Below are 50,658 nucleotides of genomic sequence, written 5' to 3' on the forward strand. Positions count from 1 at the left end.
GCAAAATTTCGTGATCTTCTATGCAACGGGCATGGTGCCCTTCGTTGCCTTCCAGTCCGTCAGCGGTAAGGTTCAGCAGGCTATCCTTTACTCGCGGCCGCTGCTAGTCTACCCGAGCGTTACCTATATCGATGCCATCCTTGCGCGGTTCCTTCTGAATTTTGCGACCGAGATTCTGGTTGCTTACTTGGTTTTCAGCGGCATTCGGACGATCTGGGAAACTCGAACGGTGGTTGACCTGCCAGCTGTGGCGCTGGGCTATGCCATGGTGGCGGCACTCTGTTTCGGAGTCGGTTTGATGAACTGTTTCCTGACCTCGATGTTCCCTCTCTGGCAGAAGATCTGGGGCATTGCCACACGGCCACTGATGCTGATGTCCTGTATCTTCTATTTGTTCGACACGATCCCGGATACGGCAAGAGATATCCTTTGGTACAACCCGTTGATCCACGTCGTCGGGCAGGTGCGTAGCGGCTTCTATACCAGCTATGACGCACCCTACGTGAGCCCGCTCTACGTCTTCGGCCTGAGTCTGGTATTGGGCACGCTGGCGCTAATCTTCCTCGGGCGGTTTCACCGCGAGATCCTCACCCGCTGACGCAGCCTTAGAACGACACGCAGACATGGCAGAGCCAGACCTTACGATCCTCATGGCCACGCGGAACGGTGCTATGCATCTGTCTGAGCAACTGACCTCTTTCCTGATGCAGGCAGGGGTCGACTGGGCGCTTTGGGTCAGCGATGACGGCTCCAGCGATGGCACATGGGAGATGCTCCAGCGCTTCCGAGACAGCCATCCCACCCGCGAGATCAGGCTCTTTCATGGCCCTCAGAAGGGCGTGGCAGCGAATTTTCTATCGATGCTCTGTCATCCAGAGCTGAACACGGCCCGGCCGGTGGCGCTCAGCGATCAGGACGACGTGTGGTTGCCACACCGGTTGCGGCGGGCGCTTGACGACCTCGAGGGGGCAGGCGACGCGTATCCGGTGCTCTACGGCAGCCGTACTTGGGTCGTGCGTGCAGACCTGACGCGGTGGCGGCTGTCCCGGCGGCGCGCGCCGCGGGTCTCGTTCCGCAATGCCTTGGTGCAGAACGTGGTGGCAGGCAATACCATGGTTCTGAACCCGCTGGCGTTGGACCTCGTGCGCCGGGCCGCGCAGCGCGAGCCGGGGCAGGGGGCCGAGATCCCCTATCAGGACTGGTGGATCTATCTCCTCATGAGCGGCGCCGGAGCCGAGATTAGACTCGACGAGAAGCCAGGGGTGCTCTACCGCCAGCACGGTACCAACACCATGGGCGACGCCCGTGGCGCGCTTGCCGGCTGGCAGCGGGTGCGAGTGGTGCAGCGCGGAGAGTACCGTGGCTGGATCCGGGACAACATGGCAGCTCTCGGTCCGATTAGGCACCTGCTAACCGAGGACAACCGAGCCACGCTTGAAGGTTTTCTCGACACGCTGGACGGCACCCGGTTCGAGCGCATCCTGGGGCTGGCCGGGCTGCGGATCCGGCGCGAGACATGGCTCGGAACTGCGGCGCTCTATCTCGCAGCCTGGACCGGGCGCCTGGCTCGGGTTAGGCCCGGCGGTTTACCCGGGCTCCGGACGGACTGAGAGGGCAGGGGGAACAGCTCATCCAGCGAGGGCGAGCGGGCGCCAGCCGGTGCCGTCGAAGACGCACAGCGTGCCAAGACCGGTATCAAATACCACTGTTCCTGCAGCCGGGTCGGTGAGGCTGTCGCGGGCCCCGGTGCCCATGCTGGCAAAGCTCTGGGTCATCAGCGGCGGGTATGAGAATCCTTCATCGAAGCGCGTGCCACGGCAGTAGATTGCGCCTCCGAAATCGGCATTGCGCAACGGCGCCTCGGAGAACCCGTGAAGCTGCCCGGCAGAGAGACTGATGAAGCCGTTTTCGTCGGTTCGGGCCCCGTTCCGCGCGGTGCCCGAACCGGTCAGCCGCAGCCCGGTGGCATGGATCGCTCCGTCCCGGGCGGCGAGCAGCAGGGCAGGGAGGTCGACGCCCTGGCGCACCGAGAAGCGGCTGCGGTTGGCAAAGACATCGCCGTTGGCAACCTGCGCGACAGGGGCGGCGATGTTGCGCGCACCCTGTGTCAGTAAGCGGCCGCCGAATTCCCAGGGGGTGGCGGCACGGGGTCCGTCGGCCGGCAGGGCGACGTGGTCCTCGTCGATCACCCGGATCGCCCCGGACAGCCCGTTCAGCGCGCTGCCGCGGGGCACACCCGCCAGGGTGACGCGGTCGCCGTCCGAGAGCCCGTGCGCCACGAGCCTCAGCTGCAGCCTGCCCGAGACCTGCTCCAGCCCCTCGAGCGGCAGGTTGCTGCTCTCGTTGTCGATGTTGATCTCGCCGCCGGCGCCGAACACCTTGGCGATGACCCCGGCCGTGTTATTGAAACTGCCGTGTTCGGCGGTGATCAGCCCCTTGCCCTGGGGGCGGTCGCCGGTGATCCCGGCCTGCAGAACCGGAAAATCGGAGGTGCCGCAGCGGTTGAATATCCCGCTCGACGCAATCACGCTTCCATTGTCGAATGCGACGATGGCCTGGCCGGTGCCGGTGAAATCGCCATCTTTCGCCGAGATCTGGCTGCGGGCGCATCGGATGCCGCGGATGCTGCCGCGAAACCGCGCGTTGTCCGCCTGTACCTGCGATCCGCGCGAGACGAACAGCCCTGCATGGCCTATCCCGAATGACAGGTCGCTGCCGCATTCGCCTAGATCGGCCCCGGGAATGGCGGCGGTGCTGTTGAAGGTGACCCAGATTCCCCGGGCCGGCGCCCCGGAGGCCACCAATCCTTCGGTGCGACCGCGCCGAACCTCCGACGCGCAGTAGAGGTTCGAGCCGCCGTAGACGAAGAAGTTGCACCCATAGGGCGCCGAGCCACCATGCGTGCCGGTGTTGCGGTAGCCCTTGCCGGTGGCGACCTCTAGCACGCTGTTGCGCAACGAAACCCCGGCCCGACCCCGCCCTCCGGCATCCACGAGAATGTCCCAGAACGGGCCTCGGGAGGCGGTCATCTCGGCAAAGACCGCAGTCTCTTCGGTGCGCTCCGACAGCATCACCACCACGTCTTCCGAGCGCAGGCGATAATTGCCGAAATCACCGTTCTCGAGCGTGAAGCCGCTGGTAGGCCGGTGCCCGGCTTCTATCACCACCTCGACGGGACGTGTCCGGTTCGCGCCGAAACGGTCGAAGACCTCCTGTAGCGTGTCGAAATCCGATGGCACGCGGATCGGCGAGCGCAGGCCGAAGTGCTCGGGCTGCAGTTCACCTAATGCCTCCATCCCGGGCAGGTCGCGAAAGTCGCGGGCCTTGGCCTGTACTAGGTACTCCTCGTTTCCGGCGCGTAGCCGGGTGCCGGGCTGCCAGGCCTGTCCCCGCTGTACCGCGCCGACCAGCGTAGTACGGCTGGAAAATTGGGGACCGGCTTCGAACAGGGCCAACCCGGCGCGAGTGGTCTCGTCCGGGCTGGTACCGAAGGGCGCCACCTCGCGCAGGGCGCCGTCTGTGCAGCGGATCCGGCAGCCCGGGGCAAGGCCTCGTCCGAAGCGTGCGTCCTCCAGAAGCTGCACCGAAGAACCGTTATAGGTCACCTCGAACAGCTTTGGTCCGTGGGTGTCGTGACTGCTAGTCTTGGCGGCGGTGGCGGTTGCGCCGACGGCCGGCAGCGAGAGCAGGCGCATGAGAAAGCTGCGGCGTGCAGGCATGGAAGACCTCCTGTGGCATGGGCCAGAGCCCTAAGGGAAGCATGTGCCGGGCGGGAGGGAAATCAACGCTGCGTAGCCGAGTGGGCGGCGAACTGGTGCTGGGATGATGAAAACGGATGAGAACTGGCTCTGTTTTTCCGGCATTAACGAGAGCTTCAGGCTATCGCACAAGGTACTGAAACCTTTTTCGTTTCAATACCCTGTAGCTCCGCCGAAGATGGGCTGTTTGGCCACTTCGAAGCGGGAAATAACTGCTTGGTGTTGCCTGAGGTGCAAACGTGTTTGTCCGATCCCGTCGGAAGCGCCTATAGCGTTCAGAATTATCATAATATAAATTATAAGATATATATATTTCTGTTGCGACCCATTCTAAACTGGGTTGCGTCAAATCCTCTATCCTATTGGAAAGGCAATGTGTGAAAGGCGCGCCGCAAGAGACTGCGAAGCTTGACGAAAAAGGCTTCTCCGACAACTTGGAAAGGTCCAGTGCGCGGATGTGCGAAGGGTCTCTGGGCAACCTGATTGTGTGGCGCGAGCACAGTGCTTATACCGATGGATGAGCCCGGACAGGGTACGGAAGAAACACATCCTGCGAGGATATTACGTATGAAAATTGCTGTTGCAGGCTTGGGCTACGTCGGCCTTTCGAACGCCGTATTGCTGGCGCAGAGCCACCCGGTCACGGCACTCGACGTCTCCGAAGAGCGGGTCGAACTGGTAAATGACGGCAAGAGCCCGATCGTCGATGCCGAGATCGAGGACTTCCTCGCCAACCGCGACCTTGATTTGAGTGCCACCACCAGCCCCGAACAGGCCTATGTCGAGGCCGATTACGTCATCGTCGCGACCCCGACCAACTACGATCCCAAGACCAACTACTTCGACACCTCCAGCGTCGAAGCGGTGATCGCGCAGGTCGTTGCGGTGAACCCGCGCGCCACCATCGTCATCAAATCCACCATCCCGGTGGGCTATGTGCGCCACATCCGGCGCGAGATGGAAACCGACCAAGTGATCTTCAGCCCCGAGTTCCTGCGCGAAGGCCGGGCGCTTTACGACAACCTGCACCCCTCGCGCATCATCGTGGGCGAGCGTTCGGAGCGGGCGCGGATCTTTGCCGACCTGCTGTTGGAGGGTGCGGTCTCGAAGGATGTCGAGGTGCTGTTCACCGATCCCGACGAGGCCGAGGCGATCAAGCTCTTCGCCAACACCTATCTCGCCATGCGGGTGGCCTTCTTCAACGAGCTCGACAGCTACGCGCTGGCCGGCGGCATGGACAGCCGCCAGATCATCGAGGGCATCAGCCTCGATCCGCGCATCGGCAGCCATTACAACAATCCCTCCTTCGGCTATGGCGGCTACTGCCTGCCCAAGGACACCAAGCAGCTGCTGGCCAATTACAGCCACGTGCCGCAGAACCTGATCCGCGCCATCGTGGATGCGAACCGCACCCGCAAGGATTTCCTCTCCGACCAGATCCTGATGCGCGGCCCGAAGGTGGTGGGCATCTACCGGCTGGTGATGAAGGCGGGATCGGACAATTTCCGCCAGAGCTCGATCCAGGGCATCATGAAGCGGCTCAAGGCGAAGGGCGTCGAGGTCATCGTGCACGAGCCCGTGCTCGACGAGCTCGATTTCTTCCGAAGCCGCGTGGTCAACGATCTCGAGGCGTTCAAGGCCGAGGCCGACCTCATTGTCGCCAATCGCCTGACCGAGGACTTGGCTGACGTGGCAGATAAGGTCTTCACTCGCGATCTCTTCGGCGCCGACTGAGGGCGCAGCCCGGCTGCCGGATGTCCAAGTGGGCCTGATCTTCCTGTACCCCCCGCGGCCCCCGACAGGCGCAGGGGCTGTACTCAGAGCTCGAAGTCGCCGGCCCCGAAATCGGCACGACATCCGTCGCGAAGCGTATGTCGGCCGTGCCATTCCCGTCCACATCTACCTGCATCGTCGCGCGCCGGAGGTATCTGGCGAATAAAGCGGCGAGGCGGCCCCCCCTACGATTGTGCGGGAGGTCAGAGGGGCTGTTGAAGGTGATCACCTGCGCGCAAGCCTCGGTCGGGCTTACAACGTCAATGCTTTGCTCGAAATCGAGGATGAACCCGAGCGGCTGGGCGTTCGGCAAATCCTAAGAAATCGTGCCTCTCCTGTCCGCTAAAGCGACGAACTGTTCAGACCTCGCAGCGCAGCCTTGGCGCGTCACAGCGGAGTCTCTCATGCCGGATCTCAGTCCCCCCGTCTTGGCCTGCCCTACCTGATGCCCTCGCAGGCCCAGAAACATGTCACCCACAACGAAGCGCTGCGGCTGCTCGACAGTCTCGTGCAGCTCACGCTGGCCGGGATCGGCGCGCTTGCGCCCCCGCTGGTGCCGACCGAGGGCGAGGCCTGGGGGCTGGGGGATGGCCCCACCGGCGTCTGGTCCGGGCATGACGGCGAGATTGCCATCTGGTCGGATGGTGCCTGGGCCTTCCTAGAACCTGTGGCGGGCTGGCGCGCTTGGGATGGCGCGGCGGCGGAGTTGCTGGTCTATGACGGTGCCTCTTGGGTGCTGCCCCTGGCAGCGGATCCGGAGTTGCAGAACTTGCCGCTGCTCGGCATCGGAGCCACCGCAGACTCGGTGAACCGGCTGGCAGTCGCCTCGGAGGCGGTTCTGCTGAGCCATGCCGGCGCCGATTACCGGCTCACCGTGAACAAGGCCGGGGCTGGCGATACCAGTTCAGTGCTGTTCCAGAGCGGCTGGTCGGGGCGGGCCGAGATGGGCCTCGCGGGCAGCGACGATTTCTCGGTCAAGGTGAGCGCCGATGGTGGTACCTGGCGCGAGGGGTTGCGTATCGACGCGGAGAGCGGCGCGCTGCTGCCCGCTGCCGGGCTGCGCTTTCCGGCGGTGCCGGCGCCGGTCGCCGAGGCCAACACGCTCGACTGTTACGCCGAGGGCAGCTGGAACCCCGGGCTCTCGGCCGCCACCACCGCGCCAAGCGGGGGCTCGATCACCGCTTCGGGCAGCTTCGTCAAGATCGGCCGCATGGTCTGGCTGAGCTTCGAGATCACGGTGGCCTTGCCCTCGACTAAGCCGGAAACACGCAAAAGCCCTGCCCGGATCTCTCCGGACAGGGCTGTTTTGGCTGAAACAGGGTCTTAGTAGACGTCGAAATCCGACACCGTCATGGCGTTCGAGAGACCGTCGATCGTGGTGACCAGTTCGCGGCCTGCGAGGTCCGACCAGTCATCGTCGTAGTAGAGCGCGCTATCGGTTCCATCGGTGGCCGCAATATAGGCTTCGACCTGCGCCCCAACCCCGACCGCGAGCTCGGCTGTGCCACCGGTGGAATAGACTACCTGCTGATCGTTGCCGGCATTGAGCCCGGCAAGTCCGGTCACGCTATCGAAATCCGCCGCCGAGAGGTCGCTCGTGCCGCGCATCGCGTTGGTGGTGGAGTTGGCGAAGCTGATCGCACCGTCATCGAGCAGAGAGATCACGTCCTCGCCTTGGGTGAAGTCAGTGATCTGATCGGTGCCGGTGCCGGCATCGAAGTGGAACTCGTCCGCGCCCTCGCCGCCAGTCAGCGTGTCGTTGCCCGCCAGACCGCCGAAGATGTCGTCGCCGGCATTGCCCATCAGCATGTCGTTGCCGTCGCCACCGACGATCAGGTCGTCGCCGCCGCCGCCACCGATATTGTCGTCGCCGGCATCGCCGAACAGCCGGTCATTGCCGCCGGCTCCGCGCAGGATGTCGTTGCCGTCACCGCCATGGGCCTCGTCGCCCATCATCCCGGTGTGGACATTGGCGAAGCCATCGTCGGAATCGCCCCAGGTACCGGTGTGGATCTCGTCGTTGCCGTCACCGCCATAGATGGTGTCGGCCCCGTCGGCCCCGAGATCGAAGCTGCCGCCGGTCCCGGTCGAGGCACGGCTGTCATCGTCGCCGGTGATGATGTCGTCCCCGTCACCGCCCCTGATCATGTCGTCCCCGGCACCACCGGCATAGGTGTTGTCGTAGTCCGCTGCACTGAGCGCGCCGGAAGCTCCCGCGTCGGCGGCGTTGGCGATGTTGATGTCACCGGCGCCAGCCTCGATCGTGTCGTTGCCCGCGTTGCCGGTGATGTAGTCCTGGCCGGCACCGCCATAGGCCATGTCATCGCCGAGACCACCGACAAGCTTGTCGGTGCCGGCACCGCCGTAGAGCCGGTCATTGCCGGTTCCGCCGAGCATGATGTCGTCGCCGTTGTCGCCGTAGAGCGCATCGTTGCCATTGCCGCCCTTGAGTGCGTCATTTCCGGCACCGCCGCGCAAACGGTCGTCGCCGTTGTCGCCCAGAAGGGTGTCCATGCCGGCGCTACCGTTGAGGAAGTCCATCCCCTCGCCACCGCGCAGCAGATCATTGCCGTTGCCGCCCATCAGCTTGTCGTTGCCGCCGTCGCCCATGAGTATGTCGTCGCCAGCCCCGCCCGAAAGCGTGTCCATGCCGGCGCCGCCGGACATGTTGTCGTTGCCGTCATCGCCGTTCATCAGGTCGTTTCCGATGCCACCGATCATCCGGTCATCGCCGTCACCGCCGCCGAGGTTGTCGTCGCCGGCGCCGCCCGTAAGCGTGTCGTCATCGCCGCCGCCGCGCAGTACGTCGTTGCCGTCATCGCCGATCAGCGTGTCCATGCCGGCTTCGCCCAGCAGGGTGTCGGCGCCGTCACCGCCGGCCAGAACGTCGTCGCCCGAGCCACCGCGCTGCAGGTCATTGCCGATGCCGCCATCAATCATGTCGCTGCCGTCGCCGCCGTCGAGCATGTCGTCACCGGCACCGCCGAGCAGCATGTCGTCGTCGCCGCCACCGGTCACGGTATCGTCGCCAGCCCCGGCAAGGATGGTGTCGTCGCCTACACCGGCGTCGTATAGGTCGTCACCCTCGCCAAGCGCCACAGTGACCCGGGCCGCTTCGCGGGCTACCTCGAGCAGGCGCAAGGCTTCTTCCTGGCTGACCTTCTCGATCTCGGCCGCGGCCGCGGGAAGCAGGGACGTGTACCCGCCGCTGCCATCGACCTCGTTTGGGGTGCCCGTGCCGATGCCTTCCGGCACGTTAACACCGTGCAGAACGTATTCGCGCAGGGCCAGCTCGGCCAAGTCATCAAAATCGTACTGGGTGCCGGTCACGGGGCTGAAGAAGTTCGACATGTCGTCGATGGCATAGGATTGTACGAAGGCCAGCCCGCCATAGGGGTCCGACATCGGTGCCGAGCCATCGGAATTGGAGAGCGGCAGCAGGATGTCGCCGTAGCTGCCGAGCCCCTCGAAGACCTCGACCATGCCGTCGCGGTCGGCGTCATTGGCCAGCGTCGGGGTAGTCGAGTCGATCGGGTTTCCGTCCTCGTCGAAGAGGCCGTGCACGTGCTGCATGTGCGCCTGATTGGCGGTGGAGCCGGATGCGGACACGGCGACGTTGAGATAGCCGGTACCGTCGCCGTTGTCCTCGATCGCGAAGATCGCGGTGCCGCTGACGCCGGAGCTGTTCAGCGCCACGAGATCAGCGGCGAAGAAGCTGTCCGCGCCGGACAAGAATGTTTCAAAAGAAGTAAAAGAACTACCTAGATGAGCCACGACGTCCTCCCTGGTTCGGTGGGTCTCGGTCATAGACACGGAGCCGCAGCTCCCGCGGTTTCAGAAAATCTTGAAAATTCTTGAGAGCGGCGCGGGCGGAGGGTTCAGAGGAACAGGATGTCCTTGGCTAGCTCCTCGGTTCCGGACAGCCCTGCAAGGAGAATGCCGTCGCCGCCAAAGGAGAGTAGTACGCCGTCCGCCACCACGCTGGCGTGATCGGCGATCAGCTGCGCCTGCGCGGTGGCGCCGCCGCCGTAATCGGTCCCGAAGTCGAGCGCCAGACTGTCCTTTCCGATCTCGTAATCGGTGATGGTGTCCTGCCCATCGCCCGTGTGGAACACGAACTGGTCCGCACCGCTGCCGCCGGTCAGCAAGTCGTCGCCAGTGCCACCGTTGATCGTGTCGTCGCCATCGCGGCCGAAGACTTGGTCGTTGCCCGAACGGCCCTTTATGCCATTGTCTTGGTGGTCGCCGCGCAGGTTGTCGTCGCGCAGCGTGCCGGCAAGATCCTCGACGTCGATGTAGCTGTCGCCTGCGGCGATTCCGGTGTTCACCGTGGGGTTGGCAAGGTCAATGCGCAACCCGGGGTATGAATCCCGGTAGTCGGCCACGTCGCGACCCGGCCCACCGTCCAGGACGTCGGCGCCGCTGCCGCCGCGCATCACATCGTCGCCCTCGCCGCCGTGCAGCGTGTCGTCACCCCAGCGCCCGAAGAGCCAGTCGTTGCCACCCTCGCCCCAGAGCTCGTTCGCGCCGATCTCGCCACGCAGGTTGTCGTTGCCGACGCCGCCGCGCAGATTCTCGATGGAGAAGAGCATGTCGCCGGCGGCCGCGCCGGTGTTGAGCTCTGGCCAGCGCGGATCGACCCGGACCCCGCGTGACTGCTGCGAGTATTCCGCCGTGTCGGTGCCTGTGCCGCCGGCCATGTCGTCGGCGCCGAGACCGCCGACCAGCTGGTCGTCGCCAACTCCGCCCGAGAGCGTGTCGTTGCCTGCGCCCCCCTGCAGTGTGTCGTTGCCGGTGTTTCCAAGCATCAGGTCGTGGCCGGCCTCTCCGGCGAGCAGGTCGTGGCCCTCGCCGCCATGCAGGCTGTCGTTGCCAGCGCCGCCGGCGATGCTGTTGTTGCCGCGGTTGCCGGTCAGCAGGTTGGCCATTCCGTTGCCCCTCAGCGCGAGATTTGCGATGCCGAGCAGCAGGGCGTCGGTGGCGCCTTCGCCCAGAACCATGTCGGCGGAGCCGTTCAGCACGTTCCCGTCCACCAAGTCGAGCTTGGCGTTCTGTCCGTCCAGCGCCACCTGCAAGTTGACGGGTCCGCCCGCGCCGGTGCGCAGTGTGACAGACAGCAGGCCGCTCTGCAGCCCGCCGATGGCATAGCCGCCGGTTTCGGTGGTCACGGCGCTGCCGCCGCCCTGTACCTCGATCCCGATGCCCTCAACCGGGATGCCGAAGCTACCGTCGGCGCGGGCCTCGTGGGCGACACCGGTCAGGAACAGCCCGCTGCCGGCGGTGACAGCAAAATTTTCAGTCAGCATGGTGACATGGTAGCCGTTACCGTCGCGGGTGAAGGTGCCGTCAAGCATGCCCAGCCCGATCTCGGAGAAGGCGCCCTGCAGGATGTTCTCGCGGTGGCCGGGGCTGCGGAACAACATCTCGTGCAGCAGCGCGGTGATCTCGCGGGGGTTTTGGTTGGTGCTGTGGTAGGCGATGTTCTCGCCACTGGACCAGGGCGGCACGAATGGATAGCCGGCAGCGTCCATTCGGTCATGCGGGCTGCTGCTGCCGATGCCGGTATGACTGAATGTGTCGGTCTTGAGCATCCATGCTGAGTGCCCGACGGCCGCGTCTTCGAGCAGCTCGTTCGGTGCTAGGACCTGCTTGGGCTCTGGGCTGATCGTGCCCGGGGTCAGTCCCTCGTTAAGGTTGATGCCGAACCCCCCTGCCATCCCGGCGGGATCGAGCCGTGCCGCGTTGATCAGCTCTAGAAGATACTGTTCCTGGTAGCTCAGTGCCATGCGGTGCCTCCTGCCCGTCGCGTTCCGCCTGGGCGGGGTTGTCGAGTGCCTTGCCTAGGATATGATTAATGCAAGCAAGACGGGTGCGAGCAAGACAGAAGTGAGATCATTTGAAGGCGATGATCGTCCGGCGATGCCCGACATAGTAATGCTCCTTTTCCCGATCGGGGTATTTGGGCCCGATGATCGGTGCGACCTCGACTAGGTTCCGGAACCCGGCGAAATGGATCAGGTCGACCAGGCCACGGTAGGTGGGGTGCAACTCGATCTGCTGCTCACCCATGCCCGAGCGCTTTATCTGGTCTTCGTTTAGATATGCGGTGATGAAGCCCGAGAACGGCTCCTTGTGGCAGAGCGTGTCGAAGACGGCGACCTTGCGGGTGAGCGCGTGGGTGAGCTGTACCAGGCGCACCGGGTCGGTGACGTGGTAGAGCAGCCCCAGGTTCAGCACCACGTCGAACCCTTCTTGGTAGTGAGCGGGTAGGTCGTAGGCATTGGCCACGTCGAGCTGCACGTCCGTGCCCATGTAGGCATTGAGCATGCCGGCGCGGCGGATGTTGTCTTCCTTGAAGTCGAAGGCGGTGACGCTTCGGAAACCGCGATGCGCCATGTCGATCGCCATGCCGCCCCAGTTGCAGGCGAAGTCGAGCACGCTCATGTCGGATTTCTCGGCGCCGACCACGTCCTCGATCACCTCGTTGATCATCTGCATGCGCAGCGAGGACGAGGCGCGGTTGATCTCCCGTGCCTTCGGGAAGCGATCGAGGGTCGACTTGCCGCCGCCGAGGTAGAAGTAGTAGCCCCACTGCTCGGCGGCGATGGCGTCGGCTGCAGCGGGATCGGTCGCGTGGCGCGCCTCGGCGGCCTGCATCGAGGCGGGCAGCTCGGCGCGATAGGGCACCTCGATCCGTGGCAGGATGAATTCGGTGGGAAGGGTCGCCACGCCCTTGAGGGTCTGCACCCAGCCGCCGTAGCGCCGGCCGGACGTGACGAGGTTCGTGCCCTCGAGCACGGGAAGGCCGCGCCAGACGACGGCGTCCGTCCGCAGCGGGTAGCGTGTTCCGAAGGTCTGGGAGCTGGGCGAAGACGACGGTGAAGGAGACGGGGCGGGTTGTGACGAGACAAGCCGTGGTTTCCTGATACCGAACATGCGCGACAGCTCCGAACTGGTTTCCGTGACGAGGAGGAGCATGGCACGCTCCTCCTCTGGTTGTCATCAGAAATGCAGGAAGTCGCTTGCGGAAACCTCTGCTGCGTTGTCCAGAGCGGCGAACAGCATCTGCCCGCCGGCGGCGCTGCCGTTGGCGTCGTACCACAGCCGGCCGGTGGCCTGGTCGTAGATGACCCGGTCGTTGGCATCCTGCGCCTCGGTGCCCAGGACGAAGGCACCGTCGGACAGCATGCCGGCCTCGGCCCCGCCGAAGATCCCCAGCGAGAGGTGGATGCTGTCCTCGCCCGGAGTGAAGTCGAGGATGGTGTCGACATTCCCGGCGTCCGGGGTGGTATTGAAGACGAACTGGTCGGCCCCTGCCCCGCCTTCGAGCGTGTCGCGGCCCTCGGCGCCGACAAGGCGGTTGTTGCCGCTGTTGCCGGTGATCGTGTTGTTGAGGTGGTTGCCGAAGCCGTCGATGTTGCCGCCGCTCTCGACCAGGGTCAGCATCTCGATGTGGCCCTGCCGCATGTTGAAGTCGACCGAACTGTACACGTGATCGACGCCGCGGTGGTTGTACTGCTCGATGACGCGGTCCCCGACGTTGTCGACGTAGTAGGTGTCGCTGTTCTGGCCACCGTTCATCACGTCAGCGCCGATGCCACCATCCATCGTGTCGTTGCCGCCCCCGCCAACCAGCGTGTCGTTCCCGGTTTGGCCGTAGAGCAGGTCGTCGAAGCCCTGGCCTTCGAGCCGGTCGTTGCCGTCGCCGCCGTACATGGTGTCTTCGCCGGCATTTCCGAACATGAAGTTGTTTTCCTCGTTGCCGACCATGCGGTTGCCCAGACCGTTGCCCCAGCCCCGTTCGGCCGTGCCAGTGAGGGTGAGGTTCTCGAGGTGCGACATGCCGAGACGGAAGTTCACGCTGGAATAAACGTGATCGGTGCCATCCCAGGCGCTTTCGATGATGCGGTCGCCGATGTGGTCGACGTAGTAGGTGTCGCTGTCGGGGCCGGCGCGCATCAGGTCGGCACCGTCGCCGCCGTCGAGCGTGTCGTCACCGAACCAGCCGTCGAGCGTGTCGCGGCCATCGCCGCCGAGCAGGCGGTTGGCGCTGCTATTGCCAGTGATGGTGTTGTTGAGGTGGTTGCCGTAACCGTTGATGTCGTCCGCGCCCTCGATGAGGGTCAGCATCTCGATGTGGCCCTGCCGCATGTTGAAGGTGACCGAGCTGTGGACGTGGTCGACACCGCGGTGGTTGTATTGCTCGATAACGCGGTCCCCGGCGTTGTCGACGTAGTAGGTGTCGCTGTTCTGGCCACCGTTCATCACGTCAGCGCCGATGCCACCATCCATCGTATCGTTGCCGCCCCCGCCAACCAGCGTGTCGTTCCCGGTTTGGCCGTAGAGCAGGTCGTCGAAGCCCTGGCCTTCGAGCCGGTCATTGCCGTCGCCGCCGTACATGGTGTCTTCGCCGGCATTGCCGAACATGAAGTTGTTCCGGTCGTTGCCGACCATGCGGTTGCCCAGACCGTTGCCCCAGCCCCGTTCGGCGGTGCCAGTGAGGGTAAGGTTCTCGAGATGGGCCATGCCGAGACGGAAGTTCACGCTGGAATAGACGTGATCGGTGCCGCCCCAAGCGCTTTCGGCGATGCGGTCACCGATGTGGTCGACGTAGTAGGTGTCGCTGTCTGGACCGCCGCGCAGGAAGTCCGCATCGCTGCCGCCGTCGAGCGTGTCGTCGCCGAACCAGCCGTCGATCGTGTCGCGCCCCGCTCCGCCGGAGAAGCTGTCGTTGCCGTTGCCGCCTTGGATCCGGTCGGCCTCCTCGTCGCCCACGACCATGCCGCCGACGCGGTCGGTGATCTGGATCGCGTGCGCCCGGCCGCCCTGCAGGCGGATCTCGCGCGCGCCGTCGATCAGCAGGGTCTGGCCCTCGGGCAGGTTCTCGGAATCGAGCAGCATCAGCCCGGTGTCACCGACGAACAGCCGCAGGATGTCGTCGTCCGACTGGGTCACCATATCCCGCGAGAGGGTCAGATTGAGGTTGGTGACGCTGGTGAGGTCGATGGCGTCGATTCCGGTGAGGGTCAGGGTCTCGCCGAGATTGCCAGTGAAGAAGCTCACGTTGACGTTCAGCGTGTCGAAGCCCAGCCCGCCGTGCAGAATGGTCGGGTCGGTCAGCTGTGAGCGGAAGATCGCGAAGCTGTCGTCGCGGTCGGTGCCGACCGCGTAGAAGTCGCTGGCGGTCATCCGGATCGCCTGGCCGGGTGTGGTGCTGTCGGGCACGAAGTCGAAGTTGCCCGGCACGAGGTCCGCGGCATTGGTGTCGAGCATCAGAACGTAGCCCGAGGGGCCGAAGTAGACGAGCGTGTCATCGCCATCTTGCTGCAGGGCGAGCTGCGAGAAGTCAGTGTAGCCGTAGCCATGCAGCACCAGGACGTCGCCGTCAGCGCCGGCCTCGAAGTCGGTGATGACGTCGTTGTTGTCGTCGAAGCTGCGCTCGAACCGGTCGCTGCCCGCGCCGCCCGCAAGCGTGTCGCGCCCGGTGCCGCCGATCAGCGTGTCGTTGCCCAGGCCGCCGACAAGCAGGTCGTTTCCGGCGCCGCCGCCCAGGTTGCCGCCGTCGTCATGGGCAATGAACCAGTCGCTGTCCTCGTTGCCGCGTGCGAGGCGGAAGACGTTGGTGTTCGCACCGGGGGTGGAGCGGGGGTGTTCGGGGAAGAAGCCGGTGTGGATGCCGGCCCACTGCGGATCGCTGCCCTCGGGGAAGTCGTAGATCGCCTCGTCGACGATGATCACGTTCCCGGCGTCGGGGCTGCCGTGGTAGTTGATGTCGCGGTTGGTGAAGTCGACCTGGACGTGGTTGTAGTGCTCAGCGTGGGCACTGGCGGTCAGGACCGCGTGGCGCCCGTCGATGCTAACCAGGCCGGTCAGGTGGTTGGCGAAGCTTTCCTGCAGGTAAAAGTGATAGCCCGAGCTACCCAGCTTGTTGTGGGCGCCGATCGCGGTCAGCGAGTCACCTTCCACGCCGTAGCTGCGCTGGAAGGTGAAAGCGTGCGAGGCAGGCTCCTCGATGGTGATGTTCTCGAGCGTGGAGTCGGTGACGCCGTCCAGTTCCAATGCGGCGATCGCCTGCCAGCCGTCCAGCGTGTCGGCGTAGAGATAGGGGTCGGACTGACCCCATGTGCCGCGAATGGTGAAGCCCTCGAGGTGCACCCCGGAGAGGAAGTCGGCCACCGCAACCTCGGCGACGCCGCCGGCGAAGTCGTAGGCCACCGGCTCGGCAAGGGTCACGGTGTTGCCGTCGATCGAGACGATGCGGCTGTACTGCTCGCGTAGGTTCACGTTGGGCCCTTCGGGCGCTTCCCAGCCGGTGTTGTTGGTCTCTTCGAGGAAGGCGGCGTCATTGGCCTGGGTGATGAAAAGGATGTCGCCTGCGGTCAGACCGTGCCCGTCGGGCAGTGTCACGGTGAAGCCGCCGGCGGAGGCGTTGCCGGCCAGCAGGCCGATCGGGTCGGTGATGTCGCCGCCGGGCTGCACCACGATGGTAGGCGAAGCTTCCTCGACGGGGATCTCGGTGAGAAAGATGGTCTTGCCCTCGCCGGCACCGATCAGCGAGATGTCGTCACGCTCGATCTTGAGACGCTCGGTTACGTGGTAAGTGCCCGCGGCGAGGTGGATAGTCGATCCGGCGGGGGCCGCATCGAGCAGGTCCTGCAGCGCGGTCAGCGACATGGAGCTGTCGACGTGGAAGACCGTCTGCACCGGGTCGCCGTTGAAGCGGAAGCTGCTGGCGTCCAGCTCGGAGGCGGTGACGCCTTCGAGGGTGACGTGCAGGTTGCCGCCGGTGACACGGGCGCCGGTGGCGGTGTCGGTTATGGTGAGGTCGGAGATATCGCTCAGACCGGTGAAGGCCCGCAGGTCGATGACCTCGAGCAGGTTCTCGGTGTCGAAGTCGGTGATGGTGGCGCGGCTGCCAGGCACATTGCTCAGCACGAAGCTGTCGGTGCCGTCACCGCCGGTCAGCGTATCGTCACCGCCGCCCGACACCAAGGTGTCGGCGCCGCGGGCTCCGTCGAGTACGTCGGCCCGCGAGCCGCCCACGATGCTGTCGCCGCTGATGCCGCCGAGCACGTTGCCGGGCAGCGCGTCCGAGACGGCCACCTTCTGGCCGGGCTGGTCACGAAGCATGACGAGGCCGGTGCCCTCGACGGTGATGTCGTCCGGGGTCTCGGCATCGGAGGCGTCGAGGTAGGTCGAGGAGGCGCCGATCTTGAACAGCATCTGGCCGCTGCTCGACTGGGAAAGCATGGCGCGGTCGGCGGTGATGGAATGGGTGCCGGTGGCGCCGGACAGGTCGATCACCTCGACCGAGTTCATCCCCGCGAGACGCTGCATCGAGATCGGGCGGTCGGCGCCGTCGACGCGCAGCACGTCGGTGCCGGCACCGCCGTCAAAATTGTCTTCCTCGGAGAGCTTCAGGAAGTTTCCGGAGATCTCGAAGATGTCGTCACCAGAGGTGCCGGTGAAATCGTCTGCCTGATCGGTGAAGGAGAAGTCCGCCAAGGGGCCGAGGGCTTCGGCCAGGGTTTGCACGTCGTCGCCGGGGAAGACGAAGCTCAGCTCCGACAGGGCCGAGGCCTGCACACCGGTGAGGCGCACGGTGGTTCCGCCGGCCATGGTGATCACGGCGTCGGCGCCAGACTGGGTGATGGTCAGGTCGCCGAAGGCGGCGACCGGCACGGCGCGCAGGTCGATGCGCTCAAACGGATCGGAGGCTGCGAAATCGGTGATGGTCAGGGTTTCGCCGCCGGTGATGACGAAGGTGTCGGACCCGGCGCCGCCAGTGGCGGTGTTGGTGCCGCCGCCGCCGGTCAGCAGGTCGAGCCCTGCGCCGCCCGACAGCGTGTCGTTGCCGCCGTTGCCGCGCAGCACGTCGTTACCGTCGTTGCCGGTGAGATTGTCGCGACCGTTGCCGCCGATGATGGTATCGGCGCCGCTGCCGCCCAGCACGGTGCCGTTGCTGCCGTTGGCGACGCGGACGGTCTGGCTCTGGGCGTTGGCCAAGGTGACGGTGCCGGTGCCCTGCAGGATGTAGCCGCTCATTGGGGAGGTCATGCCGCGCAGGTCGAGCCGCAGCGGATCACCGTCGAAGATGATGGTCATGGTACCGTTGTCGGATTGCTGCAAAAGCCCGTGGTCGACGGTCAGGGTGACGTCGGTTGCTGCCGAGACATCCATGGCGTCGATGCCCGAAAGGCCGGTCAAGCGGGCCATGCCGATGCCAAGCTGCGCGGGACGTTCGAACAGCAGCGTGTCGAAACCTGCCCCGGTCTGGATTGTGTCGCTGCCGGCGATGTTGGAGATGGTCGAGGGGACTTCGACGATATCATCATCCGCGGTCCCAATGATCAGATCGTCAGAGGTTGTCAGTCTGTATGTCGGCATTTTGGTCCCCAATGGCAAAGCAGTAACAATATCTTGTCCGAACTTTGATGGTCCGGGCCCTCGATACAATGCTTTTCTGATAGGTGGCGACTTTAAGAAGACTTTCGGGCAGGGAAGTGATTTTCCTGCAATATAACTAAAATTTTACCTGTTTATCTGCTCAAGCAGTGCCTCGACGCGCTTCGCATCACCCCGGGTGTGGGCACTCACGTCTGCCTGCACCGCAGCCTCGAACACCTCCGCGTCGAACGGGGTGTCGGGCACCAGGCCAAGCCGTACCATCGCCTCGTGGATGGTTTCGGGTCGGCTGATCACGCTGGCGGAATCCGCGGTGATCTTGCCCTTGAAATTGGGCAAACGACGCAAGCTCATGTCGTCCCCCAGCTGATGAAAGGGGCCGCGCGGCTCGATGTGGGGCCGGAACAGGTTGGCGCCGTTCTGGCGCCGGGGGATCATGTAGAAGCTGGCGGAGCTGCTGTTGAGAAGCTCTATCGGGTAGACGCTGCTGCCCTCGGTGAAGACCACGCGCCGGGCGTTGCGCAGCATCGCCATCTGCTGCCGGATCCCGTACTTCTCGGGGGTAACAGAGGCAAAGCCGCTGTTGTTCAGCGCCTCCTCGATCCAGCTTTCGCCCATCAGGCTGCCCTTGTGCAGGATATGCGTGCGGCCAAGGAAGATGTCCTTCGGGAAGCCGCCCTCGGGAACCTTGTGGCGAGGCAGTGCCCAGTCCTTGGCCTTCCGGCGCAGGTAGGACAGGTACCAAGGCTTCGGTCCCTCACCGAGCCCGCTGGCGGGGCGGGCGAAATCCAGCTCCTCGATCTGGGTGGGGCGGTCGAGGATGAATAGCTGCTGCTTGTCGATGCCGAATAGGCCGATGATTTGGCGCACCCAGTCCTGCACCGCGAAGCCTTCGACCTTGGGAAAGACCACGCCGCGGTGTATGGCTGGGTCAAAGGCGTAGAGCCGCACGATCGTGTCCACGAGCATGTGCCCGAAATGTACCTTGAGCGGCCCACCGTAGAGGTAGCGTCCCTCGAGGATGCGCTCGGGTGGGGTGTCCTGCCAAGCCTTGCGGAACCGGCACTTGGCCTCGCCGAACTTGTAGACCCTGCCATGCGCGGGGATCTGGAAATGGTTCGGGCCACCCCAGTAGCGCCGGTCATATGGCAGCAGCAGCACGTTCTTCCGGGTGTCTGGCGGGGGAGGTGTCTTCGCCACGGGGAGGGCCTTTCCTGGTTCCTCCCGCTGTCTTCCAGATCGGGGGGGCACTGTCCAGTTCGGGCAGGCGCGCGACGGGCCGGAAAGCCGGGCACCGGCGCCTCCCCTCCTCCCGCCGGTGCCGGGTTACAGCCACTCGAGGCCGGGCTCGACCAGACCGGTGTCGCCTATGCCGGACAGGGTCAGCGAATGGCCCCCTCCGATGGAGAGGGTCAGGTCGCCATCGACCACGCGAGCCGATTGCAGGATATGTTCGAGGCTTTCTCCAGTTAGGCCGGGGTCGATCAGTAGCGTGTCGGAGCCTGTGGCGAAGTCGCTGATGGTATCCTGCCCCCCGGTGAACACGAAGCTGTCGCGCCCGGTGCCGCCTTCGAGCACGTCGTTGCCCGCGCCGCCGTCCAGTGTGTCGTGCCCGGCCCGGCCATAGAGCCTGTCATTGCCCAAACGCCCATTGATGCGGTTGCCCTGCGCATCGCCGCTTAGATTGTCGTCGCGCAGGGTGCCGGCCAGATCCTCGACGTCGCGATAGCTGTCACCACGGGAAATGCCGGTGTTTCGTGACGGGTTGGCCATGTCGATGCGCAAGCCGGGGAAGGAATCCCGATAGTCGGCCACGTCGCGCCCTGCTCCGCCGTCCAGCACGTCGGCGCCGCTGCCGCCGCGCATCACGTCATTGCCCGTGCCGCCGTGCAGTGTATCGTCGCCCCAGCGCCCGAACAGCCAGTCGTTGCCACCCTCCCCCCAGAGCTCGTTCGCGCCGATCTCGCCGCGCAGATTATCGTCCCCGGACCCGCCAATCATATTCTCGATGGAATAGAGCCTGTCCCCGCCGGCTTCTCCAGTGTTCAACTCAGGCCAACGGGGGTCGACCCGCACGCCACTGTCCCGCGCCGCGTAGAGTACTGTATCGTTTCCCGACCCGCCGGCGATATCGTCCGCGCCGAGCCCCCCGAGCAGCAGGTCGTCCCCGTCGCCGCCCGAGAGCGTGTCGCGGCCTGCACCGCCTTCCAGCGTGTCGTTGCCGCTCCAACCAAGTAACTTGTCGTGGCCGCCCTCGCCCGCCAGACGATTTGCTGCGGCGCTGCCCCCGAGAACGTCGGCGTAGGCTGAGCCGGACAGGTGCTCAATCGAGCCATAGACGTCGCCTGAAGCCTCGCCTGTGTTGCTCCGGGGCCTGCCGAGATCGGCCCTCAGGCCAGCGGCAGCATTGGCATAGTCGACCGTGTCGCTACCACTGCCGCCTGCGAAGGTATCGGCCCCGGGGCCGCTGGCGAGCAGGTCGTCGCCGGGACCGCCGGAGATCGTACCGCCACTGGCTTCGGTGGCGGGCGGAGGCGGCGGTGCCTCGGGCGGCGTTTCGGGCTGAGGGGACGACGGAAGCCCGAGGAGCGTGGCCTCCGCCGCCAGCTCCTCGGGCGAGGGCAGCGGGCCGAGCGACAGGCTGCGGGGTTTCGGGCTGCTCTTGGGGGCGACATGGGACAGGCCGACAATGCGCCACTCGGCTATGTCGGCGGCGGAGAGCCGAGCGCCGTCGGCGGTGTGAAGCTCGATCTCCTCTTCTTCGTAACGCAGCACCGCTCCATAGGAGGTGCCCGAGATCTCGAGCTGGTCGGGGCTGTAGAGCCGCTCGAAGGCGCTCAGGTCGAGCCGGTCCTGCACTGGGTCGAAGTCGAGGATCGTGTCGCGTTCGCCGTCTTCCGTGAAGACGAAAACATCGTCGCCGTCGCCGCCCGACAGGGTGTCACGGTCGGCGCCGTCGAGCAGGATGTCATCGCGGTCGCCGCCGCTCAGCCGCTCGGCGCCGGCAGCGCCGGCGACCAGTTCCCCGATCGCACCGAGATCGATCGCGAGCTGGGTCACCCCGGGGGTGAAGGCTCCGGCAGCCAGCACGTGCAGCTTGTCGCCGATCACCGTGGCTTCGAGCCCACCGATCCGGCCCAGCGTCATTCCCGGCTGGTCCTCGATGGTGGCCAACTCGAGCAATCGACCGCCTGGCAGCAGGGTGAGCAGGGTGAGCAGGGTGAGCCCGCCATCACTGCCGGCGGCCAGAACGTAGACCCGGTCGCCGACGCTGACTGTTTCGAGCAACCCGGCCCCGGCGAAGCGGGTGTGGGTGCCGTCGATCACGTGGTCGGTGAGGGCCAAGGCACCGCTCGGGGCCACCGAGAAGACGGTGAGCGAGGAGGACGAAGCGCAGGCGGCGATCAGGTAGCCCTGCCCGCCGCTCCCCACCGCCGCGAGGGCGGTGGGCATGGCCAGCCCCACCCCCTGCCCGGCGCCGAGCGCGAAACCGGCTTCGGGCAGCCCGTCGGCGCCGAGCCGGTAGCTCAGCACGCAGTCGTCGGTCTGGCTGGCGGCGAAGAGGTAGCTGACGTCGCCGCGGGTAAGGCTGGCCAGGGCGGGGATGTCATGCTGGCCGGTGCCCGGCGCATCGCTGTGCCCGGAGCTACGCAGGCTGCCGCTCTCGGTCCAGAGCCCGTCAGTGCCGCTGTCGTAGATCCGCAATCCCGGCTCGCGGGCATGCACGGCGTAGAGCCGGGCGCTGCCGCCGCTCTCGATCGTCACCGCCTCGGCCAGCGGCGGCCGCGGCTCGGCGAAGCTCATGTCCTGCGGCGCCGACAGCCCGCCCTGCGGCACGATCGCCAGCGCCTGTGGCGCGGCGGTGGCGCGGCCGAGGCTCATGAGCCGGACACCCTGTGGTAGATTGAGCAGCGCGAGATCTGCGGCCATCCCAGCGACGGCGTTGCCGCCGACGCCCTCGCGGTCGAGCAGGCTCAGCCCGTCGGCTTCGACACGCAGCGCGGTCATGCCCATGGCCAGGCCGGTGGAGAGATAGAGCACCGGGCCTTGCGCGGACTCGTGCAGGGCGCTGCCGCCGACGCCGGTGAGAAAGGCTGCGTTGGTGTCGTCGAAGGTCGCGACATGCCGGATTGAAACCATGGCACCCCTCCGTTTCGAGGTGCCCCCACGCCGCCGACACTGGTGGCGGGGATTTAACCGCAGCTTTGGAGTGAATGTCGGAAAATGGGCATTTCCGGACAGATTTCGCCGACTGGCGGGGCCCGCTGCCGGAACGGCTCTGGTGTGTCGATGGACGAACCGGTAGGGATACACTAAGGATGAAAACCGGCCCCCGGAATTGCCCGGAAAGCTGGACGAAGGAACTACGAATGCGGAAGCTCTTGCTGCACATCGGGCATGGCAAGACCGGATCCAGCATGTTGCAGTCGAGCTTTCGACTGAGCCGTGCGCGACTGGCGGGAACCGGGATTATCTACGGCTCGGGAGCCGACGAGAACGTCACCGATGAATTGCAGATCACCTCTGGCAACGGCACCGGGCTAGTCTCGCAGCCCGGCGCGTTGGCCAGAACGCTGGCCCCCCATGCCGACGGCACCGAGCACCTGTTCTTCTCCAGCGAATTGCTGTTCTCGGAGTTCGTCAAGCTGAACGACCCGCAGCGGCTGATCGCCGATGCCCGCTCGGCTGGGTTCGCGGGCATCTCTATTCTGCTCTTCGTGCGCGATCCGATGGGCCATGCCTCGTCGCTGTGGCAGCAGGGTGTAAAGCGCGGAGGCAAGACCGATCCGATCGAGGTCGCCTACCAGGCCTACAAGTTCCCGGCACTGGTCTCGAAATTCCTGCGCACGGTGCAGCCGGTGGACGGGTTCGAGGTGACGCTGCGCAACTACTCGGCCTGCCGCAAGAGCCTGCTGACCGAGACCGAGAGCTGGCTCGGGGTGCCCGAGGGCACGCTGGTGGCGCCCAAGGCGACGCGGGTGAACCGCTCGATGACCCGGGCCGAGCTCGAGCTGCAGATGGCGTTCAACGCGCATCTGGGAAAATGCGGCGACCTGATCAGCGATCCGCTCTGCGAAAAACTGCATGACGTGGACCCTGACGACATCCGTCCCTCCGTCGAGGTACAGCAGGCTTGTTGGGACCGGCTTCAACCCCCCATCCGGGTGGTCAACGCCGCCCTGCCCGAGGATCACCGCTATCGCTTCGACGTCAAAGAACCGCCCTCTGATGAGGGCAACCTAGAGTTCACCCCTGAGCAGGTGAAGGTCTTCGTCACCAGCATTTGCGAGCGGATGAGGCGGATGCGCGAGATGAACCAGAAGCTTCAGCGCCGGGGGTGACATGGCGCGCGGATCCAATCAGGATCTGCAGCGAAACGGCCTTTTCCAAGGACAGCATTCAAGGCCGTGCGCGGCTGCATGAGGATCAAATGGCAGGAACCCACAAAACGGCCGCCGGCAGCGAGATTTCAGGCTATGTCGAAGGCGTGACGGAGAGAACGCTCTCGGGGTGGGCCTATGACGCGAAGGCCCCCGATCGGCCGCTTGAAATGGAGCTGCTGGTCGACGACCAAGTCCGCGCCGTCTTCCTGGCCGAGATCGACCGCCCGGACGTGCAAGATGCCGGCCATCCCGCCCTGACCTGCGGCTTCTCGCTGACCCTGCCGCGCGACGTGCCCGCCGGGAAAAAGGTGTCTCTGACGGTCCGCGCCAGGGCGTCCGGCACGGTGATCGAGGGCGGTGCGCTGCGTGTCCGCCTGCCCGAGCCCGATCTCGAGGAGAAGCTGCCCGAGATTGCCTCCGCAGCCCCGGCGGCGCCCGAAGAGCCCCCGTTCCCGCTCGCCGGCGGGGTCGAGCAGATCGACACCGGCGGCATCATCGGCTGGGTCCAGGACCCCGCGGACCCGGGACGTGCCGTCGACCTGTGCATCCTGGTGGATGGCGAGGTTGCCGGCATGGCGGTGGCGGACCAGCCGCGCCAGGACGTGCAGGAGGCAGGGCATGCCCGGCTCAACTGCGGCTTCCGCGTCGCGCTGCCCGAGGCGGCGCTGGACGGGCGCAAGCATCGGATCCGGGTGATCGACAACGACAGCAACTGCATGCTGCCCGGCGGCGAGGTCGAACTGGCGGCCAGTTTCGAGGGCGTCGCCTTCCTGCGCCCCGGCGCCGGGGTGATCGCCGGCTGGGCGCGGCCCGGTCGCCACGTACGGCTGCGCTTCGGCGACGCGCCGCCGGTCACCGTGCCGCTCGACCGACCGGTCGCGGGGTTCCTCGCCGACAACATTTGCGGCTTCGAATGCCCGGTGCCCGAGGCGTTGCGCGACGGTGCCTGGCACGAGGTCAGCGTCGAACATCCCGGCAGCGGGGCACCGCTCGATGGCAGCCCGCTGAACATCCGCCTGGCGCCCTCGGGCCTGCCGCAGGTGGTCGAGACTGCGATGCTCGGCCGGCGTTTCCACGGCAGCATCGTCGACGACCGCGGCCTGCCGCTGCAGATCGACCTGGCGGTCGAGACCGGCGGCCGGCGCCTGCTCGAGACGCGCTCTGACCATGCCCGCACGGATCCGTCCCCGGATGGCGAGCCGCGTCCGAGCAACCGCTTTTCCTTCCCGGTGCCGCACGGCGCGACGGAGCTGTCCCTTCTGGAGCTTCTGGCGGATGGCACGTCCCGCCGCCTGGCCACCTGCGCGATCACCGAGGCCGGTGAGGGCGAGGTGATCCCCTCGCTGGCCCAGGAGATCTCGGATCGCACCCTGTCGGACCCCGAGCGGCTTGCCACGATCCGGGCCAGGTTCGAGGCCTTCTGCAAGGATCCCGGCACGTTGTTCGACCCGGTCTGGTACGGGCTGGCGCATATGGGGCGCAGCGATACGGACACCGATCCCACCGAGGCGCTGCAGCATTACGCCTCCTCGGGCCACGCCGCCGGGGCCTCGCCCCTGCCTGCCTTCGACGAGGCCGAAACGCGCCGGGCCTTCCCGGCGATCGACCGCGCGGTCAAGGCCGGCCGCGTGCCTTGCGCCTTCGCGGTCTGGCTCCATCTCGGCGAGGGCGTGCTGCCTCTGGCCGGCACCGAAACGGACGCCGCGGCAGGGGCGATGACACCGGCCCCCGAAGTCCACGTGGCCCGGCTCGGCCGGCCGACGGCCGGACGCGAGCCGGCCACATCTGTCTATGCTGCCTGGCTGGCCCGCCTCGGGCTCGAACCCGAGACACGACTGGCGCTGGAAGAAGACGAGGCCCGCGCCCGCGCCTTCATCCGCAGCCATCCGCTGACCCGCAAGCCGCTGGTGAGCATCATCATGCCCACCTACAACCGCGCCTACACCATCGGCGACGCCATCCAGTCGGCGCTGGACCAGGGCTACGACAATTTCGAGCTGCTGATCTGCGACGATGCCAGCGACGACAAGACCCCCGAGGTCATCAAGCAATTCGACGATCCGCGCATCCGCTACTTCCAGTTCGCCAAGAGCAACGGCGCGGGCACCCGTAACAAGGGGCTGCGCTTCGCTCGGGGCGAGATCATCGCCTATCTCGACAGCGACAACCTGTGGAATCCGCACTTCCTTGACCTGATGCTGCGCAAGCTGCTGCAGGACCCGGGCACCCACATCGCCTTCAGCGGCTATCTCGACACGGTCACCGTGGGCAGCCGTGTCGATCTCGAGGCGATCTCGCACCCGGTCTTTAACCCGGTGGCACTGTCCCACAAGAACTTCATGGATCTCAACACCATCGTGCATCACCGCCGGGTCTACGACTGGCTTGGCGGCTTCGACGGCGAGCTGCCCCGGCTGCAGGACTGGGACCTGATGCTGCGCTACACGTCGGTGTTCCGGCCCGTCGCGGTGGATCACGCCATGGTCTACTACCGGCGCAACGTGGCCTGGGGGCAGGTGACGCACCTGCACATGGGCGGCAACGCGCAGAACCTCGTGAACGCCAAGACCCGCGCCCGGCTCGAGGAGTCGCACGTGACGCTGGATCTTGACTGGCCTGCGCGTGAGCGGCTGACACTGATCTGTGCCAAGGCTTCGAACCTTCCTGCCGCCGAGGCGCTGGGCGGGCTCGCCGCCGCCTATGCCGATGTCGAGATCGTCTCCGGAACTGCCCCTGCCGGGCCCCTGCCCGAGGGTGTGAGCCACGATGCCGAGCTCTCGGGTCTACTGGGCACGCCCGAGCGGCTGGCCTACCTGCTGTCGGTGCTGCAGGGTGGCCACGCCGTGATCTGGATCGGTGATGACGCGCCGGCCCTGCCCGCCCTGCGCCGAGCGCTTCCGTCCGACCAGCTCTTCCGGCTCGAGCTGGGCTCCGCCGGTCTGGCGCTGCGCAGCGTGCAAAGCCCGCCCGTCCATTTTCACCTCGGCGCCCTGCCAGTACCGGCCTTGGCCGGCGTGACCGCGGCATCGCGGCGAGACCTTCTGGTGGTGCTTCCGGGCGCTGGCGAGGCCCCATCCGCCGAGGAGATCGCCGCACAGTTGCGTCCGCGCGGTTTCGAGGCGCTGGTGGCGCCCGCCGCCGACGACGAGGGCTGGACCCGGATTACCGCCAACCGCATCGAGACCACCGCTCCCGGGCAGGATGCCTCTGCCGAGGCCGTGTCGCGCGCCGCCCTGGCGGTGGTGCTTGCGCCCCGATCCGCGCTATCGATGGCCAACTTCGGCCTGCTGACGGCGCTCCAGGCGGCCGCGGTGCCGCTAGCCCTGCGCCCCGGTCCGCTGTCGGACGAGCTCATCAGCACCCGTTGCGCCTACCCGCTCGAACAGGACCGGCTCGACTGGATCTTTGAGAAGATCTCCAAGCTGCTGAACAGCGGCAAGGATACGGAGCGTCTGTCTAAAGCCAGCCGGACCGCCCATCGCATTGCCGAGCATCCCGAGCTGATTCAGCAGCGCCTCGCCGTCTTCCTGCAGCTTGTCGCGGCCGGCGCCGTCCGCCCGGAGGTTCACCTGAATGACTGATACCACGCATCCCCGCCTCCTCCCGCTGCTGCACGAGGGCCTGCTGATGACCGGCCAACCCGTCGGCACCCCGCTCGAGGCGCGGGTGAACGGCGAGTCGATAACCGCCGAGGGCCCCCACCTGACGCTCGAGCCACGGCTCGGCCGCGAGCTGCGCATCGAGCTGTCGCGGAATGGAAGCCCCCTGCCCGGCTCGCCGTTGCGGCTGCGCCGGGGCGGCTGGCAGGGCCGCGTCACCGGCGTGTCGGGCCTCGTGGTCCGCGGCTTGGCCTGCGACCTCGAGCAGCCGGAACGCGACGTCGCCGTGGTGGCCTGGGGGCCGGACGGCGTCTTGGCGTTTGCCACTGCCCGCGCCGATGCGAACGGTGCCTTCACCCTGATCCTGCCCGCAAGCTTGTCCGAGACCACCCGCCGAACCATGGTGCGCGTCGGTATCGTTGGCTCGGACTGCCTGCTTGAGGGCGGACTTTTCCCAGCCGGGGGCATGACCGGTTGGAGCCCGGACCTGCGCGTTTCGGCCCCGGAACGCCCGCCGCTGTCAATTCGCATCAAGATCTCCTGTCCGACGCTCAAGGACGCCCCGGCTTGGGGTGATTACCATTTCGCCAACTCGCTGCGGAAGTCTTTCGAGAAGATCGGCATGCGCGCCTCGGTCGATTGTCAGGACAGCTGGTACGACCGCCCCGACGACGAGGACGTGACCATTGTCCTGCGCGGCCGGCACCGCTACAAGACCGACCCCGCGAAGTTCAACATTATGTGGCTAATCTCACATCCGGACCGGATCCCTTTCGACGAGTACGCCGACTACGACCACGTTGGCGTGGCTTCGGACATCTACTGTGCCGAGCTGCGCTCGCGCGGCGTGTCGCACGCGGCACCGCTGCATCAGGCGACCGATGCCGAGCTGTTCGGCGCCGAGTTCCCGCCCGAGCGCAAGCAGGCCTGCCTCTTCGTGGGAAATTCGCGGCGCGAGTACCGGACGATGGTGCACTGGTGCCTCGAGCGACACCTTCCGCTGGAGCTCTACGGTGGCGGCTGGGAAGACGTGGTGCCGGATGAGCTGGTGCGTGCGCAGAATATCCCCAACGCCGATCTGCCGAAGTACTATGCAGGACACCTGCTGTTGCTGAATGATCACTGGGACAGCATGCGGGACAATGGCTTCTTGTCGAACCGGCTGTTCGACGGCTCTGCCGCTGGTGCCCCGATCCTGACCGACCGGGTCCTCGGCCTGTCAGAGATCTTCGGCGACACCATCGCCACCGCCAGCACCGTCGAGGAGTTCGAGGCACAGGTGCGCGACGCCTTGGCCAACCCCGACGCCTGGACCGCCCGCGCCGCCGAGGCCCGGGCGATCGTTCTGGGGCGGCATACGTTCGATCACCGGGCGCGGGAGCTGGCAGAGGTGATGTCGAATTCGTCAAATCTGACTGTTGCTCAATTTCGTAAAACCTTCCACATCATTTCAAGAAAATCCAAAGGCGAAAATGCATAACATGGACGTTTCCGAAAGTAGTACTTTTTTCATCACGGGTGCGGCCGGTTTTATCGGATACCACCTTTGTAAATCCCTGTTGAATGAAGGCTATAATGTCGTAGGGTTAGACGCGCTTACGAATTATTATGACATTTCTTTGAAAGAGAACCGTCTTGGGAAACTTCAGGGGCATCCAAGATTTACCTTTGTGAAGGGTCGATTGGAAGAGCATGATATACTGGCGCAAATTCTAGAAATTCATAAGCCGGAATATATCATTCATCTAGCCGCACAGGCGGGGGTGCGTTACTCGATCGAGGCACCTAAGACATATGTCGATTCAAATCTAGTCGGAACTTTTGAACTGCTTGAAGCAGCACGAAATCAGCCGCCAAAACATCTGCTTCTCGCATCGACGTCAAGCATTTTTGGCGCAAACACTGAGATGCCCTACAAAGAAGTCAGTAAGGCTGATCACCAAATGTCCTTCTACGCTGCCACCAAGAAGGCTAACGAGGCGATGGCGCATTCCTACGCGCATCTTTTTGATCTGCCGGTCACGATGTTCCGCTTCTTTACAGTTTATGGACCATGGGGGCGGCCAGACATGGCCCTTTTTAAATTCACAAAGGCCATGCTAAAAGGTGATCCAATCGACATCTACAATAACGGAGAGATGAAGCGCGATTTTACCTATATTGACGACCTGGTCTTCTCTGTCCGCAGGTTGATTTCTTGCCCCCCGGGCAAGATGCCGGTCGACCCGGATATCGACTCGAAAAGCCCGGTAGCCCCCTTCAGGATCGTAAATATAGGAAACTCACAGCCTGCAAAACTTATGGATTTCGTATCCTCCTTAGAGAAATCCCTTGGGATGGAAGCGAAAAAGAACTTCCTTCCGATGCAGGCCGGAGATGTACCTGCGACATGGGCGGACACATCGCTTCTAAAGAAGCTGGTAGGTGATGCGCCTCACACCAACCTTGACGAAGGGGTCTCCAAATTCGTGGAGTGGTATAAAAGCTACTATCACATATAATCGAAAACCAAACCACACAGGGTTATATGAAGTATGAGCGAAAAGAAAATATTTTTTATTGGCCTCAATAAAACCGGAACCACGTCGCTCCACCATCTTCTCAGTGCGTCCGGCGTGTCTTCCGTTCACTGGAAGATCCCAGCACGACCTGTCTTCCTTGGGAAGACAATATATAGAAACTTTAGCGCAGGCCTCCCGCTCCTCCATGGAATTGACCAATTTGTGGGGTACTCAGAGTTCACTTTCACCAGCAATGAAATTCATCTAGATGGAACGCGATTATTCAAGAGCTTATATGAAGAATATCCAACTTCGTATTTCATCCTGAATACGCGTGACAAAGATCGATGGATCGCATCAAGAGCGAATCATTTTTCAGATACCTATGGGATGTATATTGATCGCTTCAAGAAATGCGTAAACCTATCCGAAGAAGCCGTGAAGGATCTCTGGGCTAAGCAATACGATGAGCACCTCGTAAATGTACGAGATTTCTTCTCGGGGAGCCCGAACTTTTTGGAGTTCAATATCGAGACCGATCCTGCCGAAAACATCGCAAACCTCGTCGCCGCAGACTTCAAAATAGATTCGAGTAAGTGGAGTAAGCGGAATACTGGAAAATCCTTAGCGAAACGTCGCGAGAAGAAGAATCTTGATCAACAGTAAATACTACGAGGAAAATCCAATGCGGCTTGTGAAAAACTTAAATCCCATTCATAATTTCGACCTTGGCCTTTCCAGAAGGGAATTTTCACGCCCAGAAGAGTTTCGTCAAGAAAATTACGAAGAGAGTTTCGACCGTCACGTTCTGGCCTATGACGCTATTCGGCGAGACGGCGAAATTATCCTAGTTTGTCCACCGCTGCTCAATAATCAAGGGGCTTTCAAGGGGCTGAATTTTTACGAAATGCCTTCGGGAGCGAAGGTCGAGCCTTCGGTCAACACTTTCAACCGGTTTACCCGCGTCCGCTTTCCGGTTCGGGAGGACACCTATTGCGTCGTCGCCCGTGGTGGTTTTGGAGAATATGTCATCCATACAACGCCCAGTATGTGTGACCGCTTCGCCGGCCTGCGTGTGGGCGTGACAATTTCAAAGAACAACGATCCGGTTTGGCTTGCAGATTGGGCTCGTTTTCATGCCAAGACGGCAGGCATGGAAGCCTTCCTTCTTTACGACAACAATAGCACGAGCTACGATCCGAATGTCATCTTCGACCACATGAAAGATGTCGGTCTGAAGGAGTTCATGATCGTCAAATGGCCCTACAAGTGGGGGCCTATCGGTTTCCTAGAAGGACGCAGGAGAAACCATTGGGATTCGAACTTCGGCCAGCTTGGAATGTTCGAACATGCGCGTTGGACATATCTCGAAAAGGCTCGTTCCATTCTCAACTGCGACGCAGACGAACTCGTGTGCCCGCTAGAGGGAGATCGCTCGATCTTTGACGCCGTAGAGAACGATCCGAACTTCTACAAGTGCATGAAGGGGATCTGGGTCGAGGCCTTGCGCGACAATCGCTTAGAAGGGGCAATACCTCGCCATGCCCATTTCACTCATACGCTTAACCCGCCCGCAGAAACCCTAACGAAATGGGCCTGTGTCCCTGGCGAAATGCCAACTGGGGTAAATTTCGGCACGCACGTTCTACGCAACACCCGCGGCAACCCATTCAGGAAGCATCTTTCGGAAGACTTCGTCTATTTCCATTTCCGTGGCCTCACCACGTCGTGGAAACCCGAGCGGTCCTCGGCGTCCCAGAAACGGCTCATTGAGAACGGTCAGTCCATGATGGAAAGCGAACCACTCAAGGCTGCATTCGATAGAGCGGGCATGTTCGATCATGCATGACGGTGATTATAATCGATACGAGAAGCAGTTTTTGTCCCGGCGGCGCGAGTTCATGCCCTGGGAGGTCAAGGACGCCGATAGGGAGGAGCAGAGCGCCATCCGGGAGGTTCTCCGACGACATTTAGATGGGCAAATTTCGCCGACCTCCTACATCTCGCCGGACGCTCTCATTTTCTCGAAGCCGTTCAGGCTGGGCGAGCGCAGCTGGATAGCCAGCGGTGCGATCGTACGGGGTAACACTGCGATCGGCAGCGACTCCACCGTCAACGCTTACGCTCACATTGCGGGTAAGGTTCAGATAGGCAATGGTGTACGCATCGCATCGATGGCCTCGATCTACGGGTTCAATCACGGCTTCAAGCGACTAGCAGTTCCGATATACAAGCAGAAATCCACCTCAATTGGTGTTCAGATCGGAGATGGCGTCTGGATTGGAGCCAATGCGGTCATTCTCGATGGCTGCAGCATAGGCGAACACTCTATCGTCAGCGCCGGCGCAGTCGTCACGAAATCCTTTGAACCCTACTCCATCATCGGTGGCAATCCGGCGCGACTCATCAGATCCCGCAAAAACTCTCTGAACACCTAACCCCCCATGGCCCCTCCTTATCCGGCCGATCAGGCCGGATAAGGGTGTGGTATCATCTGGCCGCGATCACTTGCCGCCCATACACGCTCTGGAAGTACTCCCCAAGCGCCTGGATAGCCGTGTCGTTGCCACCGAACTTGTTGTAGTTCAGGTAGAGAGACGAGCTGTAATCGGTCTCCTCGAACGTTCCAACTCGGTAGTCGACATTGATGATATTGACCGCGACGTTGTTCAGGAGCAGGTGCCAGCGGAACCACAGATCATCGACCGTCGGGGCGATTTTCATCGCCTGTTCGACGTTCAGCACTCCGATCGGGAAAAAAGCTGTGTTGTAGAGGATCCCATCCTTGCCGGTCGGCAAAATCAGTGAGCTCGGGTTTTCCTCAATGCGAGATTTCATCCAGCTGCGGTAAGGGGCCAGTTCGCCTTTGCGCACCAGCATGCGGTGCCCGCGGTAGCCAATGACGCAGCGATAGGTGTCGTAGGCCTCCACCATCCTCCGCAACCAGTCGGCAGGGTAGATCGTGTCGTCATCCGCTGTCACGACCAGACGCGACCGGCCCCAATTCTCGCGCAGGTAGGGCAGGAGCTTCCGGTACGGCCCCCAGTTCGGGCAGTATTTTACCACAAGCCGTCCGCCAGAGTTGGCCTGAAGCTCCGCAACGTCCTGCGGTAGATCGGGGACACCCTCGTCCAGCAGGTAGGGATCGCGCGAGAGGTAGAGGTGAATGCGCAGGTCCCCGTAATCCTGATCGAGCATCGACTGCAGCGTCCGCGCGATGGTCGACATGCGCGAGCTCATTGAGGTCAGGGAAATATCGATCGTGCCGTAATCGGTTGTCATTGGTCTTGGTCCTCGGCGGGAATCGTCATCGGTGGGCGCAGCGCAAAGGGCACTGCAACCTTGTGGACGCTCTCCAGTGGCAGCCCCTGCCGGCGCAACACCGACAGGTCGGGACGCGAACTGATGCTAGTACGGAACAACTTCAGGTACTCGAACTTGTCGCTCTTGGTCTGCTGCGACAGCGTCTTGCTATCCGCGAGACAGAACATCATCGGCAATGTCAGCTCGGACAGGGTGTGCCCCCCGAAGTAACTGATGATGCGTTCGCGCATCTCGACATCCCCGCGCGAGCGGACCAGCGCGAAGGAGCCAAGCGTCTCGAAGGCGCTCTTACGGAACATAGAGGTCATCGGGCCATCGCCCAGGATAGTGAACTCGGCCTCCATCTGAACCTCGCCGTAGCGGTCGACGCGCACGTGAGGGAAGGTTACGAGCTGCAGGATCGGCTCGGCTTCGAAAGCGGCCAACTGCTCGGCAAAGCGGTTCGGGTGCGACCAGTCGTCGGCATCCTGAATCGCGATGAAACTGCCAGTGGATTCCGAAATCGCGAGATTGCGGCCCACATAGGGCCCGGAGTTCTGATCCATGCGCCGGTAGATCACCTGCGGGTGCTCAGCGCAGATCTCGGCCAGCGCCGCGCTGCTGGCGGGTTCGCTGGCATCGTCGACCACGAAGATCTCAATGTCACGGTGCGTCTGGTTGAGCACCGATTCTAGAGATAGGCGGAACAGCTCGAGGTCCGGGTTGAACGCTGAGATAATTACCGAAACCTTCGGGCCCCCTTCGCTGACGGCACCACCGGCAGTCGCCTTGGCGGCATTGGCGAAGACCTCGGCAGTGGTGCCGCCACGCATCCTGAGCGGCGCGATGCCAGTCTTCTCGAAACGCCGCGCGAGGAACTCGTTGAGCGGGGCATCTTGGCCGATGATCTTTTTGGCGACTATGCTCAGGTCGCTCTGGTCCTCGAGGAAGCCTTGCGCTTCGAGACGCTTTAGAGTTTCAATGTCAGCGAAGTTGGTGGCCAAGAGCACGTTAGCAAAGACGCCGGACAGTTGCGGCGAGGACACTTCAGCTGAGGGCAGCGCCGCCGCGCGCAGTTCGTTAGAATGGCTGCGCAGGCTGTCCATCCACTTGAAGAGATCGACTTTACGCATTTGCGTGCGGTCCTGCAGCAAGTCTAGGAGCCGGTCACGGTCGCCTGCGATCAGCGCGTCCTTGAAGGCATCCTTGGGGTCTTGCGTCGCAGCGATGCGCTCGATCACCGTGTTGCCCACTGCCTGCTGTAGCGAGCCGAGATGCTCGGAGACCAGTACTTTGCGGAAGCGCAGCAGGAAGCCGCTGTCCTGCAGAAGCTCCGAACCGCGCAAGGTCAGCATCATCAGAAATTGAATCATCACCTCGGGAGAACCGTAGCGCCGCACACATTCCGCCAGCCGGTGCTGGCCGCGGTTCCCCCTCTCTTGGGCGATGGTGAAGGCGAGGGCGCTTTGCATCATTTCGCCCGGCAGCACATATCCGAAAACCTCGAACAGCGGCAGGATGTTGCGGAAATTACGGCCGGTGATCAGTCCGGTCTGCAACCATAGGTTCCGACCGATCTGATCAAGCGACGGCATCCTGCGCACCAGCGCTAGGTAATCGTGCAACGACTCGATGCTTATTTCTGCCAGCAGGTCGGACCGCAGCGACGCGGTTACGGCAAAGGCATTCATTTCATCGAGGAGCGCTAGCTTATCGTCGGGACCGGCCTCTTTATGTGCAGCGATGATGGCCTCGGCCTGAGCCGCCGTTGCACCGCTGCGGAACTTGCGCAGCGCGGTCGCCACGATGTCTGCTCGGTCTTGCGCCGCAGCGATCATGTCCGTCAGGGGCCAGTCCTCGATGAGCGACAGCCCGCGTAGCAGTGCTTCGCTGGAATTGTTCTTGAGGAAGACCGTTTCGGTCATTGCAGGGGTCTGCCCAGATAGACGCCGCTGGCATTGCTTGAGCTCCCTCGGCGTCACCAGCGCGGGCAGGCAGCGGACCACCACCGGGCCATTTGGCCACAGCAACCCATCTTCCGAAACGCTTCCGCCAGCAGGCGTGCCGATCGTCAGCGCCATCGAAAGCGGCAGGACCGCCATGTCGGCGACCGCCATGCTCTGCAGCGCCGGGGCGTTGGTCGTCGACAGGGCGAATTGCTGCGTGGCCCCGTCGTAGGACAGGCCCAAGAGGCTGACCGGGTACTTGCCGGCCTGTCCCCAGTAGAGTTGCACCATCGACACGATATAGGCCGGATCTTCCGGGCTCGCGGCCCCGATCACCACCAAGGGCTTCTGCGCCAGGACCTGCGGCGCGGCGGCCCAGTCTTGGCGCAGCTTCTCCCAGCCTCGCACCAACAGGCAGCGGTCTAGGTTGAGATAGCCCTCGAGCTGCGCCTCGGGCACGTCATCCTGCACCAGCACTACCGCGAAAGCGTCCTCAGGCGTGACTTGGCTTGCCGTGGCCACCTGCGTGATATCGCCGCGATCCGGAACGATCTCAAGCAAACGATCGCGGTTCTGCGCCTGTCCCGCCGGCACGAAGACACCGACCGGCGCGCAATCCGGCGTGTAAGGGCACCCCTTGATCTCGCTGGTCCAACTGCCCTGCTCGCCCCCCGCAGCGAGACCGAGTGAAAGCGGTCCGATGGCCTCGCCCGCATGGCGGAGCAGTGCCAGCAGCAGCGGCACGGGCCGCACCGTCGCCGGCAGTTCCACCTGTGCGGCACTGGACGGCGTATCGGACGGGGTGCCGTCGCTCGCGATATCCTGCACCAGCCCCATGTCGCGCAGCTTCTGCCAATGCGCCTTGGCTGATTTCGTCGGTGTCCCCTTTAGCACGACCTTCAACGGCTGGGCGGGGCGGAGCACCGCGTCTGTCGCCAGATCGATGCCGCAGTCGCGCTGCAGGCAGGACAGGGTGCCGATCCGGTTTCCCGGCAGATCTTGCAACCCGGCGCGCGCTAGCTCGGCTCGGATAAAACCGATCATCTGCGCTGTCTCGATGCTGTGCACGCCGGGCAGCATTCCTTGGGGACGCCTGACAGTCTGGATCATGAGCGAGAGAAGCTCGGAATTGTCGCCCTTGGCATTGCGGCCCATCTCAGAGATGATCAGCTCCTCGAGAGTACCCTCATGCTCGGCGAGGCGGACGTACAGCGCCGCCATTCTGCGGATCCGCCCCAGCATCTCGAGGTTCGCCTCGCGCATCTGCTTGCTCGCGAGGATCTCGTCGATTTTGTAGAGATAGGGGCTGTCCGGCTCAGACATCGGCGCCAGGAACTCGGTAATGAACTTGTTCGCGGCCTTTTCCTGCCCCGTCTCGAAGGCCGTTAGCCCGGCAGCAATTCGCTGATAGAAAGGCTTGGCCCGCATCAACCGCGTCAGCAACCCGTCTAGAAGCTTGTCCCGCTCAAGAACCTTCTGAAGCTCCTCCGGGGTTGGCTGCGACCGGCCATGCAGCACCCACATCTGCTGGGAGACCACCGCTTCGGAGATGGGAAGCATCAACTGCGCCTGTACCGCTTCGGGGTAGGCATCAATACGCTGAAGAAAGCTCTGTGGCAAAGGGGGGGTGAGTTCGGTGTTCTGGGTCATCTCATACGTCAAGCGGTTTGGCTAATTTCGTCCTGAACGGGAGGCTGGCGTCCTCCGGAAAAGCTGGATGGACACTTGCGTTTATCTGGTCAGGTCATTGTCTCAAATCGAATATCGTCGGCGAAAAAGGCTCTTCTTTGATATCCTGCACCCCCGAAAGGAAGGCCATCGGTCGGGTCGGATCCAGATGCTGTAGCTGCCAAGGCGCATACCGCCACCATTTGGTTCGCAACATCGGAGAGATCAGGTTCGGGGGCAACCGCCATTTCTTGATCACGGCGGGATTCCCAGCCACCACCGCGTAGGGTGGCACATCTTTGGACACAACCGCCCCCGCGGCGATGATCGCCCCGTCACCGATCGTCACCCCTGCGCGCACCGTGGCGCCGTGTCCGATCCAGACATCGTTGCCGATCCGGGTGATCTGCGCCTTGGTGGCGGCTCCCTTGTAGGAAAACTTGTAGCTGTGGTACTCGGCCGCGCCCTCGAAGCCGTCCTTCAGGCCGAACAGGCGATCGCCGAGATAGAAGGCCGGGCTGGTCGAGACCCAGCCGGTCGGGTGGTCCTGGCGCCCGATCTGCACCTCCTCGCCGAAGGAGCAGTAGCGCCCGATCCGGGCGGCGCAGCAATAGCCCGACACTTGGTAGGAGAACGCCCCCAGTTCGATCGAGTGCTCATACTCGGTCCATTTCAGGCTGCACGGGGCCTCGAGGCGGGTATGGCCGGGCAGGACCACCGAGTTGCCCGGACCGCGGGGCAGCACCTCGATGCCGACATTCCGAAGCTTGCTGAAGGATACGTCCACCTTGCTCATGCCGTGCTCGCTTCCGTTTCTAGGTGCGGCGCCTCGAGCGCCTGCAGGATTGCCGTGACCGGGTCGCTCCCGGGGCCGAAGGGGATGACGCGGCCGTTCTCTGCCGCCGCCGCCGCCTCGCCCTGCGCCCCGAGGTCGAAGGCATGCACCGGCAGCCCGGTGGCGAGGGCCTCTCGGATGGTGAAAGAAAAGGTTTCGGGCCAGATCGAGGGGATCAGCCACGCGGTAATGTCGTAATGTGCCGCCAGCGCACCAATCTCCTGCGGTTGGTAGCTGCCATGCACCACCACGCTGCCTGGAAGGGCATAGGCCGGGTCGATATTGCCGATCAGCACCAGACGGTGCGCGCCGCCCCCGGCGGTCATGCGCTGCGCCAGATCGGCGATCACCGCAGCGCCCTTCTGGTACCCGATATTGCCCAGCACCGCGAGTACCTCACCAGTGCCGGGCTGCGGCGGGGTGACCCGCTGCGGCAGCGCCCGCATTCGGTGCGGCTGCACCGACAGAGCCGCAGCGGCCTGCGGATAACTGGCAAGCACCAGATCGCGGCTCGATTGCGAGAACACCGTCACTCGGTCCGCGGTGGCAATCAGCCCGCCCCAAGCTTCCTGCCACTCGGCCAGCGATCCCCGGCTGCCGTCGCCCCGCCGGGGCTGGTGGGCCGAGTCGTCGCGCTCCGATGTCACCGCGCCGCGGAAGACTCCGTCGCGGTCGAGCAGGCAGTAGGAGGGCGAGACCGGGAAGAAATCGTGGAACAGCACCTCGATGCGGTCCTGCGGGCCACGCTTGAGCCCGGCAAGCAAACCCGGCAGCGCCAGCGGATCGGGATCCCCCACGCCGCAGGAATAGACGACGTGGCGCACGGACACAGGGTCGAGAAGCGTCTCTACGAAGGCAAAATCCGAGACCATGCCAGAGGTCACGCCCTGCGGCGTGTGCAGCTCGATCTGCCAGCGGTGAAGCCCGCCCACGCGCAGCACCAGCGCCGCGCCAGAGTGCTCGAGATCGCTCGCGATACGGCTTTCGAGATAGTGCTCCGCACCGCCACCGAGACTGTGGGCAAGGTAGATTGGCAGCCCCTCCGCGGCGCGCGCGCCGGCCCAGGCCAACGCCAGCGCCAGCCGCGCGGTGAGCAACGGGTCGGCGCGGATGAACTCTTGCACTTCGGCATCGTAGCCCGGGTACCGCTCGGCCACGATGGCGTTGTTGGCGAGCACCAGCTTGAGCTTGTCCTCGCTACCGAAGCTCTCGCCGCCGCGATGCTCGACGAAGAGCGACGGCAGGCCGAGATGCCTTCCCCCCAGCGCGCGGGTCTTCTGGCACCAGTCGACCTCCTCGCCGTAGCCACGACCGAAGGCGGTGTCGAGCCGCGGCTCCCGGCGCAGGTAGTCCACTTGCATCGCCATGCAGAAGCCGACCCCGGTGGGAGCCTCGGCCAGCGCCAGCTCGGAGCCGATGCGCTGGGCAACGCCGTCGATCGCATCGCCCTCGCCGGGCAGCAGCACGCAGCGCCGGCAAATCGCCGGGACCGAAAAGATCTCGGCGTCGTTCGACATCGGGGTCACGCTGGCCACATCGCTGGCATCGAGCATGGGGCGCAGCAGGCGGATATCCCAATCCGCCGGCACAAGCGCGTCGGAGTTGAGCAGAACGACGTGATCGCCACGCTCCAGCGCCTGTTCGAGGCCGCGGTTCACGCTGCCGATGAAGCCGAGGTTGCGCGGGTTCTCGAGCAGGCTGACCCGGTCGGTGCGCCCGGCGGCCCAGTCGCGCAGGAACGGGCGGACCCGCTCGTCGGTGGAGCCGTCCTCGAGGATCAACAGGTGATAGTCGAGCCGGCTGTGGCGTTCGATCCGCTCCAGCACCTCGGGCAGAAGATGGAAGGCGTTGTAGACCGGCAGCACGATGGTGATGCGGGTATCGTCCGGAACCGGCTTTCGGGCCGTGTCAGGCTCGAATATCCGGATTTCGAGCGGGCCGGCCTGACGCTGCGGATCGAGATCAAGCCGGCGTTTGATGCGGGCCCGGCAGGCCGGGTCCCGGCGCAAGCGCCAGCCCAGGATGTCAGAGCTGCTGCTCAGGATCAGCCACAAAAACCGCCAGCGCAGGCGATGCAAGGCGTGGCGGTACTGGCCCGGCGTAGGCTCGGGCAGAGGCTGCCGGACCTCGCCACCGTCGAGGCTCAGGAACATCTGCGGCGGGCTGTCCTGCAGCGCGAGATCGAGCGCGAAGCCGACCTCGGGACTGCCACCAAGCGTCGCTGCCACGTCGTCTCTGCGCAGTTCGGGCACGACGCTGCTCTGCATCGCACCAGAGACCAGCGTCACGCGCCCGGCCCGGGCCCAGCCTTCGACCTCAAGCCGCCGCCCGACCCGGCAGGCCCGGTCCACGTGCCCTACAGCCTCGCCGTTCGGACCACGCAGGTCGAAGCTCGGCAAGGAGATCTTCAGATGGCGATCCGCATAGCGGTGGAACAGTCCACGTAGGCGCCCAAGGATCATGTCGGTCTCACTTCCGCCGGCGGGCCGGCTCGTTGTCGTTCAGCGCAGCAGTTCCAGCAGCGCCTTGCCGTACCGGGTCTTTTTGAACAGGTCAGCTCTCCGGGCGAACTGATCGGCATCGATCCAGCCGTTGGTGAAGGCGATCTCGTCCGGGCTGCCGGTTTGCATGCCCTGGCGCTGCTCGAGGGTGCGCACGAAATTGCCGGCGTCGAGCAGCGAGCTGTGGGTCCCGGTATCGAGCCAGGCATAGCCGCGGCCCATGCGCTTCACAGACAGCGTGCCCTCGCCGAGATAGGTTTCCAGCAGCGTGGTGATCTCGAGTTCGCCGCGCGCCGAGGGCTCGACCCCGCGGGCGCGCTCGGGGGCGGTCTCGTCAAGAAAGTAGAGCCCGGTCACGGCGTAGTTCGAGGGCGGTACCTCGGGTTTCTCGATGATCGCCTGCGCCTGCCCGTCGCGGTCGAAGGAGACCACGCCGTAGCGCTCGGGATCGGAGACGTGGTAGCCGAACACGGTGCCGCCAGAGGGCTGCACATCCGCCTCCTGCAGCATTTGCGGCAGGCCATGGCCGAAGAAGATGTTGTCGCCCAGCACCATCGCCGAGGGGGCCCCGGCGAGGAAGTCCTCGCTCAGCAGGTAAGCCTGCGCGAGCCCGTCGGGGCTGGGCTGCACAATATAGGTGAGCGCCAGACCCCATTGGCCGCCATCGCCCAGCAGGCGCCGGAACTGATCCTGATCCTCTGGAGTGGTAATGATGGCGATCTCGCGGATCCCGGCCAGCATCAGCACGCTGAGCGGATAGTAGATCATCGGCTTGTCATAGACTGGAAGCAGCTGCTTCGAGACCCCCATCGTGATGGGATAGAGACGAGTTCCGGAGCCGCCGGCAAGAATGATGCCCTTGCGTTGTGTCATCGGTTCGATCCTTCCTGATGATCCATGAACCGCTCAGCCTTCAGCCTCAAGATCCGCCAGCAGCGCGCGCAGCCCTTGGCGCCAATTGGGGCGGACGATGCCGAAGGTGGCCTCGGTGGCGCTGTTGTCCATGCGCGAGTTCAGCGGGCGCTGCGCCGGGGTGGGGTAGGCGGAGGAGGGAATGTCGGCGACCTCGCAGGCGATCCCGGCCTGGGCAAAGATCTCGCGGGCGAAATCGGCCCAGCTCACGTCTGGCCCGCCGGAGAAGTGGTAGGTGCCCGATTTCGACGGGTCCGCGCGCAGCGCGGCCGCGATGGTCAGGCAGGCATCGGCGATGTCGGCGGCGCAGGTCGGCCCGCCCACCTGATCCGCGACGATGGTCAGCCGGTCGCGCTCGGCCCCGAGCCGCAGCATGGTCTTCACGAAGTTCTTGCCATGCGACGAGACCACCCACGAGGTGCGCAGGATGGCATGGGCGCCGCCGGCGGCGCGTACCGCCTCCTCACCCGCCAGCTTGCTGCGCCCGTAGGCGCCCAGCGGGGCGGTGGGGTGGTCAGGGGAGAAAGGCGCCTCTCCCGCGCCGTCGAAGACGTAATCGGTCGAGACATGCACGAAGGGGATGTCCGCCTCGGCGCAGGCCCGGGCGATGGCGCCCGGGGTCTCGCCGTTGATCGTGGTAGCGAGCGTCTCTTCCTCTTCGGCCTTGTCGACGGCGGTGTAGGCCACCGCGTTGATCACCGCGTCGGCGTCCGAGGCCGCAACCCGCGCTGCGCAGGCGGCGGGGTCGGAGAAATCGGCGCTGTCGCGACCGTGGATCTCGAGCGTCACATCGCCGGCGCGGCGCGCCAGTTCGAGCCCGAGCTGGCCAGTCTCTCCGAACACCAGCACCTTCATGCGGAGACCTTCCCGGTCGTGCCGGTGCCAAGCCGCTCGCCGACGCCGTGGCGCGCCTGCAGCGGGCGCCACCAGGCCTCGTTGTCGAGATACCATTGCACGGTCTTCTCCAGACCCTCTTCCACCGTCACCGAGGGCCGCCAGCCCAGCTCGTCGCGAATGCGCGAGGGGTCGATGGCATAGCGCGCATCGTGGCCCGGGCGGTCGGTGACGAAGGTGATCTGGTCGGCATAGGAGCCGCTGTCCTTCGGGCGCTTGCCATCAAGGATGGTGCAGAGCGTCTTGACCAGTTCGAGATTGGTGCGCTCGTTCTCGCCGCCGATATTGTAGCTGCGGCCCAGCTCGCCCTTCTCGACCACCAGAAGCAGCGCGTCGGCGTGGTCCTCGACATAGAGCCAGTCACGGATATTCTCGCCCTTGCCGTAGATCGGCAGCGGCTTGCCGGCGAGCGCGTTCAGGATCACCACCGGGATGAGCTTTTCGGGGAAGTGGTAGGGGCCGTAGTTGTTGCTGCAGTTGGTCAGCACCACCGGCAGGCCGTAGGTCTCGTGCCAGGCACGCACCAGGTGGTCCGAGCTGGCCTTCGACGCCGAGTAGGGCGAGCGAGGGTCGTAGGGCGTGTCCTCGGTGAACATCACCTCCGGGTCGGCGGGTAGCGAGCCGAAGACCTCGTCGGTGGAGATATGGTGGAAGCGGAAAGCCTCGGGCTTGCCCTGCGACACCCAGTAGGCCCGGGCGGCTTCCAGCATGTTGTAAGTGCCGGTGATGTTGGTCTCGATGAAATCGCCGGGCCCGTCGATCGAGCGGTCGACATGGCTCTCGGCGGCCAGGTGCATCACCGCGTCGGGTGTGTGCTTGGCAAAAGCCGCATCGAGCGCCGCGCGGTCGCGGATGTCGGCCTGCTCGAAGGCGTAGAGCGGGCTGTCGGCCACGGGGGCCACGTTGTCGAGGCAGGCGGCATAGGTCAGCGCGTCGAGGTTGACGACCTCGTGGCCGCGCGAGACGGCCAGACGCACCACGGCCGATCCGATGAAGCCTGCGCCGCCGGTTACCAGAAGTTTCATGCAAAGCTCCTTGAGCGGGTCTCAGCCCTGCCAGGTGAAGGGACTGTCGAAATCGGCCAGCAACGGCGCCGCTGCGTCCTTGTCCGAGAGCAGCGGCTCGACGCCATCGAGCGCCCAGTCCATGCCGATGTCGGGATCGTCAAAGCGCACCGCGCCGTCGCAGTCAGGGGCGTAGTAGTCCGAGCACTTGTAGACGATCTCTGTGTCCGGCTCACGGGTGACGAAGCCGTGCAGGAAGCCCGCGGGCACCAGCAGCTGCTTGCCGTTCTCGAAGCTCAATTCCTCGCCGACCCACTGGCCGTAGGTCGGGCTACCCTTGCGAATGTCGACGGCGACGTCGAAGAGCCGGCCCCTGCCGCAGCGCACCAGCTTGTCCTGGGCATGGGGCGGGCTCTGGAAATGCAGACCGCGCACGGTGCCGACCTTGGCCGAGAGCGAATGGTTGTCCTGAACGAAATCGTAAGCCAGCCCGTGCTCCAGCAGGACCCGCCTGCTCCAGCTTTCCGAAAAGAACCCCCGGGCGTCGCCGAACCGTTTCGGGGTGAGGATCAAAACGCCCTCGAGCGCCGTCTTCTGAATATCCAAGGTTACCTCGGCAATGGTCTTCCGCAATTGCCCGTCGGTCTAGCAGGCGTCTCGGACAGTGTCACCCTGCGAAACGTTTCCGCCCGCGGGCTTCCGCCAATGCCCGGCTCAGGCGCCTTCCGAAGAGGCGGCCCGGGTCCGGCAGAACCCTAGGAAGGCCCGGTCCGCGGCGCGCAGCCGGGGCCGTCCACTGCTGACCCAAAAGCGCCGCCAGTCCGCCTCGACCGCGTAGATATCCGCACCGGGTAGCAGTATCCGCGCCTCTTCGAGCGCTGCGGACGACAGCGGTGGCCCTTCGACCTCGACCACCCGGTCGCGGGGCGCAAAGCGGATGATGTCGCCCGGCTCTTCGGACATCTCGTAATCTGGCAGGTGGTCAGCGGCGATCATGTCGCGCAGCATTTTGCGGAACACCCGCCGCGGAGAGGCCGAGCCGGATTTCTTCAGCAGCGTCTCGACCGAGATCCGCCAGCTGCCCTGCCGGCCGCAATGCTTGCGCGCCAGCTCGTAGATGCGCCGCTCCAGCGGCTTGCGCAGGCGGAAGTAATCGCGGCTGAGCGTCAGCACCGATTTCGACAGCACCGCGCGGAACAGCCATTCCGACAGCGTCACCGAGACGCTGACCATCCGGCCGCCGCGGGTCCGACGCAGGATCTCCCAGCTCTCGATCAGACCGAAACCGCTGGTGACCTCGTGGTCACCGGTGACGATGTTAGTGGTGATCCGGGTGCCCGCCAGCCGCTCGAACGACTCGCGCAGGCGCCGGTAGGAATCGCCGCTGGTCTCGCGATTGGTCGCAACCAGCAAGTCATGAGCGCGCAGGGTCAGCGTCCGGCTCACCGACCGTCCGGCATTGATCGCCGCCATCAGCTGGCTGATGCAGAAAATCAGGATGTCCTTGTCGTGGACCGTTGCCAGCCCCTTCACCGAGGGCACGACCTCGATCCGGGCCCCGTTGTGCTCGTAGTTCAGCACGCGCCGGTCCGGCCGCGTCGACAACGAGAAGACCGGATGCTCCATCGTCGCGAGATCGCCCTTGGGGATCGCGTCGAAGATGTCGCAAAGGAAGAAATCGACCTGCGGGTGCCTGTCGGGAAGAAGCCCCCCTGCCCCGGTCGGAATACTGCCTGCCATGCTGCCTGTCCCCCGGATCTTCGCCCGAGTCTTTTATCGTGGTTTCGGTGACGCCCACCCTAGAATTATCCACAGGTCGAATCCAGCCCCGCGATCGTGGGTTCGGAGTCGGGCTGACGGGGGTTCGGAATCGCTCTATCGTGGGTTCAGAGTCGCTTCGGTACGGAAATACGGCGAAAAACCATTTTTTTTCATTGCTTTATCTTCTAGATCCGGATGCCATAACACATAAATAACTCATATTTAACACCTACGATTTTTTCACTCCCACCTCGCACAGGCACAGGGAGCTCAGGAAAAACCTTGTTTTTTCATAGAATTGATTCGGCTGATGCCGTAAAAGCTTTCACATGCCGCGTTTTCTGCTACCTTTGAACAAAGACAGCACCTGAGGCAAAGATGGTGAAGGATTCCCAGACCCAGCCCCCCTATTTCAACATCGATCCAGACCGTGCCCTGCAAGAGCTCGATCCTCCTGTCACCACAGGCGATTTCAATCGCATCGCGGAGGTCTGCACCCGGGGCCGCGAAGATCTCGCCTCGCGTGGAATGAACGAAGAAGGCCGCAAGTCGCTGCGCCTGTTCTCGACCTGGGAAATCACCCGCTACCTGATCCCGGTTGCCACGCCGCATTTCCGCCGGGTGCTGAAGGCGCATCCCGACCTGCCTCAAGGGCGATCCGAGACCGAGGGCGGTGCCAAGTGGTTCACCCTCGACGAGGTGCTGCGGCTGCGCGCGCATTTCGCGACCGAGGGCTCCAAGGCCAAGGAGTACCGCCCCTACCGGCCCGACGGCCTGCCCGCGAAGATGGTCGCGGTGGCGAACTTCAAAGGCGGGGTCGGCAAGACCTCGACCGCCGCGCATCTCGCCATGTCGGCGGCGCTCGATGGGTACCGGGTATTGGTCATCGATCTCGACAGCCAGGGCTCGATGACCTCGATCTTCGGCGGCAAGGTCGATGACGAGTGGGACACGGTGTTCCCGCTCCTGGCGCGTCATTATGCCAGCCATCTGCGGCGTGAAAACCAGGGAAGGATCGATCGCGGAGACCCGCCGCTCCCGTTCGACGACACCCTGACCGAGGCACTCAAGGTGCGCAGCCAGGACCTGATCCAGAAAACCCACTGGCCGAATATCGACCTGATCGGTGCGCAGCTGAACCTCTACTGGTCCGAGTTCCAGATCCCGGTCTGGCGCATGCAGGCGCGCGGCTGGAAACTCTGGGACTCGCTGACCGACATCCTCGAGGCGGACGGGGTGCTCGATGGCTATGACGTAATTTTCCTCGATACCCCCCCTGCCCTCGGCTACCTGACGATCAACGGGCTCGCGGCCTCGGACATCCTGCTGGTGCCTCTGGGCGCCTCCTTCCTCGAGTTCGACTCCACCGGCCGGTTCTTCGACATGCTGCATTCCACCTTCGCCTCGATCGAGGAGGGGGAAAACATGGCAGCGCGGGCCTTGGGGCGTGAGGAATTGGCTTTCGAATGGGATGCGGTGCGGGCGGTGATCACCCGCTACGACGGCGCGCAGCAGGGAGAGCTGGCCTCGTTGATCCAGGCCTATCTCGGGCGGACCCTGTCGCCGCACCGACAGGACTTCACGGCCCTGATCGGGCAGGCCGGGGAACAGGTCTCTGGCATCTACGAGGCCGATTACCGCGACTTCAACCGCGAAACCTATGCCCGTGGTCGCGAGACGTTCGACGCCACCTATGCCGCCTTCAAACGGCTGCTTCTGGGCAGCTGGCGGCGTGACGAGCTGGCAGCACAGGCGGAGGCGGGCGTAGCATGAGCGGGATGCGAAACGTTTCGCGCGCGAAACATCCGCAGGTGCGGGGCGTCTTGTTCCACGGCACAGGAAGGGGCTGAGACATGGCCAAGCGCAGACGACTGACCCCGGCGCGGGAAGAGTTCCTCGATACGACCCCGGTGGTCGAAACCAGCACGCGGGAGACCGGCCTCACCGCTGCCCAGCCCGCGCGGTCGGGACTCCCGCCGATCGCACAGGTCGCCGGCGACAGCTCGACCAGCGCCGCGCTCACCGAGTTGACCGAGGCCATGGCGCGGGCGCGCCGCGAGGGCCGGCTGGTGCAGGCTCTTCGCCTCGAGGAGATCGAGGTCGGGCACTTGGTGCGCGACCGGCTCGAGGCCGAGCAGGAGGCGCTGGAGGAGCTGGTCTCGAGCCTGCGCCGGCGCGGCCAGCAGACCCCGATCGAGGTCGTCGACCGTGGCGAGGGCGCGGAGCCGCGCTACGGGCTGATCTCGGGCTGGCGGCGCCTCGCGGCGCTGCGCCAGCTGCGCATGGAAGATGACCGGTTCGACTCCGTTCTGGCCCTGATCCGCTCTCCGGCAAGCTCGTCCGACGCCTATGTCGCCATGGTCGAGGAGAACGAGATCCGGGTTGGGCTGAGCTACTACGAACGTGCCCGCATCGTCGTAAAAGCGCTGGAGCAACGGGTCTATACAGAGACGAAGATGGCGCTTCAGACTCTGTTTGCAAATGTTTCGCGCGCGAAACGTTCGAAGATCAAGAGCTTCATGACGGTTGTCGAGACACTGGATGGATCGCTGCGCTTTCCCACTGCGATCGGCGAACGCCTGGGGCTGGAACTGGCCCGCGGACTGGCCGAGGATCCCGCCCTCGCCAAGCGTCTGGCACAGCAGCTCAAGGCTGCAGCCCCGGCAAGCGCCGCCGAGGAGCAGGCGCTTCTCACTGCCGCGCTGGCGCCTCCTCTGCCGGAGAGCCGGGCTGCGGGACCCCGGGAGGGTGCCGAGACCCGTGAGGTTCTGCCGGGGCTGAAGCTGTCGCGCCAAGGGGCGCACAGCGTGACCCTGAAAGGCCGTTTGGTAGATGCCGCGCTGCTCGACCGGCTCGAGGCTTGGCTGGCCGAGACCTGTCGGCAGAACGATGCCTGACCCCCTGCCCCATCGGCTTGATCCACCGGCGGCATGCTGTCATATCGGAGTTCCGTCGGGCCTGCGCCAGCGGCAGAGTGTTTGAGGACCGAATGAGCGTTATTTCCTTTTTGTCGAAGACCGGCGTGCATGAGCAGGCGCTTCGCAAGTTCTTCAAAGGCAGTGTTGCTTATGACGGTCCGCCAATGTTCGATCACCCGCTCTACTGCATCGGGTTCTTCAATCGCAGCGGTTCGAACCTGCTGGCCGGTTACCTGCGGGCGACGCCGTATTTCTCTGGTTTCCACGAGCAGCTGAACTTCAACACTGTCGAGAAGCAGTCGGCAGACTGGGGCGTGACGAGCTTTCCAGGCTTTATCCGTGAAGCCTCCGAGCGCTTCGGCAAGGGGCAGTTCGTACACGGCTTCAAGGCTTCGGTCGACCAGCTGATGATGCTGCAGCGCTTTGGCATTCCGAAAATGTATGCCGGCGGCCTGCGGATCATTCACATTACGCGCGGCGACCTGATCGGTCAGGCGGTCTCGTACCAGATTGCCAGCCAGACACAGCAATGGACCAGCCAGCAATCCGGGATCAGGGCCGATGTCGACGTGTGCTTTGATGCGAAACAAGTAACCCACCTGGTGGAAGCCGCCCAGGCCTCGGTCAATGGCATTGCGATGTTCGCCGAACTCTTCGATTGCCCACGCCTACATGTCTCGTACGAGGAACTGGTGAAGCGTCCAGGCCGGGTGCTGAGTCGGGTCGCGCGCTTTGCAGGTCAGACCGGCGCGGACTGGCCCGTCGTCAAGCCAGGCATTGAGCGTCAGGCCTCTGAACTCAACGAGCGCTTGCGCCAACAATATCTTACGGAAACCCGCGACAAACTGCTCTGAGCCTGGCTGCGGGCAGAAACAATCTCAAGCCGCTCGCACCTTCATATTGCGCTCGTGATGCTCGATGGCAGCGTCGATGTCGGTGTAATAAGTCATTCGGCCATTCTCGAGTACGCCGGCCTCGGTACAGAGATTGCGCACTGCTCCGGTAGAGTGACTGACGAAGATTGCTGCAGAATCTCTAAGCCTATCATGCAGGTAGGCATTGCTTTTGGCTTTGAAGCTTGCATCGCCCACCGCGGTGACTTCGTCCAATAGATAGGTGTCGAAGGGGATGCCCATCGAAGCTCCGAATGCGAGACGCGAGCGCATCCCCGAAGAATAGGTGCGGAAGGGCAGGTGGAAGTGCTTGCCGACCTCGGCGAACTCCTCGACAAATTCTACTAGCGCGTCGCTGTCGACACCGTAGATCCGAGCAATGAACCGTACGTTTTGGGCACCGGTCATGTCCGGGTGGAAGGAGCCGGAAAAGCCGACAGGCCAAGACACCCGACCAGTAGACAGAATCCGTCCGGAGGTTGGCTCGAGCGTGCCGGCGATCATGTTGAGCAGCGTGCTCTTCCCCGCCCCGTTGCGACCAAGAAGAGCAACGGCGGTGCGTGACGGGAAGGTCACGTTGAGATTGTCGGCCACCGTCTTGCGTTGGCCGTACATCACGAAGGTCTTGGTAAGGTTCTCGAGCCTGATCATTGGTTGTTGGCCGCCTCAGCGGCGATCCCTTAGGCTGTAAACGACCAGCACCAAGACCGACCATACGAGGACCAGAAAGCCCCCGATCAAGGCTAGCAGCATTGGACGCTGTGGGTAGGTCGAGCGTTCCGCCTGAGTAGGGCGCACATGTGCGGCCAAGTAGCGGCTTTGTCGACCTGCCTCGGCCCGGGCCGCGTTGAATGCCGCAAGCGTTGTAGTGTAGGTCTGCTCCGCAAACTGCTGGTCAACGCTGAGCCGTTCGTACTCGCCGACGATATCAGCCATGACCTCGCCGCTGGCGATCATGCCGCTGCCGACCCCGACCTTACGGCGCTCTTCCTCAATGCGGTTCTCGATGACGCGGATCTTGCGTTCCAGCTGTGTCACCCTCGGGTCATTGGGCTGGCTGCTCTCGTTGAGGATATCCAGTTCCACGAGTGAGGCTGCAAGCTGCTGTTGTAGGCTGCTGACCACGCCCATCTGGTCCTGAGTATCAATGGTGGGATCTACGATCTGGTAGCGATTACGAAAGCCAGTGACGGCGCTGCGCGCATCTTTGAGTGTCTCAACCGCCTCGTCGAGGTCTTCGCGAGCGTAACGGATCGCGTCCTCGCGGGCGATCTGTGACAGTTCGTTGATCAGTGCGGTGCTCTCGGCATAGATGCGCTCGGAGATCTGGGTGGCATCCTCGGGGGTGAAGGCGAGGATTTGCAGTTCGAGAAGACCACCGGTCGAGTCGTAGGTGATATGGACCATGCGATTCCAGTAATCGACCAGATCTTCGATGGTTCCAGGCGGATGATACGAGAAAAGCGGGTCCTCGCTTGGGCCAGCCTTGGACCAGATCGTGCGCAGGTCGACGTCATCGTTGATTTTCTGCACCAGCTCTTGGCTCTGGATGTACTCGTAGAGGATGTCGGTGTCGGAGGAGCTGGAGCCGGAGATCTGGCTTAGCCCACCGAGCAGTTCCATGGCGCTGTTGGCGTTTTCGCTGCGCACTGAGAAGGCGACATGGGAGACATACTGGTCTTTCGCAAAGCCCCAGAGATAAATACCGCTGGCTGCGACGGGCAGAAGTACCATGATCGCGAAGCTCAGCGCGAGGTAGACATGGCGGGTGCGCATTTTGCTCTCGGTTACGGGCGGGCGAACCTTGATGGTGGCATCGCCCTGGCGGCCCGTGGATGCGGGCTGTTGCGGCTGGCCCGCGGCCGGCTCGGCTTTAGGGCCGGCCGTCGGCTGCGCGGGCGAGCTTTCGACCGGTTGGGCCGGGCTGAAGACCTCGGCGGGCCGGGGAGGCTGTGCCTCCGGCTGGGCAGCGGTCAGGCTGGGCTGGGGGGCTGCCGCCCGCTGGGCTCCGGACTGAGCCGTGAACTGGGTAGCGGCTTGTGTGCTGGGCTGCGCCGCGGGCTTGGCGGGCTTCTTCGCCGGTTTCTTTGCGGGCTTCTTGAGAGGCTGCGGTTGTTTCGCTGCGGGAGAGGCACCACCTGCCGCCTCCTCTTGTGCCTTAGGCTTGGCTGTGGTCAACAGACACTCCGAAAATAGCGGCGTTGTTTTAGTAGTCCCGTTCTAGCTAATGTCTGCCCGGGATGCCAGCGTTGAGGAAAGACACCGCATGGCCATGCAGTCTGATGAAGAAGCGCTTCTGCGACCGGTCCAAAAACAGCGAAGCTTCGGCACGCTGCGGGCGATCGGCGCACTGGTCCTGCGCGAGATGGGATCGAGTTACGGGCGCTCGCCCGGGGGCTATATCTGGGCTCTGCTTGAGCCGATCGCCGGCATCGCGATGCTATCCGTCATGTTTGCATTGTTCCTGCGCTCGCCGCCATTGGGGCAAAATTTCGTGATCTTCTATGCAACGGGCATGGTGCCCTTCGTTGCCTTCCAGTCCGTCAGCGGTAAGGTTCAGCAGGCTATCCTTTACTCGCGGCCGCTGCTAGTCTACCCGAGCG

Annotated in this window: 33 protein-coding genes; 15 read left to right on the plus strand and 18 right to left on the minus strand. The window is 64.1% G+C overall.

The window, feature by feature from the left end; translation table 11 throughout:
- On the plus strand, nucleotides 1–598 hold a 598-nt coding region (locus LCM15_RS21180), incomplete at its 5' end, for an ABC transporter permease (RefSeq protein WP_224859819.1).
- A 52-nt stretch (nucleotides 599–650) separates the two neighbouring features.
- Nucleotides 651–1,610, plus strand: a complete 960-nt coding sequence (locus LCM15_RS21185) for a glycosyltransferase (protein ID WP_412103312.1) — start codon at nucleotides 651–653, stop codon at nucleotides 1,608–1,610.
- A gap of 18 nt (nucleotides 1,611–1,628) precedes the next feature.
- On the opposite strand, the gene LCM15_RS21190 is transcribed toward LCM15_RS21185, so the two are convergent.
- Nucleotides 1,629–3,719 (minus strand): hypothetical protein, encoded by a 2,091-nt coding sequence (locus LCM15_RS21190; protein WP_224859821.1) that lies wholly within the window; start codon nucleotides 3,717–3,719, stop codon nucleotides 1,629–1,631.
- A gap of 606 nt (nucleotides 3,720–4,325) precedes the next feature.
- Between LCM15_RS21190 and LCM15_RS21195 the strand changes: the two genes are divergently transcribed.
- Together LCM15_RS21195 and LCM15_RS21200 are read left to right on the plus strand one after the other, a co-directional pair.
- Nucleotides 4,326–5,492, plus strand: coding sequence for a nucleotide sugar dehydrogenase (locus LCM15_RS21195; RefSeq protein ID WP_224859822.1), 1,167 nt, complete (start codon nucleotides 4,326–4,328; stop codon nucleotides 5,490–5,492).
- Nucleotides 5,493–5,976: 484 nt separating this feature from the next.
- A complete protein-coding gene (locus LCM15_RS21200) occupies nucleotides 5,977–6,858 on the plus strand; it encodes a DUF2793 domain-containing protein (protein ID WP_224859823.1) in 882 nt (293 codons plus the stop codon).
- Here the strand turns inward: LCM15_RS21200 and LCM15_RS21205 are convergent.
- The 6 genes from LCM15_RS21205 to LCM15_RS22815 form a co-directional block, all read right to left on the minus strand.
- Entirely contained in the window at nucleotides 6,855–9,263 is a 2,409-nt protein-coding gene (locus LCM15_RS21205) for a calcium-binding protein (protein WP_224859824.1), read from the minus strand. The genes LCM15_RS21200 and LCM15_RS21205 overlap by 4 nt on opposite strands.
- A gap of 146 nt (nucleotides 9,264–9,409) precedes the next feature.
- The gene (locus tag LCM15_RS21210) at nucleotides 9,410–11,317 is read right to left on the minus strand and encodes a CAP domain-containing protein (protein ID WP_224859825.1); all 1,908 of its coding nucleotides are present in this window, start codon (nucleotides 11,315–11,317) and stop codon (nucleotides 9,410–9,412) included.
- Nucleotides 11,318–11,423: 106 nt separating this feature from the next.
- On the minus strand, nucleotides 11,424–12,509 hold the full coding sequence (locus LCM15_RS21215) for a class I SAM-dependent methyltransferase (RefSeq protein WP_224859826.1): 1,086 nt from the start codon (nucleotides 12,507–12,509) through the stop codon (nucleotides 11,424–11,426).
- A 24-nt stretch (nucleotides 12,510–12,533) separates the two neighbouring features.
- The gene (locus LCM15_RS22810) at nucleotides 12,534–17,918 is read right to left on the minus strand and encodes a hypothetical protein (RefSeq protein ID WP_263619753.1); all 5,385 of its coding nucleotides are present in this window, start codon (nucleotides 17,916–17,918) and stop codon (nucleotides 12,534–12,536) included.
- Nucleotides 17,919–18,062: 144 nt separating this feature from the next.
- The gene (locus LCM15_RS21235) at nucleotides 18,063–19,136 is read right to left on the minus strand and encodes a glycosyltransferase 61 family protein (RefSeq protein WP_224859827.1); all 1,074 of its coding nucleotides are present in this window, start codon (nucleotides 19,134–19,136) and stop codon (nucleotides 18,063–18,065) included.
- A gap of 126 nt (nucleotides 19,137–19,262) precedes the next feature.
- Nucleotides 19,263–22,076 carry a calcium-binding protein gene (locus LCM15_RS22815; RefSeq protein ID WP_263619755.1) on the minus strand — a complete coding sequence of 938 codons (2,814 nt, stop codon included), beginning with the start codon at nucleotides 22,074–22,076 and terminating at the stop codon, nucleotides 19,263–19,265.
- Between the two features lie 230 nt (nucleotides 22,077–22,306).
- On the opposite strand from LCM15_RS22815, the gene LCM15_RS21255 reads away from it, so the two are divergent.
- The 7 genes from LCM15_RS21255 (at nucleotide 22,307) to LCM15_RS22860 (ending at nucleotide 31,858) form a co-directional block, all read left to right on the plus strand.
- Nucleotides 22,307–23,278 (plus strand): hypothetical protein, encoded by a 972-nt coding sequence (locus LCM15_RS21255; protein WP_224859828.1) that lies wholly within the window; start codon nucleotides 22,307–22,309, stop codon nucleotides 23,276–23,278.
- An 89-nt stretch (nucleotides 23,279–23,367) separates the two neighbouring features.
- Nucleotides 23,368–26,901 (plus strand): glycosyltransferase family A protein, encoded by a 3,534-nt coding sequence (locus tag LCM15_RS21260; RefSeq protein ID WP_224859829.1) that lies wholly within the window; start codon nucleotides 23,368–23,370, stop codon nucleotides 26,899–26,901.
- Nucleotides 26,894–28,399: a glycosyltransferase gene (locus LCM15_RS21265; RefSeq protein WP_224859830.1), complete on the plus strand. Its 1,506-nt coding sequence runs from the start codon at nucleotides 26,894–26,896 to the stop codon at nucleotides 28,397–28,399. The genes LCM15_RS21260 and LCM15_RS21265 overlap by 8 nt, the downstream gene beginning before the upstream one ends.
- 1 nt (nucleotide 28,400) lies before the next feature.
- Entirely contained in the window at nucleotides 28,401–29,420 is a 1,020-nt protein-coding gene (locus LCM15_RS21270; protein ID WP_224859831.1) for an NAD-dependent epimerase/dehydratase family protein, read from the plus strand.
- 33 nt (nucleotides 29,421–29,453) lie between these two features.
- Nucleotides 29,454–30,086 (plus strand): sulfotransferase, encoded by a 633-nt coding sequence (locus LCM15_RS21275; protein WP_224859832.1) that lies wholly within the window; start codon nucleotides 29,454–29,456, stop codon nucleotides 30,084–30,086.
- Complete coding sequence (locus tag LCM15_RS21280; protein ID WP_224859833.1) at nucleotides 30,073–31,269, plus strand: hypothetical protein; 1,197 nt, start codon at nucleotides 30,073–30,075, stop codon at nucleotides 31,267–31,269. Before LCM15_RS21275 ends, LCM15_RS21280 begins: the two co-directional genes overlap by 14 nt.
- Nucleotides 31,262–31,858 carry an acyltransferase gene (locus LCM15_RS22860; protein ID WP_318246072.1) on the plus strand — a complete coding sequence of 199 codons (597 nt, stop codon included), beginning with the start codon at nucleotides 31,262–31,264 and terminating at the stop codon, nucleotides 31,856–31,858. Before LCM15_RS21280 ends, LCM15_RS22860 begins: the two co-directional genes overlap by 8 nt.
- Before the next feature lie 52 nt (nucleotides 31,859–31,910).
- Here LCM15_RS22860 and LCM15_RS21295 read toward each other — a convergent pair whose 3' ends face one another.
- The 9 genes from LCM15_RS21295 to LCM15_RS21335 all read right to left on the minus strand — a co-directional run bounded on the left by LCM15_RS21295 (nucleotide 31,911) and on the right by LCM15_RS21335 (nucleotide 44,223).
- Entirely contained in the window at nucleotides 31,911–32,702 is a 792-nt protein-coding gene (locus LCM15_RS21295; RefSeq protein ID WP_224859834.1) for a glycosyltransferase, read from the minus strand.
- Nucleotides 32,699–36,319, minus strand: a complete 3,621-nt coding sequence (locus LCM15_RS21300) for a glycosyltransferase family 2 protein (protein WP_224859835.1) — start codon at nucleotides 36,317–36,319, stop codon at nucleotides 32,699–32,701. The genes LCM15_RS21295 and LCM15_RS21300 overlap by 4 nt, the downstream gene beginning before the upstream one ends.
- Nucleotides 36,320–36,413: 94 nt before the next feature.
- The gene (locus LCM15_RS22865) at nucleotides 36,414–37,133 is read right to left on the minus strand and encodes a CatB-related O-acetyltransferase (protein ID WP_318246073.1); all 720 of its coding nucleotides are present in this window, start codon (nucleotides 37,131–37,133) and stop codon (nucleotides 36,414–36,416) included.
- A complete protein-coding gene (locus tag LCM15_RS21310) occupies nucleotides 37,130–39,634 on the minus strand; it encodes a glycosyltransferase (RefSeq protein WP_224859836.1) in 2,505 nt (834 codons plus the stop codon). The genes LCM15_RS22865 and LCM15_RS21310 overlap by 4 nt, the downstream gene beginning before the upstream one ends.
- Before the next feature lie 39 nt (nucleotides 39,635–39,673).
- Nucleotides 39,674–40,546, minus strand: coding sequence for a glucose-1-phosphate thymidylyltransferase RfbA (rfbA, locus tag LCM15_RS21315; RefSeq protein WP_224859837.1), 873 nt, complete (start codon nucleotides 40,544–40,546; stop codon nucleotides 39,674–39,676).
- A gap of 33 nt (nucleotides 40,547–40,579) precedes the next feature.
- Nucleotides 40,580–41,440, minus strand: a complete 861-nt coding sequence (gene rfbD, locus LCM15_RS21320) for a dTDP-4-dehydrorhamnose reductase (protein ID WP_224859838.1) — start codon at nucleotides 41,438–41,440, stop codon at nucleotides 40,580–40,582.
- The gene (rfbB, locus tag LCM15_RS21325) at nucleotides 41,437–42,504 is read right to left on the minus strand and encodes a dTDP-glucose 4,6-dehydratase (RefSeq protein ID WP_224859839.1); all 1,068 of its coding nucleotides are present in this window, start codon (nucleotides 42,502–42,504) and stop codon (nucleotides 41,437–41,439) included. The genes rfbD and rfbB overlap by 4 nt, the downstream gene beginning before the upstream one ends.
- A gap of 21 nt (nucleotides 42,505–42,525) precedes the next feature.
- Nucleotides 42,526–43,089, minus strand: a complete 564-nt coding sequence (gene rfbC / locus LCM15_RS21330) for a dTDP-4-dehydrorhamnose 3,5-epimerase (protein ID WP_224859840.1) — start codon at nucleotides 43,087–43,089, stop codon at nucleotides 42,526–42,528.
- Nucleotides 43,090–43,197: 108 nt separating this feature from the next.
- The gene (locus LCM15_RS21335; protein ID WP_224859841.1) at nucleotides 43,198–44,223 is read right to left on the minus strand and encodes a replication initiator protein A; all 1,026 of its coding nucleotides are present in this window, start codon (nucleotides 44,221–44,223) and stop codon (nucleotides 43,198–43,200) included.
- Nucleotides 44,224–44,622: 399 nt separating this feature from the next.
- On the opposite strand from LCM15_RS21335, the gene LCM15_RS21340 reads away from it, so the two are divergent.
- The 3 genes from LCM15_RS21340 to LCM15_RS21350 all read left to right on the plus strand — a co-directional run bounded on the left by LCM15_RS21340 (nucleotide 44,623) and on the right by LCM15_RS21350 (nucleotide 48,016).
- Nucleotides 44,623–46,017 (plus strand): AAA family ATPase, encoded by a 1,395-nt coding sequence (locus tag LCM15_RS21340; RefSeq protein ID WP_224859842.1) that lies wholly within the window; start codon nucleotides 44,623–44,625, stop codon nucleotides 46,015–46,017.
- An 80-nt stretch (nucleotides 46,018–46,097) separates the two neighbouring features.
- Nucleotides 46,098–47,141 carry a ParB/RepB/Spo0J family partition protein gene (locus LCM15_RS21345; protein WP_224859843.1) on the plus strand — a complete coding sequence of 348 codons (1,044 nt, stop codon included), beginning with the start codon at nucleotides 46,098–46,100 and terminating at the stop codon, nucleotides 47,139–47,141.
- Nucleotides 47,142–47,233: 92 nt separating this feature from the next.
- A complete protein-coding gene (locus LCM15_RS21350) occupies nucleotides 47,234–48,016 on the plus strand; it encodes a Stf0 family sulfotransferase (RefSeq protein WP_224859844.1) in 783 nt (260 codons plus the stop codon).
- Between the two features lie 24 nt (nucleotides 48,017–48,040).
- On the opposite strand, the gene LCM15_RS21355 is transcribed toward LCM15_RS21350, so the two are convergent.
- Both LCM15_RS21355 and LCM15_RS21360 read right to left on the minus strand, forming a co-directional pair.
- Nucleotides 48,041–48,706: an ABC transporter ATP-binding protein gene (locus LCM15_RS21355; RefSeq protein ID WP_224859845.1), complete on the minus strand. Its 666-nt coding sequence runs from the start codon at nucleotides 48,704–48,706 to the stop codon at nucleotides 48,041–48,043.
- A gap of 15 nt (nucleotides 48,707–48,721) precedes the next feature.
- On the minus strand, nucleotides 48,722–50,233 hold the full coding sequence (locus LCM15_RS21360; RefSeq protein ID WP_224859846.1) for a capsule biosynthesis protein: 1,512 nt from the start codon (nucleotides 50,231–50,233) through the stop codon (nucleotides 48,722–48,724).
- Between the two features lie 88 nt (nucleotides 50,234–50,321).
- Here LCM15_RS21360 and LCM15_RS21365 point away from each other — a divergent pair.
- Nucleotides 50,322–50,658 (plus strand): ABC transporter permease (locus LCM15_RS21365; RefSeq protein WP_412103311.1); only part of this gene is annotated, 337 nt, incomplete at its 3' end.

Origin of the sequence: Salipiger bermudensis, assembly GCF_020171625.1 — a bacterium.
GTDB lineage: Bacteria > Pseudomonadota > Alphaproteobacteria > Rhodobacterales > Rhodobacteraceae > Salipiger > Salipiger bermudensis_B.

Bases quoted from the DNA above. Each gene is read 5' to 3' on its own strand.
- LCM15_RS21300 (WP_224859835.1), bottom strand. From the start codon at position 36,319: ATGACCCAGAACACCGAACTCACCCCCCCTTTGCCACAGAGCTTTCTT.
- LCM15_RS21265 (WP_224859830.1), top strand. From the start codon at position 26,894: ATGACTGATACCACGCATCCCCGCCTCCTCCCGCTGCTGCACGAGGGC.
- LCM15_RS21355 (WP_224859845.1), bottom strand. From the start codon at position 48,706: ATGATCAGGCTCGAGAACCTTACCAAGACCTTCGTGATGTACGGCCAA.
- LCM15_RS21275 (WP_224859832.1), top strand. From the start codon at position 29,454: ATGAGCGAAAAGAAAATATTTTTTATTGGCCTCAATAAAACCGGAACC.
- LCM15_RS21270 (WP_224859831.1), top strand. From the start codon at position 28,401: ATGGACGTTTCCGAAAGTAGTACTTTTTTCATCACGGGTGCGGCCGGT.
- rfbD (WP_224859838.1), bottom strand. From the start codon at position 41,440: ATGAAGGTGCTGGTGTTCGGAGAGACTGGCCAGCTCGGGCTCGAACTG.
- LCM15_RS21185 (WP_412103312.1), top strand. From the start codon at position 651: ATGGCCACGCGGAACGGTGCTATGCATCTGTCTGAGCAACTGACCTCT.
- LCM15_RS22865 (WP_318246073.1), bottom strand. From the start codon at position 37,133: ATGAGCAAGGTGGACGTATCCTTCAGCAAGCTTCGGAATGTCGGCATC.
- rfbB (WP_224859839.1), bottom strand. From the start codon at position 42,504: ATGAAACTTCTGGTAACCGGCGGCGCAGGCTTCATCGGATCGGCCGTG.
- LCM15_RS21255 (WP_224859828.1), top strand. From the start codon at position 22,307: ATGCGGAAGCTCTTGCTGCACATCGGGCATGGCAAGACCGGATCCAGC.
- LCM15_RS21210 (WP_224859825.1), bottom strand. From the start codon at position 11,317: ATGGCACTGAGCTACCAGGAACAGTATCTTCTAGAGCTGATCAACGCG.
- LCM15_RS21335 (WP_224859841.1), bottom strand. From the start codon at position 44,223: ATGGCAGGCAGTATTCCGACCGGGGCAGGGGGGCTTCTTCCCGACAGG.
- LCM15_RS21260 (WP_224859829.1), top strand. From the start codon at position 23,368: ATGGCAGGAACCCACAAAACGGCCGCCGGCAGCGAGATTTCAGGCTAT.
- LCM15_RS21310 (WP_224859836.1), bottom strand. From the start codon at position 39,634: ATGATCCTTGGGCGCCTACGTGGACTGTTCCACCGCTATGCGGATCGC.
- LCM15_RS21345 (WP_224859843.1), top strand. From the start codon at position 46,098: ATGGCCAAGCGCAGACGACTGACCCCGGCGCGGGAAGAGTTCCTCGAT.
- LCM15_RS22815 (WP_263619755.1), bottom strand. From the start codon at position 22,076: ATGGTTTCAATCCGGCATGTCGCGACCTTCGACGACACCAACGCAGCC.
- LCM15_RS21340 (WP_224859842.1), top strand. From the start codon at position 44,623: ATGGTGAAGGATTCCCAGACCCAGCCCCCCTATTTCAACATCGATCCA.
- LCM15_RS22860 (WP_318246072.1), top strand. From the start codon at position 31,262: ATGCATGACGGTGATTATAATCGATACGAGAAGCAGTTTTTGTCCCGG.
- LCM15_RS21195 (WP_224859822.1), top strand. From the start codon at position 4,326: ATGAAAATTGCTGTTGCAGGCTTGGGCTACGTCGGCCTTTCGAACGCC.
- rfbA (WP_224859837.1), bottom strand. From the start codon at position 40,546: ATGACACAACGCAAGGGCATCATTCTTGCCGGCGGCTCCGGAACTCGT.
- LCM15_RS21350 (WP_224859844.1), top strand. From the start codon at position 47,234: ATGAGCGTTATTTCCTTTTTGTCGAAGACCGGCGTGCATGAGCAGGCG.
- LCM15_RS21190 (WP_224859821.1), bottom strand. From the start codon at position 3,719: ATGCCTGCACGCCGCAGCTTTCTCATGCGCCTGCTCTCGCTGCCGGCC.
- LCM15_RS21200 (WP_224859823.1), top strand. From the start codon at position 5,977: ATGCCCTCGCAGGCCCAGAAACATGTCACCCACAACGAAGCGCTGCGG.
- LCM15_RS22810 (WP_263619753.1), bottom strand. From the start codon at position 17,918: ATGCCGACATACAGACTGACAACCTCTGACGATCTGATCATTGGGACC.
- LCM15_RS21215 (WP_224859826.1), bottom strand. From the start codon at position 12,509: ATGCTCCTCCTCGTCACGGAAACCAGTTCGGAGCTGTCGCGCATGTTC.
- LCM15_RS21295 (WP_224859834.1), bottom strand. From the start codon at position 32,702: ATGACAACCGATTACGGCACGATCGATATTTCCCTGACCTCAATGAGC.